This is a genomic window from Streptomyces sp. NPDC040718 (assembly GCF_055593565.1).
Genome location: NZ_JBVIXO010000004.1, coordinates 393,141 through 449,661, shown reverse-complemented (window position 1 = coordinate 449,661; position 56,521 = coordinate 393,141). Strand labels below are relative to the sequence as shown.

The window sequence follows — 56,521 nt, the reverse complement described above, 5'->3', positions numbered from 1 at the left end:
GTCCGCTCCCTCCACGCCGACGGGCACGACACGGTCCGCTTCGTGCGGCGTGCCCCCGCCCGGGACGGGGAGGCGCGGTGGGATCCCCGCAGCGGGTACGTGGACCCCGACGGGCTGCGGGGGTGCGACGCCGTCGTGCACCTGGCCGGGGCCGGGGTCGGGGACCACCGGTGGACGGACGCGTACAAGCGGGAGATCCGCGACAGCAGGGTGCTGGGAACCGCCGCCGTGGCCCGGGCCATGGCGGCGCTCGACGACCCGCCGCCCGTGCTCGTGTGCGGGTCGGCCGTCGGGTACTACGGGGACACCGGGGACAGGGCCGTCGACGAATCCGCCCCCGCCGGGCAGGGTTTCCTGCCGTCCGTCTGCGTCGAGTGGGAGGCCGCCGCCGCCCCCGCCCGGGAGGCCGGGATCCGGACCGTCTTCGCCCGCACCGGCCTGGTGGTAGCCGCCGGGGGCGGGGCCTGGGGGCGGATGTTCCCGATCTTCAAGGCCGGTCTCGGCGGGCGGCTCGGCAGCGGCCGCCAGTACTGGTCTTTCATCTCCCTGCACGACGAGGTCGCCGCCCTGCGGTTCCTGATGGAGACGCCCGCCCTCGAAGGCCCCTTCAACCTCGCCGCCCCGCAGCCCCTGACCAACCGGGAGGTCACCGCCGCGATGGGCCGCGTACTGCACCGCCCGGCCCTGTTCGCCGTCCCCGCCCCCGCCCTGCGCCTCGTACTCGGGGAACTCGCGCAGGACGTGCTGGGCAGTCAGCGGGCGCGCCCCGCCCGGCTGATGGAGTCCGGGTTCGTGTTCACGCACCCCGGCATCGAGGAGTCGATCAGGGCGGCCATGAACAGGTAAAGGCGGGAGCAGGGGTGTGATCGTGTGCGACCGTTCGTGACCCGTGTGCGACCGTCGTGCGACCGGAGTTGTGCGCAATCCCCACCCGGACTCGGGTTCTCCCGGAGCCCGTTGGGGGAAGGAGGATCCCCACACAGCCGCGCCGACCTCGGGGAGGGGCACGTGCTCAGCAGCTCACACCATGCCGCACATCACGCGGACGTCGTCATCGTAGGAGCCGGAGTCTCAGGACTCGCGGCCGCGCACCACCTGATCGCGGCGGGGGTCGCCGTCAGCGTCCTGGAGACCGCCGACGACCCCGGCGGCCGCATGGCCACCGAAACGGCCGACGGGTTCCGGCTCGACCGGGTCGGCCAGCTCCTCAACACCGCCTACACCGAACCCGCCCGCACCCCGGGCCTCACGAACCTGGTCCTGCGCCCCTTCGCCCCCGGCGTCCTGGTGCACGGCGCCGACGGCAGGCAGCAGCGGGCCGGGGCCCTGACCCCCGCCCGCGCGCTCGCCAGCGGCTCCCTCGACCAGGCCCGCTTCAGCGCCGCCCTCGGCCGGCTCGCCGCACTGCCCCTGGAGCGCGTGCTCGCCCGGCCCGAACGCACCGCCCACGCCGCCCTCGGCTCCCGCGGCCTGCCCCCGCGCACCGTGGCCGGCGTCCTGCGCCCCCTGCTGTCCACCCTGCTCCGCGACCCGGAGCTGACCACCTCCAGCCGCGTCGCCGACCTCGCGCTGCGCACCTTCGCCAGAGGCCGCCTCGCCGTGCCCGAGGGCGGCGCCGCCACCCTGCCCGGGCTCCTCGCGGCCGCCCTGCCGCCCGGCACGATCCGCACCGGCATCCGGGTGCGGTCGGTGGCGACGAACCTCGTCACCACCGAGGAGCACGGCGACTTCGGCTGTCGCGCCGTCCTGCTCGCCACCGGCGCCCGGGCCGCCGCCGAACTCCTCCCGGGGCTGCGCGTCCCGGCCTTCCACGAGGTCACCGTCATCCACCACGCCACCCCCGAACCCCTGCCCTGGGACGGCTCCCTGCTCCTGGACGCCGACCCGAAGTGGCCGCTCGCCCACACCACCGTGATGAGCGCCGTCGACCCCACCCGGGCCCCCGCCGGCCGCGGCCTGGTCACCACCACCGTGCACGGCCCGCCGCCGCCCGCCCGGACGGTCGCCTCCCGGCTCGCCCGGCTGTACGAGACCTCGACGCGGGACTGGGAGCCGCTGGCCGTCCACCACACCCCGGAGGCCGTCCCGGCGATGCCCCCGCCCCACGACAGGCAGCGGCCCGTACGGGTCCTGGCCGGGCTCTACGTCTGCGGGGACCACCGCGACTCCAACACCGTCCAGGGCGCCCTGCACTCCGCCCGCCGCGCCGCAACGGCCCTGCTGCGCGACTTCGGCATCCCGCTGCCCGCCCGGCCGGAGCCCGCCCTCCCGGCCGCCGCCTGAGGGACACCGGCCGCGGGCCCGGCCCCGCACGGGGGCCGGGCCCGCCCCGGTCAGTTCAGCGCCGACACCCGGTCCCGGTACGTCCGCACGGCCGCCGCGTCCCGGTACGGCTCCAGCCGCCGCTCGAAGTCCCGTACGTACTCCACCGCGCGCACCGACCGCATCTCCATCGCCTGCTGCGCCGCCTCCGCCCCGAGCGCGCACGCCTGGTCCAGCTCGCCCAGCCCCAGCCGCGCCGTGGCCAGCACCACCCGGCAGAACAGCCGCGAGCGGGCGAACCCGGGAGCCCGCAGCTGGAGCGAGCGCTCCGCGTGCTGGGCCGAGGCCCGGTACTGCTGGAGGTCCCGGTGGCAGTGCCCGAACTCGTCCGCCAGCTGCCCCTCGTCGAACAGCCGGGCCCAGTGCGGTACGTCGTCCCCCGGCCGGGCCGCGCCCAGCGCCCGCTCCGCCCGCACCAGCGAGGCCGTCGCCGCCCGCACCTCGCCCAGCACCGCGTGCCCCCGCGCCTCCGACGCGTGCAGCAGCGACTGGACCACCGGCGGCGGGCCCGAGCCCACGCCCTGCTGGGCGACCCGGGCCAGCTGCACCGCCTCCCGGCCGTGCCCCAGGTACACCGCCTGACGGCTCATGGTGATCAGCACGTAGGACCCGTACGGCCGGTCCCCGGCGGCCTGCGCCAGCCGCAGCGCCTGGACGAAGTACCGCTGGGCCAGCCCGTGCGCGGCGATGTCGTACGAGGTCCAGCCCGCGAGCCGGGTCAGGTCGGCGGCCGCGGCGAACAGCCGGCGCCCGGTGGTCTCCCCGTAGGTGCCGCGCAGCATCGGCTCGGCCTCGTGCTCCAGGTACCGCACCAGGGCCTGCCGGGCGTGGCCGCCGCCGTAGGTGTGGTCCAGGGTCCGGAACAGCTCGCTCACCGAGCGCAGCGCCGCGATGTCCCCGCTGGTCACCCGCTGTCCGGGCCCCCGGTCGATCTGCCGCTGCCGGGGCACCGAGGTGCGGCCCTGGGCGGGGACCCGGTGCGCGGCGGGGTCGGCGCCGCGGCCGACGCGCTCGTCGGCCCGCCCGATGAGCCAGTCCCGGCTGGGCACCACCAGCCCGGCCGGGGTGAAGGCGATCTTGCGCAGCTCGGCGTGCGAGCCGGAGTCCTTGCGCCACAGCCCGCTCGCGATGTCCACGGCCTCCTCCGGGGTGGCCGCGAACTCCAGCCCGGCGTACACGGGGGCGCACGCGTCCAGGCCCAGATCCTGCGCCGACAGCCGCCGCCCCAGGCGCCGCGTGAAGACCTCCGCGATCAGCGCCGGGGTGGTGCCGCGGGGCTGCTGGCCGCGCAGCCAGCGGGTCACGGAGGTTTTGTCGTACCGCAGGTCCAGACCGTGTTCCAGACCGAGCTGGTCTACACGGCGGGCGAGCCCGGCGTTGGAGAACCCGGCTTCCGCGATCAGTGCCGCGAGCTGCCGGTTGGGGACACGCTGGGCAGGTCGTTCGGTCATCGGCTCCACGGTTTCCGTACGTGACGGACCGGGGTCCCGGCCCTGTGAACGGCGTGAATGTAGCGGCCAACTCCGCTCACACCGCCCTCTCTGCCCCACATTCATCCGATCGTGTGCAGAATGGGTAGGGCTCTTTACGGACCGACCCACCCTGTCCGCGTACGCTGCGCCACATGACCCGTCGGCCCCCCGGGGCGCACCTCCCCGATCCGTACGCGGAATCCACCGCCCCGCTGCCCGCCCCCGAGCTCACCGAGGCGGAGTGCCGCCGCTGCGGCACCTACATCGCGGGACTGGACGGGCGTTACGCGTGCGGGGTGTGCGGCTGGGTCAACGACCACTCCGAGGGCCACCGCAGGCTGCCGAGGGCCGACGAGGACCCGGACCGCCCGCCCGCGGGCCGCAGGCGCCCCCGCCGGCTGCCGGCCGGCCCGCCGCCGGAGGCCGGTCCGGAGACCCGCCCGGGGGCTTGTCCGGGAGCCGAACCGGGGGCTTGAAGGGCCGCGCACGGGTCGCCGTACCCTTGACCGGAGTGCGATACGTGCACACAGCAGGTTCAACGAGGAGGCGCTGCGGTGACTGAGCTTCGGTTTGTCCATCTGGGCTTCGGGCCGGAATCCGTCGAGTACACCGAGGCCTGGGAAGAGCAGCGCCGGGTGCACGCGGCCCGCTTCGCGGACGAGATCGACGACACCTGCCTGATGGTCGAGCACGAGCCGGTCTACACCGCCGGCCGCCGCACCGACCCCAGCGAGCGCCCCCTGGACGGGACCCCGGTCATCGACGTGGACCGCGGCGGCAAGATCACCTGGCACGGCCCGGGCCAGCTGGTCGGCTACCCGATCATGAAGCTGCCCCGCCCCGTGGACGTGGTCGCCCACGTGCGCCGCCTCGAAGAGGCCCTGATCCGCACCGCCGCCGAGTTCGGCCTGGAGACCACCCGGGTCGAGGGCCGCTCCGGCGTCTGGGTGCTCGGCGACCCCGTGGAGGAGCGCCCGAGGATAGGCGGCCTCTCCCTGGACTTCACGGTGCCCGCCACCGACGCGCGCACGGGTGACGACGAGTTCGACGCCCGGCTCCACGGCCCCGAGTACGCCCCGTCCAACGCCGGCCAGCGCCGCGAGGACCGCAAGCTCGCCGCCATCGGCATCCGCGTCGCCAAGGGCGTCACGATGCACGGCTTCTCCCTGAACGTGAACCCGGACAGCACCTGGTTCGACCGGATCATCCCGTGCGGGATCCGGGACGCCGGTGTGACCTCGCTCTCGTACGAACTGGGCCGCGAGGTCACCATCGCCGAGGTGCTGCCGGTCGTCGAACGGCACCTGAAGGACGTGCTGGAGCAGGCCGAGCTGAAGCCGCGCGAGGTCGAGCCGGCCGCCGGCTGAGCGGTCCGGGGGAATGCCTCCGGGCGGACCCCGGTTGGCGGACGTAAGAGCGTACGAATTACGGGCGTACCCTGGTGGGCGCCGAAGAATCGAAGTCACAGGGAGCCGGTCGTGTCCGCAGTCGCACCCGACGGACGCAAGATGCTGCGCCTGGAGGTCCGTAACAGCCAGACCCCCATCGAGCGCAAGCCCGAGTGGATCAAGACCCGGGCCAAGATGGGTCCCGAGTACACCAAGATGCAGGCCCTGGTGAAGGGCGAAGGACTGCACACGGTGTGTCAGGAAGCCGGCTGTCCGAACATCTACGAGTGCTGGGAGGACCGCGAGGCCACCTTCCTCATCGGTGGCGACCAGTGCACCCGGCGCTGTGACTTCTGCCAGATCGACACCGGCAAGCCCGAGGCCCTGGACCGGGACGAGCCTCGCCGCGTCGGCGAGTCCGTGGTCACCATGGACCTGAACTACGCCACCATCACCGGCGTCGCCCGCGACGACCTGGCGGACGGCGGCGCGTGGCTGTACGCGGAGACCGTGCGCCAGATCCACCAGCAGACGGCCGGCCGCGAGGGCGGCCACACCAAGGTCGAGCTGCTGGCCCCCGACTTCAACGCGGTCCCGGAGCTGCTGGAGGAGGTCTTCGCCTCCCGCCCCGAGGTCTTCGCGCACAACGTCGAGACCGTGCCGCGCATCTTCAAGCGCATCCGCCCGGGTTTCCGCTACGAGCGCTCGCTCGACGTGATCACGCAGGCCCGCGCGTACGGCCTGGTGACCAAGTCCAACCTGATCCTGGGCATGGGCGAGGAGCGCGAGGAGGTCAGCGAGGCGCTGCGCGACCTGCACGCGGCCGGCTGCGAGCTCATCACCATCACCCAGTACCTGCGGCCCTCGCCGCGGCACCACCCCGTGGAGCGCTGGGTGAAGCCGGCCGAGTTCGTGGAGCTGGCGAAGGAGGCCGAGGAGATCGGCTTCTCTGGTGTGATGTCCGGCCCGCTGGTCCGGTCGTCGTACCGCGCCGGTCGCCTCTACAACCAGGCGATGGAGAAGCGCGCCGCGGTCTGATCCGACGGCTGCCTGACTCAGCGTGAGTGTGAGCTCACGCACAATACTTACCAACCGGTAACACCGCATCGACGCGGCCCCTAGGCTCTTTTCGTGTGAAGAGCCCGGCGGGTCGCGTCTGTGTTTGCAACGTGTCAATCACATTTGACCGACCGGTCACGCCCTGGTAACACCAGTCAGTGACGCTGGATCCACGCACCGCACACGCCGACGATGCGAGCAGCGAGAGTAGGGGTCGACATCATGCAGGCCGCGCCAGTCCGCGCCATCGCCATCCCGTCCTTCAGTGAGGCCTTCCGCGGCCTGGAATCGCTGCTCATGAGCGGTGCCCGGCGCAATGCCTGGGCGGCCGTCCTGGAGGACCGCCGCCGGGCGAAGGACCGCGTGGAAACCGAGCACGTACTCGAGGCCGCGGCGACCCGGACCCCGCAGGACACGTAAACTTCGCCCTATGGCGAGGAAGTCAAACGCAGAGACTGCTGCGAACCCCGGGCGACTGAAGCAGATCGCCCTGACGTACAAGATGACGCGCAAGGCCGACCCGAAGGTCGGTCTGATCGTCGCGGGCGTGGGAATCGTCACCTTCGGTGTCTTCCTTGCGATCGGCTTCCTGATCGGCCACCCGGTCTACCTGGGCATCCTGGGCCTCCTGGTGGCGTTCCTCGCGATGGCGATCGTCTTCGGGCGGCGGGCCGAGCGGGCTGCCTTCGGGCAGATGGAGGGGCAGCCGGGCGCTGCCGCGGCCGTACTGGACAACGTCGGGCGGGGCTGGACGACCACCCCTGCCGTCGCGATGAACCGGAACCAGGACATCGTCCACCGGGCCGTCGGCAAGGCGGGCGTGGTCCTGATCGCGGAGGGCAACCCGAACCGGGTCAAGACCCTGCTCGCGGCCGAGAAGAAGAAGATGGCCCGGATCATGCCCGACATCCCGGTCCACGACTTCATCGTGGGCACCGGCGAGGGCGAGGTGCCGCTCAAGAAGGTCCGTACGACGCTGCTGAAGCTGCCGCGCGTCCTTTCCGGCCCGCAGATCACGAAGGTCAACGACAAGCTCCGGGCCATGGGTGACCTCATGAGCAACATGCCGGTCCCGAAGGGCCCGATGCCCAAGGGCATGCGCATGCCGCGCGGCGGAAAGATGCGCTGACCGTACTCCTCGTATACACACAGGGGCGCCCCCGAGCCGGATGGCTCGGGGGCGCCCCTGTGTGTATACGAGCGGTGGGTTCCGGCCACGGCCGCCGCGGGCGTACGCCTCTACACGCCGGCGGCGGTGTCCCGGTGGAGTGCCGCTGGACCCGGACCGCTAGATGCGGACCTGGACCGCGCCCGCGAGGCGGTCGTGCAGGCCGCGTCCGTCGCGGTCCCAGATCAGCGCCGGGATGACGAGGGCCAGCAGCAGGGTCCGCAGCACCACGCGGGGGATGCCCAGACGGCCGCCGTCCTGCCCGATCACCCGGAGGCCGAGCATCCGCTTGCCGGGGGTGAATCCCACGGTGCCCACGGTCAGCAGGGTCAGGGAGAGGAAGAGGGCGAGCGTCCAGTTCCCGGCGGCGGCCAGGTTCCCGTGGGTGATGAGGCCGTACGCGATCAGCTGGCAGCCGATCCAGTCGATGAGGACGGCACCGAGCCGGCGTCCGAAGCGGGCCGCGGAGCCGGGTCCCGACTGGGGCAGGCCGAGCCGCTGGCCCGGATAGCCGAAGTCGACGCCCATCTCCTCGGCGGCCGCGCGCGGGCCGGAGAGCCAGGAACCGATTGCTTGCCTGTTGTCCACTCCACCACGGTACCGGTGCTCCTCCACGGGCCCTGGACCGGACCCTGGTTAACTTGTGCGAAACAAATGGGTCATGCTTGGGAAATCCCGTCTGCTTATGGTCGGGTCAGCGTGCGGCACCGCACTGACGCGCCACGAGCTATAAAGCCCGTCCCTGCCCCGGGACCGGGAGTAGGAGGAGTTGGATGTTCAAGAACGCCGACGAAGTGAAGCAGTACATCGAGGAGAACGACGTCAAGTTCGTCGACGTCCGCTTCTGCGACCTGCCTGGTGTGATGCAGCACTTCACCATCCCGGCGCGAGCGTTCGACCCGGCGGAGGAGCTCGCCTTCGACGGTTCCTCGATCCGCGGCTTCCAGGCGATCCACGAGTCCGACATGGCGCTGCGTGCCGACATCAGCACCGCGCGTCTGGACCCGTTCCGCAAGGACAAGACGCTCAACATCAACTTCTTCATCCACGACCCGATCACGGGTGAGGCCTACAGCCGCGACCCGCGCAACATCGCGAAGAAGGCCGAGGCGTACCTCGCCTCCACCGGCATCGCCGACACCGCGTTCTTCGGCCCCGAGGCCGAGTTCTACGTGTTCGACAGCGTGCGCTTCGCGACCTCCGCCAACGAGGGCTTCTACCACATCGACTCCGAGGCCGGCGCCTGGAACACCGGTTCCGAGGAGAACAACCGCGGCTACAAGGTCCGCTACAAGGGCGGTTACTTCCCGGTCGCCCCGGTCGACCACTTCGCCGACCTGCGCGCCGAGATCTCCCTCGAACTGGACGCCCAGGGCCTCCAGGTCGAGCGCCAGCACCACGAGGTCGGCACCGGTGGCCAGGCCGAGATCAACTACAAGTTCAACACGCTGCTCGCCGCGGCCGACGACCTGATGCTCTTCAAGTACATCGTGAAGAACGTCGCCTGGCGCAACGGCAAGACCGCGACCTTCATGCCGAAGCCGATCTTCGGTGACAACGGCTCGGGCATGCACGTCCACCAGTCCCTGTGGGCCGGCGGCGAGCCGCTGTTCTACGACGAGGCCGGTTACGCGGGCCTGTCGGACACCGCCCGCTACTACATCGGCGGCATCCTCAAGCACGCCCCGTCGCTGCTCGCCTTCACCAACCCGACGGTGAACTCCTACCACCGCCTGGTGCCGGGCTTCGAGGCGCCGGTCAACATGGTGTACTCGCAGCGCAACCGCTCCGCCGCCATGCGCATCCCGATCACGGGCTCGAACCCGAAGGCCAAGCGCGTCGAGTTCCGCGCGCCGGACCCGTCCTCGAACCCGTACCTCGCCTTCGCGGCGCTGCTCCTCGCGGGCCTCGACGGTGTCAAGAACAAGATCGAGCCGATGGAGCCGATCGACAAGGACCTCTACGAGCTCTCGCCCGACGAGCACGCGAGCGTCCCGCAGGTCCCGACCAGCCTTGAGGACGTCCTCAAGGCCCTGGAGGAGGACCACGAGTACCTCCTCGCCGGCGGTGTCTTCACGCCCGACCTGATCGAGACCTGGATCGACTACAAGCGCACGCACGAGATCGCCCCGATCGCGCAGCGTCCGCACCCGCACGAGTTCGAGCTCTACTTCGACCTGTAAGAAGCCCAGGTCAGCGTAGGCAGGGAAGGCCTCCGCCGCTCTCTTCGGAGAGTGGCGGGGGCCTTCTGCTTTTGACAGCCCGCCCGACCGGAGTAACGGTGGATAGGACCTAAAAGCCCGATAAGCGATAGATGTTCGGAGGTGCATGAAGATGCGCCGTAGGATCGTTGGAGCCGTTGTCGCCGGGGCCGCCGGACTCACCCTGGGTCTGCTGCCGGTCGCGAACGCATCAGCCCACGACGGTGGCTGGGACTCGCGCTCGGACTACCGCCACTCGAACAACTGGGACGACGACGACTGCGGTGGGAACGGCCGCTGGAGCGACCACGACCACGGCTGGAACGACAACGACCGGGGCCGTTGGGACAACGCCAGCTGGCACGACCACGGCGACTGGTACGACGACTGGGGCGGTTGGCGCTGACCGCCGCACCCAGCGCCCTGCCCACGGTGCCCCTGCCCCGCGCTCAGCGGAGCAGGGGCATCGCGCCGGTCAGCTCGCGCAGGGCGCGCACCGCGAGGTCCGCGGGGGAGCCGGGGCCCGCGACCGGGGCGTCGCCGGCCGACCAGAGCTCCAGCGAGACCCGGATCGCGTCCGTGGCGGCCGCCGCGAGCAGGCGCACCGACAGCGGGTCCGCGTCGGGGCCGGCCAGCCGGGCCACCACCGGGACCAGACGCTCCTCGGAGTCCTGGTTCACCCGGTACCAGACCGCCCGCAGTGCCTCGTCGGAGGCGGCCGCGCGCAGCAGGCCGCGGGTGACCTCCAGCCCCTCCTCCACGCTCTGCGAGTCGCTCAGCGAGCGCCTCACCGCGCGCTCCAGCGCCTCCGCCAGGGGCGTGCCCGGGCGCTCCTCGGCGAGCAGCGCCCGCCAGGCGTCGCCGCCGCCCGCCAGCAGCGGGGCCACGGCCTCCTGCTTGTTGCGGAAGTAGCGGTAGAACGTGCGCAGCGCGACCCCCGCCCGGTGGGCGATGTCCTCGGCGGTGGTGCCGTCGGGTCCGTGCGCGGCGAAGAGCTCGCACGCGGCGCGGGCGATGTCGAGCTGGGTGGCGGCCTTGCGGCGTTCGGTCAGCGACTGGGTTCCGGGGCCGCTCTGTGGGGAGTACGGACGGGGAGATCTCACGGGTGAAGACTACGCCAGGGCCGGCCGGAGAATGCATGACGTGCCAGTCTGGCAAAACGTGTCACCTTCTCGGTACGCTCGGCCCCATGAACCGTTACGAAGGACGTCGCGTCCTCATCACCGGCGGCGGCTCGGGCATCGGCCAGGCCACCGTCCACCGCATTCTCTCCGAGGGCGGCCGGGTCCACGCCGTCGACGTGAACGAGGCCGGCCTGAAGGCCACCGCCGAGCAGGCGGCCGCCGGGGGCCACGGCGACCGGCTGACCGCCGCCGTCCTGGACATATCCGACGAGGCCGCCGTCAAGACGGGCGTCGCCGCCGCCGTCGACGCCCTCACCGGGATCGACGTACTGGTCAACGCGGCGGGCATCCTGCGCTCCGCGCACACTCACCAGACCACGCTCGACCTGTGGAACCAGGTGATCTCGGTCAACCTGACCGGCACCTTCCTGATGATCCGCGAGTCGCTCCCGGCGCTGCTGGCCGGGGAGCAGCCCGTCGTCGTCAACTTCAGCTCCACCTCGGCGAGCTTCGCCCACCCCTACATGTCCGCCTACGCGGCCAGCAAGGGCGGCATCCAGTCCATGACCCACGCCCTGGCCGCCGAGTACAGCAAGCAGGGCCTGCGCTTCGTCTCCGTGGCCCCCGGCTCCATCGAGAGCGGCATGACCACCGGCACCGGCCCCGGCCTGCCCGAGGACACCGACTGGAGCCTGTTCGCCAAGCTCGCCCCGGCCCTCGGCCAGGGCTTCGCCGGCCCGCAGACCGTCGCCGGCGTCGTCGCGATGCTGGGCTCCGAGGACGGAGCCTTCATCACCGGCACCGAGATCCGCATCGACGGCGGCACGCACTACTAGTACGCGCCACTGGTCAGGCCTGGGGACGGAACCGGTCCCAGAGCCGGGGGAAGCGCTCCGCCAGCACGGCTTCGTTCTCGAAGTCCAGCGGGGTGCCCTCCGGCTCCTCCGCCTGCAACGGGATCCCCAGGTCCGGCGCGACCACCCCGGTGAGCTGCTCGTACGCCTCGTCGGCCGCGTACCCGAGCTCCTCGCCGTCCCCGTCGACGTCCTCGTCGAACTCGCCCAGCAGCTCCGCCAGCCGGTCCGGATCGTGCACCCCGCCCTCGAAGACCTCCCGGCCCTGCCCGATCAGCCAGCACCGGAAGTAGTCGAACGCGTCGTCGCTCGCCCCGTCGAGCAGCACCCACGCCGCGCCCCACAGGTCCCAGGTGTACGCCCGGTTGTACCGGGACTCGAAGTGCCGCGCGAAGTCCAGCACGGAGTCGGGATCGAGCTGCGCCAACCGCTCCACGAGCAGCTCGGCATGCTCCTCCGGGTCGCCCTCGGCGGCCTCGCGGGTACGGTCGACGATCTCCCAGAACTCCGTCTCGTCCATCACCGCTCCAGCATCACGGCTCCACCCCCGCGTCGCCACCGCTCATACGGCCAAAGGCCGGTGTCCGACCCCTTTGGGGGGTGGACACCGGCCTTCGGCTCGGCGTTCGGCGGCACACGGCTCAGAGGCCGTAGCGCTCCCGGGCCTCCTTGACGGCGGACGCCGGAACCTCGCCGCGGCGGGCCAGCTGGGCCAGCGCGGCCACCGCGATCGACTGGGCGTCGACACCGAAGTGGCGGCGGGCGCCCTCACGGGTGTCGGACAGACCGAAGCCGTCCGTACCCAGCGAGGTGTAGTCCTGCGGGACCCACTGGCTGATCTGGTCCGGGACCTGGCGCATCCAGTCGGACACCGCCAGGACCGGGCCCGGAGCGCCCTCCAGCACGCGGGTCACGTACGGGGTGCGCTCCTCGCCGCGCAGCAGCGCCTCGTCGCACTCCAGCGCGTCGCGGCGCAGCTCGCCCCACGAGGTGGCGGACCACACGTCGGCGGCCACGTTCCAGTCGGCGGCGAGCAGCCGCTGCGCCTCCAGGACCCAGTGGATCGCCGTGCCGGAGGCCATCAGCTGGATCTTCGGCGCGTCGGCGGCCGGGGCGGCCTCCGCGAGGCCGGCCGCGGTGTTGAAGCGGTACAGACCCTTGATGATGCCTTCCTCGACGCCCTCGGGCATCGCGGGCTGCACCTTCGGCTCGTTGTATACCGTCAGGTAGTAGAAGACGTCCTCGGGCTGCTCGCCGTACATCCGGCGCAGACCGTCCTTGACGATCACCGCGATCTCGTACGCGAAGGCCGGGTCGTAGTTGAGCGACGCCGGGTTCGTGGACGCGATCAGGTGCGAGTGGCCGTCGGCGTGCTGGAGGCCCTCACCGGTCAGCGTGGTGCGGCCGGCCGTGGCGCCGACGATGAAGCCCTTGCCGAGCTGGTCGGCGAGCTGCCACATCTGGTCGGCGGTGCGCTGCCAGCCGAACATCGAGTAGAAGATGTAGAACGGGATCATCGGCTCGCCGTGCGTCGCGTACGACGTGCAGGCGGCGATGAAGTCGGCCATGGCGCCGGCCTCGGTGATCCCCTCGTTGAGGATCTGGCCGTCCTTGGCCTCCTTGTAGTACATCAGCTGGTCGCGGTCGACCGGCTCGTACGTCTGGCCCAGCGGCGAGTAGATGCCGGCCGACGGGAAGAGGGACTCCATACCGAAGGTACGGGCCTCGTCGGGGACGATCGGCACCCAGCGCTTGCCGGTCTCCTTGTCCCGCATCAGGTCCTTGACGAGGCGGACGAAGGCCATGGTGGTGGCCATCTCCTGCTTGCCGGAACCCTTGATGAGCGGGGCGAAGGAGCGGTCGGCCGGAGCCGGCAGGGCGACGTGCTTGACCTTGCGGGCAGGGGCGGGCCCGCCGAGGGCCGCGCGGCGCTCGTTCAGGTACTGCACCTCGGGGCTGTTCGCGCCCGGGTGGCCGTAGGGCACCTTGCCGTCGGCGAAGGCGCTGTCCGGGATCGGGAGGCCAAGGAGGTCGCGCATGTCCTTGAACTCGTCGATCGTCAGCTTCTTCATCTGGTGGTTCGCGTTCTTCGACTCGAACCCGGCGCCCAGCGTGTAGCCCTTGACGGTCTGCGCGAGGATGACCGTCGGAGCACCCTTGTGCTCCAGGGCGGCCTTGTACGCGGCGTACACCTTGCGGGGCTCGTGGCCGCCGCGGGAGGTGTGGAAGCACTCGGCGATCTTCGCGTCGGACAGCACGCCCGCCAGCTGCACGAGCTCGGCGTTGACGCCGAAGAAGTGCTGGCGGATGTAGGCCACGTCGCGGGTCGCGTACGTCTGGAACTGCGCGTCCGGTACCTCGCGCAGGCGGCGTACCAGGGCGCCCGTGGTGTCGAGCTGGAAGAGCTCGTCCCAGGCGGTGCCCCAGAGGGTCTTGATGACGTTCCAGCCGGCACCGCGGAACTGGGCCTCCAGCTCCTGGACCACGCGGAAGTTCGCGCGGACCGGGCCGTCGAGGCGCTGCAGGTTGCAGTTGATGACGAACGTCAGGTTGTCGAGCTGCTCGCGGGAGGCCAGGGCCAGGGCGGCGGTCGACTCGGGCTCGTCCATCTCGCCGTCGCCGAGGAAGGCCCAGACGTGCGAGTTGGAGGTGTCCTTGATCCTGCGGTTCTCCAGGTAGCGGTTGAAGCGCGCCTGGTAGATCGCGGAGAGCGGGCCGAGGCCCATGGAGACCGTGGGGAACTCCCACAGCCACGGCAGGCGCCGCGGGTGCGGGTAGGACGGCAGGCCGTTGCCGCCGGACTCCTGGCGGAAGTTGTCGAGCTGCTGCTCGGAGACGCGCCCGTCGAGGAAGGCGCGGGCGTAGATGCCGGGGGAGGCGTGGCCCTGGATGTAGAGCTGGTCGCCCGATCCGTCGGCCTCCTTCCCGCGGAAGAAGTGCTGGAAGCCGGTCTCGTACAGCCACGCGGCGGAGGCGAAGGTGGCGATGTGGCCGCCGACGCCGTACTTGGAGCCGCGGGTCACCATGGCGGCCGCGTTCCAGCGGTTCCAGGCGGTGATCCTGGCTTCCATCTCCTGGTCACCCGGGAACTCGGGCTCCGCGGAGGTGGGGATGGTGTTGACGTAGTCCGTCTCCAGCAGCTTCGGCAGGGCGAGGCCGGCGGCCTCGGCGTGCTGGAGGGTGCGGCGGAGCAGGTATTCGGCGCGGCGCGTACCGGCGGCCTTGGCGACGGCGTCGAGGGAGGCCGCCCATTCGGCGGTCTCCTCGGTGTCGCGGTCCGGGAGCTGGTCGAGCTCGCTCGGAAGCTTTCCTACGGGGTCGGACATCGGTGTGCGCCGCCTTCCGGACAAAGGAGAGGAGGTGGTGAAGAAAACCCTGACGGGCAGGACAGGGTCGATGGACCCGGTTGGGGCCCGCAGTGACTGTAAATCCCTGATCGATGATCGATCAAATAAAAGTGACGAATATTCGACGCTGTGACGAAAGTCGGCACCCGGTGCCATGAACTCAGGCACCGGGTGCCGGTTTCATCAGTACATGCCACCGGGCTGGCGATCCGCTGGAGGATCGCTCAAAACCGCAGGTCAGAGAGGGTCAGGCGCTACGCGGAGCGCATCCCAGGACATGCCGCTTCACCAGCACCCCGATGTCCGGGTCCTGGCTGCGGAAGGCCGCCACCAGAGCCTCGTGCTCCTCGGCGTACGACTTCTGGACGGTTCCCAGCCACCGGATCGACAGGGCGGTGAAGACCTCGATGCCCAGGCTCTCCCAGGTGTGCAGCAGCACGCTGTTCCCGGCCGCCCGCACCATCTCCCGGTGGAAGCCCACCGTGTGCCGCACCTGCGCCGTGCCGTCCTGGACCCGGTCGGCCTCCCACAGGGCCGCCACGTGCGGCTCCAGGGCCGAACAGTCGGTCGCCAGCCTCGGGGCGGCCAGCTCGGCCGCGATCTGCTCCAGACCGGCCCGGACCGGGTAGATCTCCTCCAGGTCGGCCGCGGAGAGGTTCCGTACGCGGACGCCCTTGTTCGGCGCCGACTCGATCAGCCGCAGCGTCTCCAGCTCGCGCAGCGCCTCGCGCACGGGCGTCTGGCTGACCTCCAGCTCGACGGCGATCCGCCGCTCGACGATCCGCTCACCGGGCTTCCAGCGGCCGCTGACGATCCCCTCCACGATGTGCTCGCGGATCTGCTCGCGCAGCGAGTGCACGACGGGTGGGGTGATCATCGGGTTTCAACTCCTGTGTGTGCGGACACGCGGGGCCTGATGCCTAGACAATAAGGCCGCCTCGGCCTGCTCCGATGCGTTCGTGGTCAGGGACGCAGGGTGAGGCTCGTTACAACGACGACGCCCCCGCCCGGACGAATCCGGACGGGGGCGCCGCAAGCGACAGCCGGGGCTGTGCGCAGGGCCTTACAGGCCGAGCTCGACCTCGAACTCGCCGGCCTCGAGGATCGCCTTGACGGCGGTGAGGTACCGGGCCGCGTCCGCGCCGTCCACCAGGCGGTGGTCGTAGGACAGGGTCAGGTACGTCATGTCGCGGACGCCGATGACGGTGCCCTCTTCGGTCTCGATGACGACCGGGCGCTTGACCGTGGCACCGATGCCCAGGATCGCGACCTGGTTCGGCGGAACGATCACCGTGTCGAACAGCGCACCGCGCGAGCCGGTGTTGCTGATGGTGAAGGTCGCGCCGGACAGCTCGTCCGGGGTGATCTTGTTGCCGCGGACCTTGCCGGCCAGGTCGGCCGTGGCCTTGGAGATGCCCGCCAGGTTGAGGTCACCGGCACCCTTGATGACCGGGGTCATCAGGCCCTTCTCGGAGTCCACGGCGATGCCGATGTTCTCCGAGTCGAAGTAGGTGATGGTGCCCTCGTCGTCGTTGATCCGGGCGTTGACGACCGCGTGGGCCTTCAGCGCCTGGGCAGCGGCCTTGACGAAGAACGGCATCGGGGACAGCTTGACGCCCTCGCGGGCGAGGAAGCCGGCCTTGGCCTTCTCGCGCAGCTTCATGATCTTGGTGATGTCCACCTCGACCACGGAGCTGAGCTGCGCCTGCGAGTGCAGGGCCTTCATCATGTTGTCGCCGATGACCTTGCGCATGCGGGTCATCTTGACCGTCTGACCGCGCAGCTCGGACACCGCGGCCGGAGCCTTGGCGGCGGCCGGGGCAGCGGCGGCGGCCGGAGCCGGGGCGGCAGCGGCGGCCTTGGCGGCCTCGGCGGCGGCCAGGACGTCCTGCTTGCGGATACGGCCGCCGACGCCGGTGCCCGTGACCGTCGACAGGTTGACGCCGGACTCCGAGGCGAGCTTGCGCACCAGCGGGGTCACGTACGCGCCCTCGTCGCCGGAGACGGCGGCGGGAGCGGCCGGAGCCGGAGCGGCGGCCGGGGCGGCCGGAGCGGCGGCCGGGGCGGCCGGAGCGGCGACCGGGGCGGCCGGAGCGGCGACCGGGGCGGCCGGAGCGGCGACCGGGGCCGCGGCGGCCGGAGCCGGAGCGGCGGCGGCCGGAGCGGCCACGACCGGAGCCGGGGCGGCGACCGGAGCGGCCGGCGCGGCCGGAGCCGGAGCGGCAGCGGCGGGGGCGGCGGCCGGAGCAGCGCCCGCGACACCGATGACGGCGAGACGGGCGCCGACCTCGGCGGTCTCGTCCTCGCCGACCACGATCTCCAGCAGGGTGCCGGAAACCGGCGCGGGGATCTCGGTGTCGACCTTGTCCGTGGAGACCTCGAGCAGCGGCTCGTCGGCCTCGACGGACTCGCCGACCTCCTTCAGCCAGCGGGTGACGGTGCCCTCGGTGACCGACTCGCCCAGCGCGGGCAGCACGACGTCGGTGCCGGAGGCGGCGCCCGCCGGGGCGGCGGCCGGGGCAGCCGGGGTCTCGGCCGGTGCGGGGGCGGCCGGGGCCTCGGCGACGGGGGCCGGAGCGGCCGGAGCCGCGGGGGCCTCGGCGGCGGCCGGGGCGGCAGCGGCGGCCGGGGCGCCGGAGCCGTCGTCGATGACGGCCAGCTCGGCGCCGACCTCGACGGTCTCGTCCTCGGCGACCTTGATGGAGGCCAGGATGCCGGAGACGGGGGAGGGGATCTCGGTGTCGACCTTGTCGGTCGAGACCTCGAGCAGCGGCTCGTCGGCCTCGACGCGCTCGCCCTCGGCCTTGAGCCAACGGGTGACAGTGCCCTCGGTGACGCTCTCGCCGAGCGCCGGAAGGGTTACGGAAACCGACATGGTTTCAGTTGCTCCTAACGAAAGTGCGGAAGTGGTCGTCGCGCCCGTGACGATTAGTCGTGTGCGTGAAGCGGCTTGCCGGCCAGGGCCAGGTGGGCCTCGCCGAGGGCCTCGTTCTGGGTCGGGTGCGCGTGGATGAGCTGCGCGACCTCGGCCGGCAGGGCCTCCCAGTTGTAGATCAGCTGGGCTTCGCCGACCTGCTCGCCCATCCGGTCACCGACCATGTGGACGCCGACCACGGCACCGTCCTTGACCTGGACGAGCTTGATCTCGCCCGCGGTCTTCAGGATCTTGCTCTTGCCGTTGCCCGCCAGGTTGTACTTCAGGGCGACGACCTTGTCCGCGCCGTAGATCTCCTTGGCCTTGGCCTCGGTGATGCCGACGGAGGCGACCTCCGGGTGGCAGTACGTGACGCGCGGGACACCGTCGTAGTCGATCGGCACGGCCTTCAGGCCGGCCAGGCGCTCCGCGACGAGGATGCCCTCGGCGAAGCCGACGTGCGCGAGCTGCAGGGTGGGGACGAGGTCGCCCACGGCCGAGATGGTCGGCACGTTGGTCTGCATGTACTCGTCGACCAGGACGTAGCCGCGGTCCATCGCGACGCCCTGCTCCTCGTAGCCCAGGCCCTGGGAGACCGGGCCGCGGCCGATGGCGACCAGCAGCACCTCGGCCTCGAAGGTCTTGCCGTCGGCCAGCGTCACGCGGACGCCGGTCTCGGTGTACTCGGCCTTGTCGAAGAAGGTGCCGAGGTTGAACTTGATGCCGCGCTTGCGGAAGGCGCGCTCCAGGATCTTCGAGCTGTTCTCGTCCTCGACCGGGACGAGGTGCTTGAGGCCCTCGATGACGGTGACGTCGGTGCCGAAGGACTTCCACGCCGAGGCGAACTCGACGCCGATGACGCCGCCGCCCAGGATGATCGCGGACTGGGGCACGCGGTCCAGGACCAGCGCGTGGTCCGAGGAGATGATCCGGTTGCCGTCGATGTTCAGGCCCGGCAGCGACTTCGGCACGGAGCCGGTCGCCAGCAGGACGTGGCGGCCCTGGATGCGCTGGCCGTTGACGTCGACGGAGGTCGGGGAGGACAGACGGCCCTCACCCTCGATGTAGGTCACCTTGCGGGAGGCGACCAGGCCCTGCAGGCCCTTGTACAGGCCCGAGATGACCTCGTCCTTGTACTTGTGCACACCGGCGATGTCAACGCCCTCGAAAGAGGCCTTGATACCGAACTGTCCGGCCTCGCGTGCCTGGTCGGCGATCTCACCGGCGTGCAGCAGAGCCTTCGTGGGGATGCAGCCGTTGTGCAGGCAGGTGCCGCCGAGCTTGTTCTTCTCGATCAGCGCAACGTCGAGACCCAGCTGGGATGCGCGGAGAGCCGCGGCGTAACCGCCACTGCCACCGCCGAGGATCACTAGGTCGAAAACGGTGCTGGCGTCGTTCGCCACGTCACGTCCTCCATGCATGTGCGCCGGGCACCGGTCCTCTGTGACCGGGCGGCGGCTGGTAATCGGCCGCTTGTTTCTTCGGCCCTGTGGTGGGGGCCCTGTCCTGCCGAGAACCCATCTTCGCATTTGTCGGGGGAACGCGGGACGCCGGGCCCCGGGTGTGGACCGTCGTTCTGCCCGAGATCTCGGTTACCCGTGCGTAGAAACCTACTGATCCTCGACGTTTCTTCCAGAGCGAACGCGCCCCGGGCCCCTGATCGGGGTCCCGGGGCGCGGCGCGCGTCACAGGGGGCGTCTCACGGGGTGATACGCGGGCCGCCCTTGCGACGGGGCGGCTGCGTCAGCCCAGGTCGCCCGTGGCGGTGCGCTCGGCCAGCCGCACCAGGGTGCGGACGGCGGAGCCGGTGCCGCCCTTGGGGGTGTAGCCGTACGGGGCGCCCTCGTGGAAGGCCGGGCCCGCGATGTCCAGGTGCGCCCAGGTGATGCCCTCGCCGACGAACTCCTGGAGGAAGAGGCCGGCCACCAGGCCGCCGCCCATCCGCACGCCCATGTTGGCGATGTCGGCGGTGGGGGAGTCCATGGTCTTGCGCAGGTCCTCGGGGAGCGGCATCGGCCAGGAGGCCTCGCCGACCTCCTCCGCGATCTCGTGGATCGAGGTGCGGAAGGCGTCGTCGTTGGCCATGATCCCGAAGGTGCGGTCGCCGAGCGCCAGCACCATGGCACCCGTGAGGGTGGCGACGTCGACGATCGCGTCCGGGTTGTCCTCGGAGGCCTTGGTCAGCGCGTCGCCCAGGACCAGGCGGCCCTCGGCGTCCGTGTTCAGGACCTCGACGGTCTTGCCGCTGTACATGCGCAGCACGTCGCCCGGCTTGGTGGCGGAGCCGGAGGGCATGTTCTCGGCGAGCGCGAGCCAGCCGGTGACGTTGACCTGGAGGCCCAGCTTGGCGGCGGCGATGACGGCGGCGAAGACGGCGGCGGCGCCGGACATGTCGCACTTCATCGTCTCGTTGTGGCCGGCCGGCTTCAGGGAGATGCCGCCCGAGTCGTAGGTGATGCCCTTGCCGACGAAGGCGAGGGTCTTCTCTGCCTTGGCGTGGGTGTAGGAGAGCTTCACCAGGCGCGGCGGGTTCTCGGAGCCCTTGCCGACGCCCATGATGCCGCCGTAGCCGCCCTTGACGAGGGCCTTCTCGTCGAGGATCTGGACCTTGACGCCGTTCTCCTTCGCGGTCGCGGAGGCGACGGCGGCGAAGGCCTCGGGGGTGAGGTCGTTCGGCGGGGTGTTGATCAGGTCGCGGGCGACGTTGACCTCGGTGGCGACGACGGTGGCGCGCTCGGCCGCGGCCTTGTGCTCCTTGTCGCGCGGCTTGGCGCCGAGCAGGGCGATCTCGGCCAGCGGCTGCTTGGGGCCGGAGTCCTTGGAGCCCTTCTTCTCGCCGCCCTGGTAGGCGGTGAACGCGTACGCGCCGAGCAGCGCGCCCTCGGCGACGGCGGTGACGGCGGAGGCGTCGTCCAGCGGGAGGGCGAACGCGGCCTTCTTCGAACCGTGCAGGGCGCGGGAGGCGGAGCCGGCGGCGCGGCGCAGGGCCTCCTCGTCGAAGGACTCGTCCTGCTCAGGGGCCGTACCGAGGCCGACCGCCAGCACGACCGGGGCCTTGAGGCCGGCCGGGGCGGGCAGCTTGGTGGTCTCGCCCTCGGCGCCCGTGGCGCCGAGCGAGTCGAGCACGGCGGCGAGCTTTCCGTCGAACGCCTTGTCCACGGCCTCGGCGCCGGCGGCCACGACGAGGCCCTTCGGGCCCTTCGCCACACCGACCACGAGGGCGTCGGCGCGCAGCGTCGCAGCGCCGGCAGTGCTGAGAGTCAGAGCAGTCACGGTGGTGAAGTCTCGCTTCCGTTTGTGTTAGTGGGCGCTTGGGTCGCGTCGGGGTCACCGGCCGCTCCGCAGCGATCGTATTAGGGCCCGGCGGCCGCCGGAAACGAGCCTACGCGCAGGCAGTCGCCCGTACGCCACTACAAGGTTTGTCAAGTTGTTCGATCAATGCGCTGCCAGGTTCACCCATCTGTGGACTCTGCTCCAGGTTTGCCCTTTAGAGCTGACGGGGTCCGAGAGACTCGCATCACTCTCGCAAGGGGACGTGGGGTCCTTTTGCATGATTTCCACAGTGCCTCCCCGGCCCGGCCTTCCGCCATGGGCCGTCGTCGAGGGATGCCTGCGGGGGGAAGGCCGAAATGGTCAACAAGAACCGGATGAACAGGGCCGCCGCGGCGATGGCGGCGGCAGCCCTGATGTCCGTGGCAGTACCCGCCGGGACCGCCCAGGCGGCGGCCCTGGCGCCGCGCATCGACCTGAAGGTGCTCGTCGTCGACGACGGCGGCAGCTCGGTCGGGGCCATCACCGCGCAGCTCAAGGACACGGGGGTCCCCTACACGCGGGTCGACCTGACCGGCGCCGGCCGTCCCGTCATCGACGCGGCGTTCCTCGCCGACACCGTCGACGGCCGCCCCCGGGCCAAGTACCAGGGGGTCGTGCTGCCCAACGAGAACCCCTTCGGCGAGGGCTCCGCCGAGATGGCGGCGCTCACCGCGTACGAGACGACGTACGGGATCCGCCAGGTCGACGCCTACACCTGGGCCCACCCGGGGGTCGGGCTCGAGTACACGGACAACGGCGGCTACAGCGGGCAGCTCGACGGCACCCAGGCCGCCGTCACCGCGGCGGGCAAGGCGGGCCCCTTCGGCTACCTCGGAGGTCAGGTCGCCTTCGAGGACAACTCCACCGTGATTCCGGAGAGCTACGGGTTCATGGGCAAGCCGCGCACCGGCTACACCAGCTACCTGGACGCCCCCGTCACCGGCGGACGGGCCTCGCTCGTCGGCGAGTACACCCACGACGGGCGCAGCGAGCTGGTCGTCACCTTCGGCTACAACCAGTACCAGCAGCAGTTCCGGCTGCTCGCCCGGGGCATCGTCGAGTGGCTCACCCAGGGCGTCCACCTCGGGCAGGAGCGCAGCTACTTCGCGGTCCACGTCGACGACGTCTTCGCCCCGGACGCCCGCTGGAGCAAGGAGCTCAACTGCACGCCCGGCGACTACGCCTGCGCGGGCGGCGAGGGCAAGGAGAGCACCATCCGGATGACCGCCGCCGACGCCCAGTACGCGGCACAGTGGCAGACGTCCAAGAACTTCAAGCTGGACATGCTCTTCAACGCGGGCGCCGGCGAGGAGTGGAAGGCGGAGAACGGCGGCACCGACGCGCTGACCGCCCAGCTCGTCGCCGACCGGGCCAAGTACCGCTGGATGAACCACACCTACAAGCACCCCTTCCTCGGCTGCGTCCAGGACACCGGCGCCAACCCCTGGACCTGCACGAAGAACGCCCAGGGCGCCGTCAACTACATGAGCCGGGCCGAGATCTCCGCGCAGATCCGCGACAACAACAACTGGGCCGCTTCCAAGGGCATCACCACCGACCGCTCCGAGCTGGTCACCGGCGAGCACTCCGGCCTCAAGACCCTCCCGCAGCAGCCGCAGGACAACCCCAACCTGGCCGGCGCCCTCGCCGACAACGGCGTCAAGTGGGCCGGCAGCGACAACTCCCGCGAACCCGAACAGCGGGCCGTCGGAGCCGCCCTGACCGTCCCCCGCCACCCGATGAACGTGTACTACAACACGGGCACCAACGCGGAGATGGCCGACGAGTACAACTGGATCTACACCAGCCGCGCCCACGGCGGCAGCGGCATCTGCGAGGACAACCCGGCGACCTCCACCTGCCTGCCGGCCCCGCTGGACACCAACACCGGCTACCTGGACCACATCGTCCCGGCCGAGGCGCGCACCGCCCTGCGCCACGTGCTGGCCAACGACCCGCGGCCGCACTACGTCCACCAGTCCAACCTCGCCGAGGACCGCACCCTCTACCCGGTGCTCAACCAGGTCCTCGACACCTACCGCGCGCTCTACGCGCCCAGCGCGCCGATCGTCAACCAGAGCATGAAGGACACCGGGGTCGAGTTCCAGCGCCGCGCGGCATGGGACAAGGCCATCGCCGCCGGCAAGGTGACCGCCTACAAGATCGGCAAGGACGTCGTCGTCAAGGCGCCCTCCGGAGTCGTCGCCCCGGTCACCGCCCCGAACGGGACGAAGAAGCAGCTGCTGCTCGGCACCGCCGACTTCGGCACCGCCTACGCCGGCACCCGCTCCGCCTGGGCGGCGCCCGAGCTGCTCCAGTCGCAGGTCACGCTCAAGCTCCTCTGACCCGGCCGCACCACCCCCGCGACCCGTCCCGGCCGTACCGCCCGTACCGCCCGGACGACCCGCGGCACACGTAACACCCAGAGCCGGCGCTCCACGAACGCACCACGGGCGCCGGCCCCTTTTCCGTCCTGGGGGGACACACCGCATGAGCCATGGGCGTCATGTCACCATGCTCACCGAAGGCACCTATCCGCACGTCCACGGCGGCGTCAGCACCTGGTGCGACCAGCTGGTACGCGGCATGCCGGAGGTCGACTTCAACGTCATAGCCCTGACCGGCTCCGGGCGCGAGCCGGTCACCTGGGAGCTGCCGCGCAACGTCTACCGGCACACCGCCGTCCCGCTCTGGGGCCCGCCGCCGGCCCGGACCCGCCGCTCGGCCCTGCGGGGCAAGGCCCGCCGCCGCTTCACCGAAACGTACGAAACCTTCCTGCTCTCCCTGATCGACCCCGAGCACGGAGGCTTCTCCGAGGCCCTGGGCGAACTCGCCCGCCTCGCCCGCGCCGGCCGGCTCGCCCCCGCCCTGCGCTCCGAAGCCGTACTGCGCCTGCTGATGACCGTGTGGACCCGCCCCGGCCTCGTCACCGCCGCGGCCGAACCCACCATCCACGACGCGCTCACCGCCACCGACCTGCTGGAACACGCCCTGCGCCCCCTGTCGGTGCGGATCCCGCCCGACAGCGTCGCCCACGCCGTCAGCAGCGGCCTCGCCACCCTCCCCGCCCTCGCCGCCAAGCGCCTGGACGGAGTGCCCTTCCTCCTCACCGAGCACGGCATCTACCTCCGAGAGCGCTACCTCGGCTACCGCAGCGCCGCCCAGCGCTGGCCCGTCAAGGCCCTGATGCTGGGCTTCTACCGCGAGCTCAACTCCGAGGGCTACCGGCAGGCCGACCTGATCACCCCCTGCAACCAGTACAACCGCCGCTGGGAAGAGCGCGGAGGCGCCGATTCCGAACGGATCCGCACCGTCTACAACGGCGTCGACCCGCACGCCTTCCCCGAAGCCGGCCCCGAACCGGAAGTACCCACCCTCAGCTGGTGCGGCCGCATCGACCCGATCAAGGACCTCGAAACCCTGATCCGCGCCTACGCCTTCATGCGCGGGGAACTCCCCGCCCTGCGCCTGCGCCTCTTCGGCCCCGTCCCGGCCGGCTGCGAGGAATACAAGCTGCGCCTGGAGAAACTCGCCGCCGAACTCGGAGTCGGCGACGGCATCTCCTACGAAGGCCGCATCGACCAGGTCGCCAAGGCCTACGCCGCCGGCTCCGTCGTCATGCTCTCCAGCATCAGCGAGGGCTTCCCCTTCAGCATCATCGAGGCCATGTCCTGCGGCCGCACCACCGTCTCCACCGACGTCGGAGGCGTCCGCGAGGCCGTCGGCGACACCGGCCTCGTCGTCCCGCCCCGCGAACCCGAGACCATGGCCCGCGCCACCCTCGCCCTCCTCCGCGACGACGCACGCCGCGCCGAACTGGGCCGGATGTCCCGCAAACGGGTCGTCGAGAAGTTCACCCTCCACCAGTCCGTGGACGGCTTCCGGCACATCTACCGCGAGCTCGCCGGCCAGCCCGTCCTGCCCGCCCGCACCGCCGACGACTGGACCCAGCGGCTCGCCGACCCCTGGCACAAGGACCCCTGGAACAAGGAGCTCGCGGCCGACGGGAGCATGTGGTGAGCGGATCCCTCTGGCTCAAGCCCCCCGGCCCGGAAGGCTCCTGGGTCCACGTCGGCCGCCCGGCCCCCACCGGCCGCGCCGACACCCTGCCCGACCTGCCCCGGCCCCGCCCCGGCGGGGCCGGGGCCCCGGGCGCCGACCCCATGGACGAACTCGCCGACCACCTCGACGTGTTCGTCGGCGCCGCCGTCCACCCCGACGAGATCGCCGCCATCCTCGAATCCGACGGGATGACCGACGAGTACATCCGGCTCACCTACGGCCGCCGGGACTCCTTCGCCCTCGCCGAAGAGCTCTACGACCGCGTCCCCCGCTCCTTCCCCGAACCCGACCGGCTCCCCGACCCCTGGAAGGTCTCCCTCACCGCCTGCCTGCTGCGCGGCCTGATCTTCGCCCTGCCCGGCCTCGCCTACGTCCTCGGCGCACCCCTCCTCGAAGGCCCGCCCGACCGGCTCGGACTGCCCGCCGGCACCCTGACCCTGCTCGCCGGAGCCCTCATCGGCTGGGTCTGGGACCAGAGCCTGTCCCACCGCGCCTACTCCTGGCTCGGCCTCGGCGACCGGGCCGCCGCCGGACGCACCCTGCTCGTCGGCGCCCCCGCCGGGGCACTGCTCGGCACCGCCGCCGCCTTCGCCGTTCCCGGCGGGCCGCCGTTCTCGTACGCCTTCGCCGCCGGCCAGGCCGTCTACGTCGGCGCCGCGACCGTGCTGCTGGTGCTCGGCCGCGAACGCCTCCTGCTCGCCGCACTCGCCCCCATGGCCGCCGGGGCGCTCCTCGCACTGTTCACCGACCCGCCCGTGCCCGTACGCGTCACCCTGCTGCTCGTGTCCCTGCTGGCCGCATGCACCCTCGCCCTGCGGGAGCTGCCGCTCGCCGCCGGCGTACGGGCCGGGGTGCGCAGGATCCACCACTGGGCGGAGCGCCGCCCGGGCGAAGGCGGCCCGGTGCGCTGGCGGATGCTGCGCGGCGCCGAGGAGGACCACACCCGGCGCGGACCCCGCATCGGCGACTCGGCACCCTACGGGGTGTTCGGCCTCGGCACCGGCCTGCTCGTCCTGTACGCCGCGCTGGGGGAGGTGCTCAGCGGAGGCCCCGCCGAAGCCGTCGCCGCGCCCTCCGCGGTGGCGCTCACCCTCAGCATGGGCCCCGCCGAATGGCTGCTCCACCGCTTCCGCAGCGGCAGCCTCGCCGGGCTGCGGGCGGCCCGCTCGCCGCGGGCGTTCTGGCGCCGGATGCTCGCCACCCTGGCCCGCTGCCTCACCGCGTACCTGGCGGTACTGCTCGCCCTCGGCGTCACCGGAACCCTGCTGTGGCCGCACGCCCCCGGACTCACCGGACCCCGCGTCGCCACCCTGCTGCTGCTCGGCGCCGTGATGTGGACCGGGCTGCTCCTCCAGTCCTTCGGCGCGGTCCGCCCCGCCGCCGTGGTCTGCTCCGCCGCGGCCTTCGCCCAGAGCCTCGCCCTGCTGGCCGGCATCGGACAGCCCCGCCTGGTCCAGCTGGCGGTGGCCGGCACCGCGGCGGCCGCCCTCGCCGTCCTGGTCTGCCTGCTCCTCGGCCGGGCCACGGCACACCGCTGAGCCCTTTCCGCCCCGTACGAGAAGACGAAGGAAGACGAAGGAACCCCATGCTGCTGGTGCCGCTCTACGAGCACCCCGCCGACCGGCCCGAGGAGTGGGAGCGGCTCATCCGCTCCGCCGACCGGCTCCACTCGGTGGTGCTCAACCCCGACAGCGGGCCCGGCCGGGCCCCCGACGAACGGTTCGCCGCCGTCGCCGCCCGGCTCCGCGACGCCGGCGTGCCCGTCCTCGGCTACACCGACACCGACTACGGGAGGCGCCCCCACGCAGCCGTCGTCCAGGACCTGCTGCGCCACCGCGACTGGTACGGGGCCGACGGAGCCTTCCTCGACCAGGCCGCCGCCGACCCGGAACTCCTGCCGCACTACGGCCGGCTCGCCGTCGCCGCCCGCGCGGCGGGGGCCCGTACCCTCGTGCTCAACCACGGAGTCCACCCACACCCCGGGTACCTGCGGCTCGCCGACCTGCTCGTCACCTTCGAGGGCCCCTGGGACGCCTACCGCGACAAGGCCGCCACCCCGCCGCCGTGGACCGCCGACCACCCCGCCCTGCGGTTCTGCCACCTCGTGTACGCGGTCCCGCCGGACGCCCCCGCCGCCGAGCTCGCCGCCGAGCGCCGCGCGGGGGTGCACTGCGCGGTCCCCGGCACCGGGGCCCACCCGTGGGGCACCCTCCCGTACGCCCTGGGGGCAGCCGGATGAAGCGTTTCACCACCGCCCTGGTGGCCGGCCTGCTGCTGCTCACGGCCGCCTGCACCGCCGAACCCGACGACGACGAGGGCCCCGGCCCCGCCCCCTCCTGGCCCGCCCAGGCCCCGGGCGAACGCTGGCAACCCCGCCCCGGGACGCCCTGGCAGTGGCAGCTCACCGGCGAGCTCGACGCCTCGATCGACGTACCGGTGTACGACGTCGACGGGTTCAACACCACGAAGGAGGAGGTCGCGGCGCTGAAGGCGCAGGGCCGCCGCACCATCTGCTACGTCTCCACCGGCGCCTGGGAGGACTTCCGCCCCGACGCGGGCGACTTCCCGGACTCACTGCTCGGCAAGGGCAACGGCTGGAAGGGCGAGCGCTGGCTCGACATCCGCCGCACGGCGGAGCTGGAACCGCTGATGGCGAAACGCTTCGACATGTGCCGCGACAAGGGCTTCGACGCGGTGGAGCCCGACAACATGGACGCCTACCGCAACACCTCCGGCTTCCCCCTCACCGCCGAACACCAGCTGGCGTACAACCGGCTCATCGCGAAACTGGCCCACGACAGGGGCATGGCCGTCGGCCTCAAGAACGACCTCGACCAGATCCCGCAGCTGGTCGGCGACTACGACTTCGCGGTCAACGAGCAGTGCGCCCAGTACGGCGAGTGCGAGGACCTGACCCCCTTCATCAAGGCGGGCAAGGCCGTCTTCCACGCCGAGTACGAACTCCCCACCACCCGCTTCTGCAAGCAGTCCCGGCGGCTGCAACTGAGCTCCCTGGAGAAGAAACCGGACCTGGGGGCGTGGCGCAGGGCGTGCTGACGCGGGGCGGGGCTCAGACCGAGTCGGTCGAGGGTGGCAGGACGTGCCAGGCGCTCTCAAGTGGCAACGTGTGGCCGGTCATCGACCGGATGTCGCTCTGGAGTGCCGCGCGGGAGCGCAGGGCCTCTAGGTGCTGGGTGGTATAGCGCTGGTGGGCAGTGGAGTTGGACCACAGCGTTGTGACCAGGTAGCGGTCCGTCTCCAGCCGAGTGACGACACCCGTGAGCATGCCGCCGGCCGCTGCCATGCCAGGAGCCCACACCGTGCGCTGGACGTCGAGGAAATGCTCCTGCCGTCCGGGCAGTAGCCGGCAGTCGGCGACCCGAAGGAGGGTGGCGCGTTCAAGAGCACGGGGCAGGGCCGCTTCCCCCGGCATCTCCAAGACGACCTCGCCGGTGGCGACCTCGATCGCGGAGTAGCCGGCGCTCTGCCGGTTGCCGGCGAACACCGAGTCGTGCCGCTCCTGCATGAAGCCCAGGTACGCCTCCGCGTCGGTCCACAGTCCCAGCAGGTGGGCACAGTCGGTGGCCGGGTCCCAGCCACCGACCTGCCCGACCAAACCTGGTTGATCACTGATCGTCGACCAGGCGCGCTGGGCCGCAGAGAACTCTCCCCGCGCGGTCACCGGCACCTTGCAACTGATCCATTTGCCCCACATGAGCAGCTTCCCTCCCAGGCACGAACACGACGAACCACCGGAAGGAATCATCGATCGCCGACCCCGGCCGACGTCAATCGGCCAGAGGACGCAGCGAACCTGGGACCAGCGAAGCAAGACCTGAGGCGCAGCCGGAGGCCTCGCAGTAGGAGCCCAGCCGCCGACGCTCTCAGCGTCCGGCGGGTGTCCTGGGCTGGTCGAACACGTACGGTGTGCCTCGTTCCCACAGTTCCTCGGCGTGGTCGGCGAAGCGGTCGAACATGCCCTCTTTGCTCTGTCGGCGCAGGTGGAACATGGGTGAGTCGTGTCCGATGACACGAGCGAGATGGGGTGTGACGAGGGCGTCGGAGTCGAATCGGAACACGCTGAGGCCGACGTGGTTGGCGGCGTCCTCCGGGGCGCTGACGCGGACTTCCAAGCCGTCCAGGGGGCCGAGCCGGTCCAGCTGTTCGAGGGTCATGCGGATACGGGTGGAGACGGTCAGGGCCGCGTCCTCGATCGCCTCGCGCTGTCGAGTGGTTTCGCCGTTCGGGTCTCCCACGAGGAAGCGGACCCGGCATCCGCTGTCGACCTTCTTCCGGATGGTCCCGGCGAAGTCGGGGATCATGGTCCAGAAGAAATAGTTCGTGTACCCGGACAGCAGCATCTCGGCGGTCGTTTCAGCGACCAGCTTCGCCCACGTCGTGGATGAGCACGCGGAGCGGTAGGGGTAGGAGTGGACCAGCTCCTTGTCCTGTCCGACCTTCACGCGGGTGGTCACTGCTTCGGGCCAGATCATGCGCTCTTCAACTCCCAACACCCGAGCCACATCTGCACGGTTTCGAGCATGCGGCACCAGCCCGGGATCCGCTAACCAGCGACTGACGGTCTTCCCGGATACCCCCACCCGATCAGCCAGCTGATGCGATCTCATGCCGGCGTTGGCCATAGCTGAACTCAAGGCCGTATTCAAGGGCCCTCCACTGGACATTTGGGCGTTCTCCGGAACATAGCGCGGAACGGCCCAACCGTCCTTGGACAAGGGCAGATACGTCCTTACGTGGGGAGCAGGCTGAGCTTGTCGATGACCGAGTGCAGGAGGGTCTGATGGACGGGTATGAACGCGCGGTCAGGGACGGGGTCGTGCTGACCTCGCCTGACCGGTTCACCTCACTGGAACAGCTGGTGGCCGCCTTGGCCATCGTGTGCTCGGACGAGCACGACCGGGCCCGCCGCGTGTTCGGTGAGGGCTACGAACGACGGTTGGCGATTCTCGGTGGTGGGTGCGGTGACATGCACCTTCGAGGAGGACCCGATGAGTGAGCGGTACGAGTACGTCCCCCACCGCTTGCTCCGCCGCCGGGTCCGCGACATCGCCTCCGGCGTCGAAGGCGAGCTGATGGCCGTCATCAACGAGAACGTCTCGGACTCCGTCGCCTGCGAGCGCTGGATGGAGCTCGCCTACATCCGGGGCGCATCCGGCCGCGAGTTCACCACCGCCGTCGAGAACGTCCACCCCGTCCATGACCAGCCCAAGACGGCCGCCGGACGCCGAGACCCGAGGAGCGCGTAGCGATCCGTCGCGCCCATACGCATCCTGGGCTGCTCTGTTCGTCCTCTGGTGCGGGTATCAGCCCCAGGCGGTCGTCGGACGCCGAGACGACAGGAGCGCGTAGCGATCCGGTGCGCCCGGGTGCTCCGCGGGTCGCTCTGGTCGACCTCTCGTGCGGGCAGCCGCGCTCCTGGTCCGGAATCTCGACTTTTGAGGGCCCGGATGCCTGACGGGCCAAGGCCCGGCCCCTCGCCTCATCGCTGAGAGACCCGCTCCTCCCCTCCTGCCCCGTGACCGTTCCTTCCTTTGGGGGTTTCCCGGCAGTCTTTCGGCTTTCCGGGGCGGGACGGTCGGTCAAGGGTGGCCGAAGGCCATCGCGAAGCGACGCGACGAAGGAGCGCCCTTGAGGGACCGGCCCGACACGGAAGGACGATGGGACTGACGGGAAACCCCCAAACCGGCCCTGATCCCGCCCCGGGGGCTACCGCTCCCCACCCCACCGCCCCGCACCCGGGGAGGCGGGTGGGCAACCACCGCCCGACCCCGGGGGGCGAGGGGGAGATAGCGGGCCCGAACCGTGGAGCCCCTGCCGGCCCCCCGCCCCCGCCCCCGCCCCACCCCTCACACCGGCAGGATCGCGTGGACCCGGAAGCCGCCCCCGTACCGGGGCCCCGCGAAGCAGGAGCCGCCCAGGGCGCCCGTGCGTTCGCGCATGCCGAGGAGGCCGTGGCCGCCGCGCGGGTCGGCGTGGGCCGGGGCCGAGTCCGCCGAGTCGCCGCCGTCGTCCAGTACGGTCACCTCCACCGAGGCCCCGACCCGGACGACGCTGACCTCGGCCTGCGCCCCCGGGCCCGCGTGCTTGCGGACGTTGGTCAGCGCCTCCTGGATCACCCGGTACGCCGCCAGGTCCGCGGCGGCCGGCAGCGGCTCGGTGCCGGGTCCCAGCTGGACGGTCGCCGCCACCGGCAGACCGGCGTGCCGGAAGGTGTCCAGGAGTTCGTCCAGCAGGGCCAGCCCCGGCGCGGGTTCCGTCGGGGCCTCGGGGTCGCCGGACTGGCGCAGCAGGCCCACCGTCGCCCGGAGCTCGTTCAGGGCGGAGCGGCTGGCGTCCCGTACGTGGGCCAGGGCCTCCTTCGCCTGGTCGGGCCGCTTGTCCATGACGTGCGCGGCCACCCCCGCCTGGACGTTGACCAGGGCGATGTGGTGGGCCACCACGTCGTGCAGGTCCCGGGCGATCCGCAGCCGCTCCTCGGCGACCCGCCGCCGGGCCTCCTCCTCGCGGGTGCGTTCGGCCCGTTCGGCCCGCTCCCGTATCGCGTCGACGAAGGCCCGCCGGCTGCGCACGGCGTCCCCGGCGGCCGCGGCCATTCCGGTCCAGGCGAAGATGCCGATGTTCTCCTGGGCGTACCAGGGCAGCGGCCCGGCCAGCATCGCCACCCCGGTGAGCCCGGCCATCGTCAGCAGCCCGATCCGCCAGGTGGTGGGCCGGTCGGTGAGCGCGGCCACGGTGTACAGGGCGATCACCGCGCTCATCGCGACGGGCGCCCTCGGCTCGCCGGTGGTCAGCTCCAGCAGCGACAGCCCGCAGGTGACGGCGAGCACCGTACGGGGCCGGCGGCGCCGCAGTACGAGGGCGGCCGCGCCGAGCAGCATCAGCAGCAGGGAGAACGGCTCGGGCGTACGCGTGCCGAAGGTCGGGCCGTGCGGCCCGTGGGGGTCGGCGAAGGAGCCGACGACCATGGAGACCAGCGCCCCGAACGCGAGCACGGCGTCGGTGGCGAGCGGATGCGCCCGCATCCACTGCCGGGTGGCGGCGAAGGGCCCGAGGTCTGTCGTCACCCGGATACGGTACGGGCTCCCGCTAGAGCCGCGCGGATCCCGGGGGTGCGGGCGACGACGGGGGAGCGGGCGGGCGGGGGCCGAGCGGGGTCCGCGAGCGGGCCGGCCCCCACTTGGCGCGGACCAGGCACACCGCCATGACGGCCGCGATGGCGGCCAGGTGCTCCTTGCCGGCGAGGTTGTTCTTGACCAGCACCTCGCCGATCATCACGAGGATCACCAGCGCCCCGGTGAGGTACGCGCGGTAGCGCCAGCAGACGTAGATCGCGAGGCCCACCACCGCCGCCGACGGCCCGGTGTCGTTGACGATCCGGTCGGACACCGGCAGCCCGAAGGGGTGCTCGGGTCCCAGGGAGAGCCCGATCCGGGCGTACGTGGTCCCGGCGATGGTGGCGACGTAGCCGATGAGCAGGGTGCGCCACCAGCCGATGCAGATCTCCGCGATGCCGAAGACCAGCAGGATCTGCGCGAGCGCCCCCCACACGGGCAGGTCGAGGGCGGGGACGAACAGCGACAGCGGGGTGCGCAGCAGCGCCAGCCACAGGGGGTCGGCGGCCTTGACGGAGCCCAGGTTCTGGACCGGCTGGAAGCCCCAGGAGGTGTTCTGGACGATCTGGAAGACGGAGGTCAGGGCGACCGCCCCGAGGGTCATCGGGACGGCCCGCCACGTGTCGCGGACGAGCGCGTCCCGCACGGTCAGCAGCAGAGGGCCCCACTCACGGCGGGCGAACTGCCGGACCTCCGTCTTCCACGACGTCAACGAATCGTCTCCAGGTGCTTGCGGTGCAGCCACTTGGGCAGGCCGGGTGCCTCCAGGAAGCCCTCGGCCCGACCCGCCGCGATACCGATCCGCAGCAGGTCCGAACTCTTCTCGAAGAGCATGAACCGCGGTTCCCAGATCGGGCGGTATTTGGCGTTGGCCCGGTAGAGGGACTCGATCTGCCACCAGCGGGAGAAGAAGCTCAGCAGCGAGCGCCACATGCGCAGCACCGGACCCGCGCCGAGCTTGGACCCCCGCTCGAAGACGGAACGGAACATCGCGAAGTTGAGCGAGACCTGTGTGACGCCGATCTCCTTTGAGCGCTCCAGCAGCTCGATGACCATGAACTCCATCAGGCCGTTCTCGGAGTCCCGGTCACGGCGCATCAGGTCCAGGGACAGGCCCTTGGGGCCCCACGGCACGAAGGACAGCACGGCGCGCAGGTCGCCGTTGCCGTCGGTGCACTCCAGCATCACGCACTGGCCGTCGTCCGGGTCGCCCAGGCGGCCCAGCGCCATGGAGAACCCGCGCTCGGTCGCGCCGTCGCGCCAGTCGTCGGCGCGTTCCAGCAGTACGGCCATCTCCTCGGCGGGGATGTCGGCGTGGCGGCGGATGCGGACCGTGTAGCCGGCCCGCTTGACCCGGTTGAACGCCTGCCGGACGGTGCGCATGGCGCGGCCCTCCAGCGTGAACTCGTCGGTCTCCACGATGGCCTCGTCGCCCAGTTCCAGGGCGTCCAGGCCGTGCCGGGCGTAGATCTGCCCGGCTTCCTCGCTGGCGCCCATCACGGCCGGTACCCAGCCGTGCTCGCGGGCCTCGGCCAGCCACGGCTCGATCGCGCCCGGCCAGGCCTCGGGGTCGCCGATGGGGTCGCCGGAGGCCAGCGAGACCCCGCCGACGACGCGGTAGGTGACGGCGGCCTTGCCGGTCGGGGACCAGATCACGGACTTCTCGCGGCGCAGCGCGAAGTAGCCGAGGGAGTCGCGGTCGCCCTGCTTGGCGAGCAGCGCCCGCAGCCGCTCCTCGTCCTCGGGGGTGATCGGGTCGACGGCGCGCCGCGAGCGGAACGCCGCGAACAGCACGGCGAGGAGCAGCAGCATCGACATCACGTTGATGGCGACGTCGACCCAGGCGGGCGTGGTGATCGCGCGGTAGGCCTTGTCGTCGGGCGCCAGGGTGATCAGCCGCATCACGCCGTACCGCCAGCGCGCCAGGAACGTGGCGTCGGCGCGGTCGGCGTCGGTGTTGGTGGCGCCGACGAGGAGGGCGGCGATCAGCGAGGTGAGCAGCAGGCCGACGGCGGCCACCGCGGTGGCGAGCTTCGGGTTGGAGCGGTCGCCCTTGGCGTAGAACTCGTGGCGGCCCAGCAGCAGGGCGACGACGAAGGCCGCGGTCAGGGCGAGCGAGACCCAGTTCTGGGCGTGCTGGCGGAACTCCGGGTAGCACATGCTGAGTTCGCCGCTCGTGCAGGGCGCGAAGGCGGCGACCGCGAACGCCAGCAGCAGCATGCCGCTGACCACCAGGTTCAGGATCCAGGCGGCCCGCTTGCGGCGGCCCATCGTGACCGCGAGCAGCAGCGAGAACAGCCCGGAGGCGAAGCCGGCCGTCAGCAGGTACGGGGTGTAGAAGTCGGCGGTGTTGTGCCGGCGCAGGTCCTGCCCGAGCGAGAGCCACACCGCGCTGAGGAAGTTGACGAAGGTGACGATCCGCAGGTACCAGACCGCGAAGGCGGCACCGCGCCGCGACCTGGGAGTGCCCCTGCGGCTCTCCGGCTTCGCGGCCGCTTCCCCTCCCTGCTCCTTCTTGTTGTTGGAACCCTTGCCGGAGGCCTGATCGAGGCTCCGGTCGGTTTCTGCGCTGGTCAAGCGGACCTCTCCCATGAAAAGCGATGATATGGGGCGTCACCGGTCCGCAGCGCAGTGCGAGCACTGCGGACTGGTCAGGCCCGTAGTGCCCGGTGTCTCAGTCCGTCGGCTGTTCCGCAGCAGCCCTCTCCGGGAGTTCCGCCGCGAGTGCGGCGGCCGCCTGGACCAGGGGGAGCGCCAGCAGGGCGCCGGTTCCTTCTCCTACTGTGACGCCGTGGTCGAGCACCGGGTTGAGTGCCATCCGGTCCAAGGCCTTCGCCTGTCCCGGTTCCCCGCTGGACTGCCCGGCCAGCCACCAGTCTGGGGCGCGGAAGGCGGCCCGCTGGGCCACCAGTCCACAGGCCGCCGAGACGACCCCGTCGAGGATGACCGGCGTACGCCGCACCGCGGACTGGAGCAGGAAGCCGGTGATCGCGGCGACGTCCGCGCCGCCGACCGCCGCCAGCAGCGCCAGCTGGTCGCCGAGTACCGGGCGGGCCCGGCGCAGCGAGTCGCGGATGGCGGCGCACTTGCGCATCCAGGCCAGGTCGTCGATCGGCAGCCCGCCGCGGCCGGTGACCACGGAGGCGTCCGTCCCGCAGAGCGCGGCCACCAGCGTGGCCGCCACCGTGGTGCCGCCCACGCTCAGGTCGCCGAGGACGACGAGGTCCGTACCGGAGTCGGCCTCCTCGTCGGCGATCCGGATCCCGAGCCGCAGCGCGTCCTCGGCCTCCTCGGCCGTCAGCGCGTCCTCGACGTCGATCCGGCCGCTGCCGCGCCGTACGCGGTGCCGTACCACGTCCTCGGGCAGCAGCCCGGGGTCGCAGTCCAGGCCGGCGTCGACGACGCGCACGCCCGCGCCGAACCGGGCGGCCAGCACGGAGACCGGGCTGGTCCCGTCGAGCACCGCGCGCACCAGCTCGTGGGCGCTGCCCGCGGGCCGGGCGGAGACGCCCTGGGCGGCGATGCCGTGGTCGGCGGCGAACAGGACGACGCGCGGCCGCTGGATCGGCCTGACCGGTACCCGGCCCTGCGCGGCGGCCAGCCATTCGGCGAGCTCGTCGAGCCGGCCCAGGGCTCCGGGCGGCACGGCCAGCCGCTCACGGCGCTCTTCGGCGTCACGACGGACGCCCCCGTCGGGGCGTTCGATCAGATCGGAGAAGTCGTCGAGATTCAGCGTGGTCATCTGCCAGAGATTACAGCCGCCCGGGCCCTCCCTCAGGGGGTGTACCGGCTCCGCTTCACATCGGCTGTTCCTTGAGGACGAGGGCCTGACCCGCGACCACCAGGAGTACGTGCTCGCACTCGCCCGCGACCGCGTTGTTGAGGCGGCCCAGCTCGTCGCGGAACCGCCGCCCGGACGCGGTCGCGGGGACCACCCCGGCCCCGACCTCGTTGCTGACCAGCACGACGTGGCGGCGGCTCGCGCGGACCGCGGCCGCCAGCTCGTCGACCCGTGCGCGCAGCAGCTTGCGGCCCTCGGCGGCCCACACCGCGTCGTCCCACGCGCCGGCCCGGTCCATGGCGTCGGTGAGCCACAGCGCGAGGCAGTCGATCAGCAGCGGCGGGCCGTCCCGCTCCAGCAGCGGCACCAGCTCGCAGGTCTCCACCGTCCGCCAGGTGGCCGGGCGCCGCTCCCGGTGGAGGCCGACCCGGTGGGCCCAGTCCGCGTCGCCGTCGCGGGTGCCGCCGGTGGCGACGTAGACGACCTCGGGGAAGGCGGCCAGGCGCCGCTCGGCCTCGAAGGACTTCCCGGAGCGCGCCCCGCCCAGCACCAGCGTGCGGCGCGGCACGTCCGGTACCGCCCGGTACTCGCCGGCCACCACCGTGGTGCCGTCGGGCACGGCCCGCGCCCCGGCGGCGGCGCACCGGCGGTCCAGCTCGGGTCCCGGCGGGGTGTCGTGGTCCAGGTGCACGGCGATCACGTCGGTGGCCGGGCCGACGGCGCCGCTCGCGCGGAGCCGGGCCAGCGCCTCCGGCCGGCCGAGCACGTCGGCGAGGACCAGGTCGTACGGGCGCTGCGCGTCCCCGTTGCCGGTTCCGGCGGGGGCGCCGCCCGGCGGGAGGTACAGCAGCCGGGCGCCGTCGGGGCCGGTGACCTCGTAACCGGTGCCGGGTGCGTCCATCGGCACCGCCCGCACCCGGTGCCCGCTGATCACCGACAGCTCCCGCCCGTCCGGCACCCGCCCGGCGGCGGGCAGCCCGGGAGGCAGCTCGACGGCGGGCCCGTCGTGCGGGTGCGTCAGCAGCACCTGCCGTACGCCGGCCAGCGAGTGCCCCGCACGGGCCCCGGCCAGCACCGCCCCGGGGGTCAGGTCGAGCAGCAGCGCCCCGTCGACGAGGACGGAGGTCGCGCCGCGGGCCCGGCTGCCCACGGAGACCGCGCAGGCGGCGCAGGGACAGCCGGGGCGGGGCAGTCCTTCAGGGGTACCGGTACCGAGCAGAGTGAGTTCCACACAGAGATCCTCCCGCGTCGCCGGTAGTGGTGCGCGCCCGGCTACTCTGCGGGCAGACTCAAGGCGAGAAGCGTGAGATCGCGGACGAGCAACGGAGGCGGACATGGCGTGGACGTGGCGGTTCGAGGCGGCCGACGGCAGCGAGGTGGCCCCGGCGGTGGAGCCGGAGGAGTTCACCACGCAGGGGGACGCGGAGTCCTGGATCGGCGAGGTGTGGAAGGAGCTCCTGGACGGCGGGGCGGAGAAGGTGACCCTCTTCGAGGACGGCACCCAGATCTACCCGATGAGCCTGAGGGCAGCCACGGAGGCCTGAGCCCCGGCCGGGCGGGGTGCGGGCTCCGGCTCTGCCGGGCGGGGCGGTTGCGGGGCCGGGGCGGTGCCCCCGCCCAGCGGCCCGCTGCCGGTGCCGCTGCGGGTGGCCCGCGGCGCCGGTCCCCTGCCCGCCCTTCCACCGTTCCCAGGGGCTCCGCCCCTGACCCCGTTGCGCTCAAACGCCGCGCGGGCTGGATTCGCGCAGCGAATCCCAGCCCCGCCGGGTTTTGGGGCGCGGGTCCGGGCAGCGCCCGGGGAACGGTGGAAGGGCGGGCAGGGGACGGCCCCGCGCAGCGGCAGCTCCGGCCCGCGACGGGGTCGAGCGGCACTCGGGAAACGACGGAACCCCGGGGGAGCACCCCCGGGGTTCCGCATGTCCATGCGCGCCACGCGCTACCCGCGCACCCCGCACAGGTGCAGCAACGCCGCCACGCCCCGGTAGGGATCGGTGCGCCCGGCCCGTTCCTCGGCGGCCAGCAGCCGCTCCAGCTCCTCGTCCGGCGGCAGCTCCGCCGCGGCTTCGGTGCCGTCGGTGAAGACGCGGACCCCGTACCACGTGTGCAGCGGCGCGCCGATGCCCGACAGCGTCGCCGTCAGGTCGGCCAGCCGGTCGGCCCGTACGTCCAGGCCCAGCCGGTTCGTGTAGTCGACGGTGTCGAAGGCGGTCAGCGCCCCCGACCAGTCGCCCGACAGCCCGGGCCGCAGCGCGAGCGCGTCGCCGTTGCGCACCAGCAGGGACAGCAGCCCGCCGGGGGCGAGCATGCGGGCCAGTCCGGCGAGCATCGCGTCGGGTTCCGACACGTACATCAGCACCCCGTGGCACAGCACCACGTCGAAGCTGCCCGGCCCGAAGTGCGCGCCGGTCTCCCGGCCGTCGCCCTCCACCAGCTCGACCCGGTCCCGGATCCCGGCCGGTTCGGCGGCCAGTGCCGCGTGCGCGACGGCCAGCATGGCGGCGTCCTGCTCCAGGCCGGTGACGCGGTGTCCCGCCCGGGCCAGACGCAGCGCCTGGGTGCCCTGGCCCATGCCGACGTCGAGGACCCGCAGCCGCTGCCCGACCGGGAAGCGGTGCGTGATCTGTTCCTCGACCTGCCGGCCCACGAGTTCCTGGCGGACGGCGTTGCGCAGTCCGCCCAGTCCCTCCAGCCACAGCCGGGCTCCCCCCGAGAAGCCCTCCCCCGACGATGCCCCTGATGCTCCGGGCGTCGCTCCGGTCAGGGCCGCTCTCCGCGCTTGACCTGCGGCTTGGGCAGGCGCAGGCGACGCATCTGGAGGGTGCGCATCAGACCGTAGGCGACGGCGCCGCGGCGCGGCTCGTTCGCGAAGCGCTCGTTCAGCGCCTTGCGGAGCCGGAACCACAGGCCGATGGAGTCGAGGATGATCAGGACGATGACGCCGAGCCACAGCATCAGCGCGATGTTCTGGATCGAGGGCACCCGGATCATGCTCAGGACGAGGATGATCACGGCCAGCGGCAGGAACATCTCGGCGACCGAGAAGCGGGAGTCCACGTAGTCGCGGACGAACCGGCGCACGGGGCCCTTGTCGCGGGCGGGCAGATAGCGCTCGTCGCCGTTGGCCAGCGCCTCGCGCTGCTTGGCCATCTCTTCACGGCGACGCTCGCGGGCTCGCTTGGCGTCCTCCTTGCGGTTGCCGGTCGAGGCCACCACGGCCTTGCGCTGCGACTGGGCCACAGCACGCTTCGGCGTCGGGCGGCCCTTCGGGGCCTGCGGGTCACGGGGCTGCGAGGGGCCGGCGCTCACCTTGTCGGTGGCGGAGGCCTTCTCTTCCTTGGAGGAGCGGCTACCAAACACAAAACCCAAGCGTACGTGGTCGGGGCCACCGGCCCCACCCCCGCGGGGAACGATCCGGCAACGGCGGGCGTCTACCGAGTGCGGGCCTCTTTCCGGTACTGGGGATTCCGGGGCCTACGGGCTCGGGGATCACCTACTCCTCACGCCTGATACGGCACCGGGGTACTCGTCCTGGAGGAGGAGCGCATCCGTACTCGAACAGTGCGGTAATAGAGACAGGGCCCGTACTGTGGGTCCTGTCGGTGACCTGGAGCACAGTCCGTCTAGAAGGGGGCGCGCGAAGCCCATGAGCGGTGTCATGAAGCGTATGGGGATGATCTTCCGCGCGAAGGCGAACAAGGCCCTGGACCGGGCCGAGGACCCGCGCGAGACCCTCGACTACTCGTACCAGAAGCAGCTGGAGCTGCTTCAGAAGGTGCGCCGCGGCGTCGCCGACGTGGCGACCTCCCGCAAGCGCCTGGAACTGCAGCTGAACCAGCTCCAGAGCCAGTCCGCCAAGCTCGAGGACCAGGGCCGCAAGGCGCTCGCCCTGGGCCGCGAGGACCTGGCCCGCGAGGCCCTGTCCCGTCGTTCTTCCCTCCAGCAGCAGGTCAGCGACCTGGAGGTGCAGCACCAGACCCTCCAGGGCGAGGAGGAGAAGCTGACGCTGGCCGCGCAGCGCCTCCAGGCCAAGGTGGACGCCTTCCGTACGAAGAAGGAGACCATCAAGGCCACCTACACGGCCGCCCAGGCGCAGACCCGCATCGCGGAGTCCTTCTCCGGCATCTCGGAGGAGATGAGCGACGTCGGCCTGGCCATCCAGCGGGCCGAGGACAAGACCGCCCAGCTCCAGGCCCGGGCCGGCGCGATCGACGAGCTGCTCGCCTCCGGCGCTCTGGACGACCAGAGCGGTCTCGGCTCCAAGGACGACATCCAGGCCGAGCTGGACCGCCTCTCCGGCGGCACCGACGTCGAGCTGGAGCTCCAGCGGATGAAGGCCGAGCTGGCCGGCGGCCCGTCCGCGCAGCAGCAGGCCATCGAGGGCGGCGCCCCGGGCACCGCGCAGCCGCAGCAGACCCAGCACCGGTTCGACAAGCAGTAGGACAGGGGCCCGTCATGATTGTCCGCATCATGGGGGAGGGCCAGGTCGAGCTGGCCGACAGCCACTTCGCCGAGCTCAACAAGCTGGACGACGAGCTGCTCGAAGAGATGGAGGGCGGCGACGAGGAGGGCTTCCGGCGCACGCTGGCCGCGCTGCTCGACGCCGTGCGGCGTCTGGGCAGCCCACTGCCCGACGACGCGCTGGAACCGTCCGAGCTGATCCTGCCCGCGCCCGACGCCACGCTCGACGAGGTCCGGGACATGCTGAACGACGACGGCCTCATCCCGGGCTGACCGGGCCGGCACGGCCGCCCCGGCCGAGCCGCACCGACACCGCGAAGGGCCCGCCCTCCCCGTACCGCACGGGGAGGGCGGGCCCTTCGGGTCATTCGCGCGGCTCGGCCGGGTGCCTGTCCGGATGCTTCTCCGGGTGCTTGTCCGGGTCGGAGAGCCCGCTGATGAAGTTCTCGAACTTGCGCCGGGGCCGCGCCCAGCGCCGGTCGTGGTGGAAGGCCCGCAGCCCCGCCCTGGCCCGCGCGCGCGGGCGCTTGGCGTAGAAGCGCTTGGCGTACGGGGACCCGGGCCGGGCCAGGCGCACCGCCCCGATCAGTGCCACGAAGGGGATCACCAGCCCGAATATCGCGGTGCGCGGCTTCCCCTTCCACAGGGCGATCAGGGCGAGGAAGAAGTTGGTGGCGGTGTTCATGACGACGAGCCCGCGGCTGTGCCGTTCCTCCGCGGACAGCTCGTTGACGCCGAAGGGCAGGAAGCCGCCCAGTACCAGGGCCACCACGGCCGCCGTCAGCACCACGATCTCCACGCTCTTGCGGCCCTGTTCGCTCCAGTAGACGTCGTCCAGGTGCAGGATCAGCGCGAACTCGTCCAGCACCAGCCCCGCTCCGAGGCCGAAGAGCACCGCCGACAGGCCGGCGCCGAAGCTGTGCCCGCCGCTGCCGACGGCCCCGAACCCGCCGATGATCACGAGGACCACGCCCGGCACCACGTGGTGGACGTGGAGCCCGCCGGGGGTGATGTTCTTGAAGGGCCCCCGGCCGGCCCGGATCAGCCGCGTGATCACCCGCGTGACCAGGAACGACAGTACGAAGGACAACAGGGCGAGCAGCAGCGGGAGCTTGCCCGGCTCGATGATGTTGCGTTCCCACCAGTGACCCACGACACCAGCTCCCGATATGACACGTATTGAGCAATTTACCGCTCACCGTAAGCGGGTAGCGTTCGCGCCGATGACAGACTCGACCGATGATCCACTGCCGCGGCCGCCCGGGGAACGGGCCTCCCTGCCCGACGGGATCCGCTTCGCCTTCGGCACGCTGACCGTCCTGCCCGCGCGGATCACCCGCTGGGACCGGCCCGCCGCCCGCACCGGCATGGCCTGTGCCCCGCTCGCCGGCCTCGCCGTCGGGCTGCTCGCCGCCCTGCCCGGGGCGCTCCTGCCGCTCCTCGGCGGCGGCCCGCTCCTCGCCGCGGCCGTCACCGTCGCCGTACCGGCGGCGCTGACCCGCGGACTCCACCTGGACGGCCTGGCCGACACGGCCGACGGGCTGGGCAGCGCCAAGCCCGCCGAGGACGCCCTGCGGATCATGAAGCAGTCCGACATCGGCCCCTTCGGGGTCATCTCCCTCCTCGTCGTCTTCCTGGTCCAGGTGGCCGCCCTCGCCAACGCGTACGCCGACAGCTGGATCCGGGGCGCCCTGGCCGCCGTAGTCGCCGCCGTCACCGCCCGCCTCGCGATGACCCTGGCCTGCCGCGAGGGGGTCCCCGCCGCCCGGCCCGAAGGCCTCGGCGCGGCGGTGGCCGGCGCGGTCCCGCACCGGGCGGCCGCCTGCGTGGCCGCCGCCGTCGTCGCGGCGGCCGCCCTCGCCGCACTCCCGGCGGGTCCGTTCGCCGCCGCGCAGCACGCGGCCGCCGTCCTCGCGGCCCTGCTCACCGCCGAACTCCTGCTCCGCCGCTGCGTCAGCCGCTTCGGCGGGGTCACCGGGGACGTGTTCGGCGCCGTCTGCGAGGTCGCCGCCACCGCCGTCCTGCTGGTCCTCGCCCTCGGCTGAACCGGGCCGTGCCCGCCCACGGGCCCGGCCGGCGCGGGCCGTTCGGGAGCCGCCCTCGACGCCACCTCGCGGACCGGAGCTCCGGGGCGCCGCCTACCCTGACGGTATGACCGACCCCGCCGACGCCGGCCCCGCCCGCATCCGAGTCCTGCTCGCCGACGACCAGGCGCTGCTGCGCAGCGCGTTCAAGGTGCTCGTCGACTCCGAGCCCGACATGGAGGTCGTCGGCGAGGCCTCGGACGGGGCCCAGGCCTACGCCCTCGCAGGCGAACGGCGGGCCGACGTCGTCCTGATGGACATCCGGATGCCCGGCACCGACGGACTCGCCGCCACCCGCATGATCAGCGCCGACCCGGGGCTGTCGGACGTCCGCGTGGTCATGCTGACCACCTTCGAGGTCGACGAGTACGTGGCCGCGGCCCTGCGCGCCGGCGCCTCCGGCTTCCTCGGCAAGGGCGCCGAGCCCGACGAGCTCCTCAACGCCATCCGTGTGGCCCACGCCGGCGAGGCGCTGCTCTCCCCGGCCGCCACCAAAGGGCTCATCGCCAGCTTCCTCGCCCAGGGCGGCCGCGCCGACGCCCCCGCCGCCGGCTCCCCCCACGCCGAACGCCTCGCCGCGCTGACCGGCCGCGAGCGCGAGGTCCTCGTACAGGTCGCCGGCGGGCTGTCCAACGACGGCATCGCCACCCGGCTGGAGGTCAGCCCGCTGACCGTGAAGACCCACGTCAACCGGGCCATGGCCAAGCTCGGGGCCCGCGACCGGGCGCAATTGGTGGTCATCGCGTACGAATCGGGACTGGTCCGGCCGCGCGCCGACTGACCTGCGGCGGACCGCAGTAGGACCGACTACTGCGGACGCGGTATGCCGCACATAAGGACGGCACCTGGGAGCGACGCAGCGGGATCGCGGGGTGCGGAAGGCTGGAGGGGTCCTCGCGAACGACCAGCAGAGAGATCCCACGCCCATGTCCTGGCTGTCCCGCTTCAGCCTCTCCCAGAGAGCGCTGGTCGGCCTCGTGTCGATCGTGGCGCTCCTGTTCGGCGCCATAGCCATCCCGCAGCTCAAGCAGCAGCTGCTGCCCTCCATCGAACTCCCGATGGTCTCCGTGCTCGCGCCGTACCAGGGCGCCTCGCCCGACGTGGTCGAGAAGCAGGTCATCGAGCCCATCGAGAACACCCTCAAGGGCGTCGACGGCATCACCGGCATCACCTCGACCGCCAGCGAGGGCAACGCGCTCATCCGCGCCACCTTCGACTACGGCGACAGCGGCACCAAGCAGCTCGTCGCCGACGTCCAGCAGGCCGTCAACCGGGCCCGCGTCCGGCTGCCCGCCGAGGTGGACCCGCAGGTCGTGGCCGGCTCCACCGACGACATCCCGACCGTCGTCCTCGCCGTCACCTCCGACAAGGACCAGCAGGCCCTGGCCGACCAGCTGAACCGTTCCGTCGTCCCCGTCCTGGAGGACGTCGAGGGCGTCGGCCAGGTCAGTGTGGACGGCGTGCGCGACGTCCAGGTCACCATCACCCCCGACAACGCCAAGCTCGCCGCCGCCGCCCTCGACGGCGCCGCGCTCGCCGAGGGCCTCAAGGCGGGCGGTACGACCGTCCCCGCCGGCTCCTTCGACGAGCAGGGCAAGAACCGCACCGTCCGCGTGGGCTCCGGCTACACCTCGCTCGGCCAGCTGGAGGAACTCCGGCTGACCGCGGGCCCCGGCAAGCCGGTCGTCCGCCTCGGTGACGTGGCCTCCGTCAAGCAGGAGCCGGCCAAGGCCGACTCCATCACCCGCAGCAACGGCAAGCCCAGCCTCGCCCTCGTCCTCACCATGGACAAGGACGGCAGCGCCGTCGCCATCTCCGACGCCGTCAAGGACAAGCTCCCCGAACTGCGCGCGCAGCTCGGCTCCGGCGCCGGGCTGACCGTCGTCAGCGACCAGGGCCCGGCCGTCGCCCGCTCCATCTCGGGCCTGACCACCGAGGGCCTGCTCGGCCTCGTCTTCGCCGTCATCGTGATCCTGGTCTTCCTGGCCTCGATCCGCTCGACGCTGGTCACCGCGGTCTCCATCCCGCTGTCCGTGGTCCTCGCCCTGATCGTGCTGTGGACCCGCGACCTGTCCCTGAACATGCTGACGCTGGGCGCCCTCACCATCGCCATCGGCCGCGTCGTCGACGACTCGATCGTGGTCCTGGAGAACATCAAGCGCCACCTCGGCTACGGCGAGGAGCGCGAGGCCGCGATCACCACCGCCGTCAAGGAGGTGGCCGGCGCGGTCACCTCGTCCACGCTCACCACCGTGGCCGTCTTCCTGCCGATCGGCCTCGTCGGCGGCATGATCGGCGAGCTCTTCGGCTCCTTCTCGCTCACCGTCACCGCCGCCCTGCTGGCCTCGCTGCTGGTCTCCCTGACGGTCGTGCCGGTGCTGTCGTACTGGTTCCTGCGCGCCCCCAAGGGCGTCTCCCCGGCGGATGCCGAGAGCCGCGCGAAGGCCCGCCGCGAGGCGGAGGAGAAAGAGGCCAACAGCCGCCTCCAGCGCTTCTACGTACGGGTCCTCGGCTTCGCCACCCGCCGCCGGCTGACCAGTGTCGCCATCGCGGCCGTGGTCCTCGTCGCCACCTTCGGGATGACCCCGCTGCTGAAGACGAACTTCTTCGACCAGGGCGACCAGGACGTCCTGACGGTGAAGCAGGAACTGCCCGTCGGCACCTCGCTGGCCGCCTCCGACGAGGCGAGCCGCAAGGTGGAGAAGGCCCTGGACTCCATCGAGGGCGTCAAGGACCACCAGGTCACCGTCGGCTCCTCCGGCTTCCTCGCGGCCTTCGGCGGCGGTACGGGCACCAACCAGGCCTCCTTCCAGGTCACCCTGGACGACGCCGGCCAGTCCGACGCCGTCAAGCAGCGCATCCAGGACGCCCTCGGCAGGCTCCAGGGCATCGGCGACACCTCCGTCTCGGCGGGCGGCGGCTTCGGCAGCCAGAACCTGAGCGTGGTCGTCAAGGCCGGCGACGGCGCCGTCCTCGCCAAGGCCGCCGAACAGGTCCGCGCCGAGGTGGCCACCCTCGACGACGTCACCGACGTCCAGAGCGACCTCGCCCAGTCGGTGCCCCGCATCGCGGTCACCGCCACCCCCAAGACCGCCGAGGCCGGCCTGAGCCAGGCCGCGCTGGGCGCGGTCGTCGCCCAGGCCGTCCGCGGCAACCCCGTGGGCAAGGCCGTGCTCGACAACACCGAGCGGGACATCGTCATCCGCTCCGCACAGCCGGCCGCCACCCTGGCCGAGCTCCAGGCCCTGCCGGTCGGCCCCGCCAGGCTCGGCGACATCGCCGAGGTGAAGGAGGTCCCCGGACCGGTCGCGATGACCCGGATCGACGGCGCCCGCGCCGCCACCATCACCGCCAAGCCGGTCGGCGACAACACCGGCGCGGTCAGCGTCGCGCTCCAGACCAAGCTCAAGGCCCTGGACCTGCCCGAGGGCGCCACCGCCACCATCGGCGGCGTCTCCGAGGACCAGGACGAGGCCTTCGGCTCGCTCGGCCTGGCCATGTTCGCGGCCATCGCGATCGTGTTCATGCTGCTGGTCGCGACCTTCCGGTCGCTGGTCCAGCCGCTGATCCTGCTGGTCTCCATCCCGTTCGCGGCCACCGGCGCGCTGGGCCTGCTCATCGTCACCGGCACCCCGATGGGCGTCCCGGCGATGATCGGCATGCTGATGCTCATCGGCATCGTGGTCACCAACGCGATCGTCCTGATCGACCTGGTCAACCAGTACCGGGCGCAGGGCCTGGGCGTCGTCGAAGCGGTCGTCGAGGGCGGCCGCCACCGCCTGCGCCCGATCCTGATGACGGCCCTGGCGACGATCTTCGCCCTGCTCCCGATGGCGCTGGGCGTCACCGGCGAGGGCGGGTTCATCTCGCAGCCGCTCGCGGTGGTCGTGATCGGCGGCCTGGTCAGCTCGACCCTGCTGACCCTGCTCCTGGTGCCGACGCTCTACACGATGGTCGAGCTCCGCAAGGAACGCCGCCGGGCCAAGCGGAAGGCCCGCCTCACGGTGGTCTCGTCCGCGGAGCCGGCTTCGGACGACACCCCGGTCGGGGTCTGAGCAGCGCGCGAGGGGCCCCGGCCGGCGTCACCAACGCCGGCCGGGGCCCCTTCGCGCTCCGCGGGTGCTACGGCAGTGCGAGCATCCGCTCCAGCGCGAGCTTCGCGAAGCTCTCCGTCTCCTTGTCGACCTGGATCCGGTTGACGAGGTTGCCCTCGGCCAGGGACTCCAGGGTCCACACCAGGTGCGGGAGGTCGATGCGGTTCATCGTCGAGCAGAAGCAGACCGTCTTGTCGAGGAAGACGACTTCCTTGCCCTCCGGGGCGAACCGGTTCGCCAGGCGGCGGACCAGGTTCAGCTCGGTGCCGATGGCCCACTTGGAGCCGGCCGGGGCCGCCTCCAGCTGCTTGATGATGTACTCCGTCGAGCCGACGTAGTCCGCGGCCGCCACGACCTCGTGCTTGCACTCGGGGTGCACCAGCACGTTCACGCCCGGGATGCGCTCGCGCACGTCGTTGACCGAGTCCACCGAGAACCGGCCGTGGACCGAGCAGTGGCCGCGCCACAGGATCATCTTGGCGTCCCGCAGCTGCTGGGCGGTCAGGCCGCCGTTCGGCTTGTGCGGGTTGTAGAGGACGCAGTCGTCCAGGGACATGCCCATGTCGCGGACGGCGGTGTTGCGGCCCAGGTGCTGGTCCGGGAGGAAGAGCACCTTCTCGCCCTGCTCGAAGGCCCACTCCAGGGCCTTCTTCGCGTTGGACGAGGTGCAGATCGTGCCGCCGTGCTTGCCGGTGAAGGCCTTGATGTCGGCGGAGGAGTTCATGTACGAGACGGGTACCGTCGCACCGGCGACGCCGGCCTCGGTGAGCACGTCCCAGCACTCCGCGACCTGCTCGGCGGTGGCCATGTCGGCCATCGAGCAGCCGGCCGCGAGGTCGGGCAGGACGACCTTCTGGTCGTCCGAGGTCAGGATGTCCGCGGACTCGGCCATGAAGTGCACGCCGCAGAAGACGATGTACTCGGCCTCCGGCTTGGCGGCCGCGTCCTTGGCCAGCTTGAAGGAGTCGCCGGTGACGTCGGCGAACTCGATGACCTCGTCACGCTGGTAGTGGTGGCCGAGGATGAAGACCTTGTCGCCGAGCTTCTCCTTGGCGGCGCGGGCACGGGCCACCAGGTCCGGGTCGGACGGCGAGGGAAGGTCGCCGGGGCACTCCACCCCGCGCTCGCTCTTGGGGTCGGCCTCACGGCCGAGCAGCAGCAGGGCAAGGGGCGTCGGCTGGACGTCCAAAGGCTGGGCGGTGGTCACGACACGCACCCTTTCTGTTCTGCGACAAGGAAATCTGGGACTGCGGGGGGCTTTGATCGACACTTCTCGTCTATTTGACGTTATCTATGATAGCTGCTTCACGTCACTTTGACGATGCCGATAGTGTCGATGTGACGCATTCGCCCGGTGCGGGGTACGCCACTCCACCGGTCCTCGTCGCGGGGTCCACCGGACCGCCGGGGTGTGCGAGCATGAATTGAGAAAACGAGGCGCCGGACCCGGAATGAAACCCTGGTCCCGCTGGTTGCCATCGACGGCAAGAGTCCGACGTTTCCCCAGCCACCGGCGGGGAGCCGCCCACTTCGGGAGTGAATGCAGATGTCCGTACAGGACGACAAGACCACTGTGAGCGACGGCATCCTCCTGTCCGACGCCGCCGCCGAGAAGGTCCGTACCCTGCTGGAGCAGGAAGGCCGCGATGACCTCGCGCTGCGCGTCGCCGTCCAGCCCGGCGGCTGCTCCGGCCTGCGCTACCAGCTCTTCTTCGACGAGCGCTCCCTCGACGGCGACGTCGTCAAGGACTTCGACGGCGTCAAGGTCGTCACCGACCGCATGAGCGCCCCGTACCTGGGCGGCGCCTCCATCGACTTCGTCGACACCATCGAGAAGCAGGGCTTCACGATCGACAACCCGAACGCCACCGGCTCCTGCGCCTGCGGCGACTCGTTCAGCTAAGCCCCACGGCCTGACGTCGAAGGGCCCGGGCCCGGTCGTTTCCGACCGGGCCCGGGCCCTTCGCGCGTCCTGCCGACGGTCCCGCCGGCCCTACTGGCGGGGGATCGGCTTGCCCGACGTGGCGTCGACCACCTTGCGGTCGCCCAGCGGCTGCTGGAGCGTCGCCGTCAGGGCCATCTCCTGCGCGATCATGATGCAGGCCTGGCCGGGCTTGTTCGGGGTGTCCGTGATCTTCACCAGGACCGAAGCCGCCTCCTCCCGCGCCTCCAGCGTGTAGGTGCTGCACACCCCGCCCCAGAAGTTCACCGTCAGCGTCCGGTCGGCCTGGGCGTACGAGAACCCGGGCACGGTGTGCGGCTTCGGGGGCACCGCGGTGCCGGCGTCGTCCGCCGCGGCGGGCTGGACCACCGTGCGGCCCGGCTTGCCCTGCGAGCCCGCCACCTCGAACAGCCAGGCCGGCACGAGGCCCCGCCCGCCGTCGACCGTCCCCGCGACCAGCCCCAGCACGGCCCCCCGCACGCTCTCGGTCCGCGGCGGCTTCATCGGCCGCGGCTCCGGGTTGCAGGGCAGGGTGTCCGTCGCGCCCGTCGGGGTGTCCGGGGTCAGCGGCACCGTGGTCGCGCAGCCGCTCGGCCCCGGGCCCGTGCCGTCACCGCCGCCCTTGGCCGCCGCGTTGAGCCGCTCCAGGGCCTCCGCGGCCCCGACCACGGCCTGCTCGCCCGCCCGGACCGGGGCCTTCAGCTCCCCGCTGCCCGTGACCACCGCGCCGTCCGCCCCGACGCTGATCTTGCTGGACCAGCCCTGGGTCGGGAGCCCGCCCACCACCGGGTCGGCGCTCACCACCCGGACGGAACCCTGGGTGAGGCGGGCGTCCACCTTGGCGCCGCCCTGCCCGGCGGCCGCGAGCACCGGGGCCGCGGCGGCCTTCGCGGCCTGCTCGGAGACGGGCTCCGCCGCGCCCGAGCCCTCCTGGGGGAGGGTGGCCGGGCCGCAGGTGTCCTTGCCGCGCACGCAGTCGTCCCCGACGCCGCCGCTTGCCTGGTAGCGGGAGAAGGCCCAGGTGCCGGGGGCCTTGCGGGTCACCGTGAGCCGGGGCCCGGAGCCGTCGGCGGCCTCCCCGGCCTGCCAGGTGTCGCCGACCAGCCGGGGCACGCCCGAGACGCCGAGGGCCTTCGCGAGCCGGGCCACCTCGTCGGAGGCCACCTCCCCGGACGCGGCGAAGGCGGGCGCGGTGCCCGGCCCGTCGGGGAGCTTCACGTCCGCCCGGTACGTCACCGGCCCGCCGGACGGGTCCGGCTCCCCGGGGGCGATGCCGGGGCCCGACGGGGTCCCGGCCGAGCGCGGCGCCACGGCCGCGCTGTCACCCGTACGGGAGCCGCCGCCCGAGGCGTCGCCGTACGCCGTCGACGCCCAGTACGCCGTACCCCCGCCGGCCAGCAGGACGGCGGCCGCGATCGAGCCGACGGCCCAGGCGGGCCGCCGTCGTGTGGCGCGTGATGTGTCGGGTTGTTCGCTGGTCACCGCATCGCTCCTTAGCGTGTCCCGCCGTACGTGATGCGGGTGTGACGCGGCGGCCGCGAAACCGGTTCCCCCCGTTCCCCTAGTCGCCGTACGCGGCGGTTCCGGCGATCAGCCGGGCGGAGGCGGGCGGCACGCGCACCCCGTGGATCTGCGAGGGCGCCACCCGCGCCGGCCGCGGCTCCCGCTCCACGCCCCAGTGCGGGGCCATCCGGGCACAGTCGCCGAGCAGCCGTGCGAAGCCGGGCCGCGCGTCGGAGGCGTGGTCCGCGTACCCGAAGCCATCGGTATAGGTCATGGGGGCACCGTATGGTCGCCATCCTGCGCGAAGGAAGTCCTACTACGGGGTAGTTTCGCCGGGTCGGCCCGAAGGCGTGGACCGGGTAACTTTGACTGTCACCCGCCGTCATCCGCAGGAGCATCCACGCCGTGCGCATCGCAGTCACCGGCTCCATCGCCACCGACCACCTCATGACCTTCCCGGGCCGCTTCGCCGACCAGCTCGTCGCCGACCAGCTCCACACGGTCTCCCTCTCCTTCCTCGTCGACAACCTCGACGTGCGGCGGGGCGGCGTCGGCCCGAACATCTGCTTCGGCATGGGCCAGCTCGGCAGCCGCCCGATCCTCGTCGGCGCGGCCGGCTCGGACTTCGACGAGTACCGCGCGTGGCTGGACCGGCACGGGGTCGACACCGAGTCCGTCCGGATCTCCGAGGTGCTGCACACCGCGCGCTTCGTCTGCACCACGGACGCCGACCACAACCAGATCGGCTCCTTCTACACGGGCGCGATGAGCGAGGCCCGCCAGATCGAGCTCAAGGCCGTCGCCGACCGCGTGGGCGGCCTGGACCTCGTCCTGATCGGCGCCGACGACCCCGAGGCGATGCTCCGCCACACGGAGGAGTGCCGCACCCGCGGGATCCCCTTCGCGGCGGACTTCTCGCAGCAGATCGCCCGGATGGACGGCGAGAACATCCGCACCCTGATGGAGGGCGCGACGTACCTCTTCTCGAACGAGTACGAGAAGGGCCTCATCGAGTCGAAGTCCGGCTGGACCGACGAGGAGATCCTCGCCAAGGTCGGCACCCGCGTCACCACCCTCGGCGCGCAGGGCGTGCGCATCGAGCGCGTCGGCCACGAGCCGATCGTCGTCGGCTGCCCGGAGGAGACGGCGAAGGTCGACCCGACCGGCGTCGGCGACGCGTTCCGCGCAGGCTTCCTGACGGGCCTCGGCTGGGGCGTCGGCCTGGAGCGGGCCGCGCAGCTCGGCTGCATGCTGGCCACCCTGGTGATCGAGACCCTGGGCACCCAGGAGTACACCCTGGCCCGCGCCCACTTCATGGAGCGCTTCACGAAGGCCTACGGCGAAGAGGCCGCCGCCGAGGTCCGCGCGCACCTCTCCGTCTGAGGCCGTCCCCCTTCCGGCGCGCCGCCCCTGCGGCGCGTCGGAAGGGGCGGACCTCAGCCCTCGCGGCGGACCCGGTAGGCCACGCCCGCGTCGCGGGGGGTCTCGCCCAGGTAGGTGTGGCCGCGCATCGCGCACCAGGCCGGGATGTCCAGGCGGGCCACCTCGTCGTCGGAGACGACCGTGACGGTCCCGCCCACCGGGACGGTGGCGATGGCCCGGGCCAGTTCGATCACCGGCTGCGGGCAGCGCAGTCCCAGCGCGTCGACCTCCACCGCGTCCGCGACCGGGGCCACCGGGGAGGGCTCCGAGACGCCGAGCTTCTCCCGTACGCCCGCCACCGCGCCCGGCAGTACCTCCAGGAAGCCGTTGACCTCGTCGGCGGAGGTGCCCGGCGGCAGGGAGACCCGTACGTTCCCCTCCGACAGCACCCCCATCGCCCGCAGCACGTGACTGGGGGTCAGCGTGGAGCTGGTGCAGGAGGAGCCGGAGGAGACGGAGTACCCCGCCCGGTCCAGCTCGTGCAGCAGGGTCTCGCCGTCGACGTAGAGGCAGGAGAACGTGACCAGGTGGGGCAGGCGCCGGTCGGCGTCCCCCACCACCTCCACGTCGGGCACCAGCCGGACCACCCGCCGCCGCAGCCGGTCCACCAGGATCCGCAGCCGGGCCGCCTCCGCGTCCGCCTCGGCCCGCACCGCGCGCAGCGAGGCCGCCGCCGCGACGATGGCGGGCAGGTTGGCGAAGCCGGGGGAGCGGCCCGACTCCCGTTCGTCGGCGGGGCCTTGGGGGGAGAAGCGGACCCCCTTGCGGACGGCGAGCAGACCCACCCCGGGCGGGCCGCCCCACTTGTGGGCGCTGGCCGTGAGGGCGGACCACGCGCCTTCCACCCGGCCCCAGCCGAGCGACTGGGCGGCGTCCACGAGCAGCGGCACCCCGGCGGCCCCGCAGACCTCGGCGACCTCGGCCACCGGCTGGACCGTGCCCACCTCGTGGTTGGCCGACTGGAGGCACGCCAGAGCCGTGGTGGAGCCGAGCGCGGCTTCGTACCCGGCGGCCGAGACCGCGCCGAGCCGGTCCACCGGAACCTCCGTCACCGTCCCGCCGGCCGCCGCGTGCGCGTCCGCCGCATGGAGTACGGAGCTGTGCTCCACCGCCGATACGACCAGATGGCCGCCGGCCCGCCGGCGGCCCGCGAGCACGCCCGCCATGCCCGTGTGAACCGCGTGCGTCCCCGAAGGAGTGAATACGAGCTCGTCGGCGCGGCATCCCACCGCCTCGGCCGCCGCCTCGCGCGCCGCGTCCAGCAGCAGCCTGGCCCGCCGCCCCTCCCGGTACAGCCGGGCGGGGTCCGCCCAGCCCTCGTCCAGGGCGGCCTGGAGCGCCTGCCGGGCCACGGGGTGCAGGGGAGCGGCGGACGCGGTGTCGAAGTACGGCATCCGGCCACGGTAGATGGTGGCCGGCGGCCGGGCGGGACCCCGCCCCGCGCGGACCGGGGTCAGGGACCGTCAGATGCCGTCCGGAGCCCGCGGTTCAGAGCCGTTCGGCCCGTCCCCCGTACGGCGGATCCATCCCTTCGGGGGCAGTAGCGGCGCGTTGGGCACCCTCCCCGCGCGACCCCAAATAGCGTCCAGTAGGGTTTGGTCCGCATAAACATCCAAACCCCTGCCTGCGTCAGGGCCGGCGACCGACCCGAACACGGCCGCGGCCGGCCGCGCGGGCCGAGACTCTCGGGAAGGCGCTACGTGAGTCCCTACGGCTCCGACCGCTCGCCGCGGCGCCCGATGCGGCGGAAGCTGCTGCAGGCGCTGACTGCGGGCGTGGTCCTGGCGACCGCCACTGGTTGCTCGTACACCTGGAAAGACTTCCCCCGCCTCGGAATGCCCACCCCGGTCACGGAGGAGGCGCCTCGCATCCTCTCCCTGTGGCAGGGATCCTGGGCGGCCGCTCTCATCACGGGCATCCTGGTGTGGGGCCTGATCATGTGGAGCGTCATCTTCCACCGGCGTAGCCGGACGAAGATCGAGGTCCCCGCGCAGACCCGGTACAACATGCCCATCGAGGCGCTGTACACCGTGGTCCCGCTCATCATCGTCTCGGTGCTCTTCTACTTCACCGCGCGTGATGAGTCGAAGCTGCTCTCCCTCTCCGCCAAGCCGGCGCACACGATCAACGTGATCGGCTACCAGTGGAGCTGGGGCTTCAACTACGTCGAGAACGTCGACGGCGATGCCGCGACCCCGAAGGCGGGCGAGACCCCGAAGGAACTCGCCTCCCTGCCGGACCGCTTCATCAAGGCCTTCCCGGCGGGCGCCGAGGGCGTCTACGAGAAGGGCGTTCCGGGCGACCGGAACCCGCAGACGAACAACCCGGGGCCGACCCTCTACCTGCCCAAGGGCGAGAAGGTCCGCTTCATCCTGTCGTCGAACGACGTCATCCACTCCTTCTGGGTGGTGCCCTTCCTGTTCAAGCAGGACGTCATCCCCGGTCACACCAACGTCTTCGAGGTCACCCCGACCCAGGAAGGCACCTTCATGGGCAAGTGTGCCGAGCTCTGCGGTGTCGACCACTCCCGCATGCTCTTCAACGTGAAGGTCGTCTCCCCGGAGAAGTACCGGGCGCACCTGAAGGAGCTGGCGGAGAAGGGGCAGACCGGCTTCCTGCCGGCCGGCATCAAGCAGACTGACCCCGCCCGGAATGCGGAGACGAACAAACTGTGAGCATCCTCAACGAATCCCAGGGTGCCGCCGCAGCTGACTCGTACGAGAACGAGCTGCCGGTACGGCGCAAGCAGCCGGGCAACGTGGTCGTGAAGTGGCTCACCACCACCGACCACAAGACCATCGGCACGATGTACCTGGTCACGTCGTTCGTGTTCTTCATCATCGGCGGGATCATGGCGCTCTTCATGCGCGCCGAGCTGGCCCGACCGGGCACGCAGATCATGTCGAACGAACAGTTCAACCAGGCGTTCACCATGCATGGCACGATCATGCTGCTGATGTTCGCGACCCCGCTGTTCGCCGGTTTCGCCAACTGGATCATGCCGCTGCAGATCGGCGCGCCCGACGTGGCGTTCCCGCGGCTGAACATGTTCGCGTACTGGCTGTACCTCTTCGGCTCCACCATCGCCGTGGCCGGCTTCGTCACCCCCTCGGGTGCCGCCGACTTCGGCTGGTTCGCCTACTCCCCGCTGTCGGACGCCGTCCGCTCGCCGGGTATCGGCGCCGACATGTGGATCATGGGTCTGGCCTTCTCCGGCTTCGGCACGATCCTCGGCTCGGTCAACTTCATCACCACGATCATCTGCATGCGCGCTCCCGGCATGACGATGTTCCGCATGCCGATCTTCACCTGGAACGTGCTGCTGACCGGTGTCCTGGTCCTGCTGGCCTTCCCGGTCCTCGCCGCCGCGCTCTTCGCGCTGGAGGCCGACCGGAAGTTCGGTGCACACGTCTTCGACGCGGCGAACGGTGGCGCACTGCTGTGGCAGCACCTCTTCTGGTTCTTCGGACACCCAGAGGTGTACATCATCGCCCTGCCGTTCTTCGGAATCATTTCCGAGGTCATCCCGGTCTTCTCGCGCAAGCCGATGTTCGGTTACATCGGTCTGATCGCCGCGACGATCGCGATCGCCGGCCTCTCGGTGACCGTGTGGGCGCACCACATGTACGTCACCGGCGGTGTGCTGCTGCCGTTCTTCTCCTTCATGACCTTCCTGATCGCGGTACCGACCGGTGTGAAGTTCTTCAACTGGATCGGCACCATGTGGAAGGGCTCGCTGTCCTTCGAGACCCCGATGCTCTGGGCCGTCGGCTTCCTGATCACCTTCACCTTCGGTGGTCTGACCGGCGTCATCCTGGCCTCGCCCCCGATGGACTTCCACGTCTCCGACTCGTACTTCGTCGTCGCGCACTTCCACTACGTCATCTTCGGCACCGTGGTCTTCGCGATGTTCTCCGGCTTCCACTTCTGGTGGCCGAAGTTCACGGGCAAGATGCTGGACGAGCGCCTCGGCAAGATCACCTTCTGGACGCTGTTCATCGGCTTCCACGGCACCTTCCTGGTGCAGCACTGGCTGGGCGCCGAGGGCATGCCGCGTCGTTACGCGGACTACCTCGCGGCCGACGGCTTCACGGCGCTGAACACGATCTCCACGATCAGCTCCTTCCTGCTGGGCCTGTCGATGCTGCCCTTCATGTACAACGTCTGGAAGACGGCGAAGTACGGCAAGAAGATCGAGGTCGACGACCCGTGGGGCTACGGCCGTTCGCTCGAGTGGGCGACGTCCTGCCCGCCGCCGCGGCACAACTTCCTCACCCTGCCGCGCATCCGCAGTGAATCGCCGGCGTTCGACCTGCACCACCCGGAGATCGCGGCCCTCGACCACCTCGAGGACCACGCCCCGGCGAAGGCCGTCACCGGTGGCAAGGAGGCCGGCAAGTGAAGATCCAGGGCAAGATGTTCCTCTGGCTCTCCGTCTTCATCCTGATCATGACCGTCGTTTACGGCGTCTGGTCGAAGGAGCCGGTCGGAACCACCGCTCTCGCGCTGGCCTTCGGCCTGAGCGCCATGATCGGCTACTACCTGGCCTTCACGGCCAAGCGCGTGGACGAGATGGCCCAGGACAACCTGGAGGCCGACGTCGCCGACGAGGCGGGCGAGCTGGGGTTCTTCTCCCCGCACAGCTGGCAGCCGCTCTCGCTGGCCATCGGTGGCGCGCTCGCGTTCATGGGCGTCATCTTCGGCTGGTGGCTCATGTACTTCTCGGCCCCGATCATCCTGATCGGCCTGTGGGGCTGGGTGTACGAGTACTACCGCGGTGAGAACCAGAACCAGTAGCACCGGCAGTAGGCATCACACCGCGGTCCGCCGCGGTGCCTGAGGGGCCCGGACACCTTTTCGGAGGAGTCCGGGCCCCTCGTT

The 56,521-nt window shown here is 71.7% G+C and carries 51 protein-coding genes (1 of these 51 running past the window's edge); 28 read left to right on the top strand and 23 right to left on the bottom strand.

Going from position 1 to position 56,521, the window contains the following annotated elements:
• A protein-coding gene (locus tag ACZ597_RS13615) for a TIGR01777 family oxidoreductase (RefSeq protein WP_471328642.1) crosses the window boundary here: on the top strand, window positions 1-846 show its 3' portion. It extends 48 nt beyond the left edge of the window; the window shows 846 of its 894 coding nt (coding positions 49-894); its start codon lies off the left edge, out of view; its stop codon occupies window positions 844-846.
• 162 nt (window positions 847-1,008) lie between these two features.
• Window positions 1,009-2,283, top strand: a complete 1,275-nt coding sequence (locus ACZ597_RS13610) for an FAD-dependent oxidoreductase (RefSeq protein ID WP_471328640.1) — start codon at window positions 1,009-1,011, stop codon at window positions 2,281-2,283.
• Window positions 2,284-2,333: 50 nt separating this feature from the next.
• Here the strand turns inward: ACZ597_RS13610 and ACZ597_RS13605 are convergent, their stop codons facing one another.
• Complete coding sequence (locus ACZ597_RS13605) at window positions 2,334-3,773, bottom strand: regulator (RefSeq protein WP_471328638.1); 1,440 nt, start codon at window positions 3,771-3,773, stop codon at window positions 2,334-2,336.
• Between the two features lie 173 nt (window positions 3,774-3,946).
• On the opposite strand from ACZ597_RS13605, the gene ACZ597_RS13600 reads away from it, so the two are divergent.
• From ACZ597_RS13600 to ACZ597_RS13580, 5 genes are all read left to right on the top strand, one after another.
• Window positions 3,947-4,270: a hypothetical protein gene (locus tag ACZ597_RS13600; RefSeq protein WP_471328636.1), complete on the top strand. Its 324-nt coding sequence runs from the start codon at window positions 3,947-3,949 to the stop codon at window positions 4,268-4,270.
• A 78-nt stretch (window positions 4,271-4,348) separates the two neighbouring features.
• Complete coding sequence (gene lipB, locus ACZ597_RS13595; protein ID WP_471328634.1) at window positions 4,349-5,161, top strand: lipoyl(octanoyl) transferase LipB; 813 nt, start codon at window positions 4,349-4,351, stop codon at window positions 5,159-5,161.
• 111 nt (window positions 5,162-5,272) lie between these two features.
• Window positions 5,273-6,220: a lipoyl synthase gene (gene lipA / locus ACZ597_RS13590; protein WP_470981676.1), complete on the top strand. Its 948-nt coding sequence runs from the start codon at window positions 5,273-5,275 to the stop codon at window positions 6,218-6,220.
• A gap of 243 nt (window positions 6,221-6,463) precedes the next feature.
• The gene (locus tag ACZ597_RS13585; RefSeq protein WP_362470288.1) at window positions 6,464-6,661 is read left to right on the top strand and encodes an SCO2195 family GlnR-regulated protein; all 198 of its coding nucleotides are present in this window, start codon (window positions 6,464-6,466) and stop codon (window positions 6,659-6,661) included.
• Between the two features lie 10 nt (window positions 6,662-6,671).
• Window positions 6,672-7,370, top strand: a complete 699-nt coding sequence (locus ACZ597_RS13580; protein ID WP_471328632.1) for a DUF4191 domain-containing protein — start codon at window positions 6,672-6,674, stop codon at window positions 7,368-7,370.
• Window positions 7,371-7,529: 159 nt separating this feature from the next.
• Here ACZ597_RS13580 and ACZ597_RS13575 read toward each other — a convergent pair whose 3' ends face one another.
• The gene (locus ACZ597_RS13575) at window positions 7,530-7,997 is read right to left on the bottom strand and encodes an RDD family protein (RefSeq protein WP_471328630.1); all 468 of its coding nucleotides are present in this window, start codon (window positions 7,995-7,997) and stop codon (window positions 7,530-7,532) included.
• Window positions 7,998-8,182: 185 nt separating this feature from the next.
• On the opposite strand from ACZ597_RS13575, the gene glnA reads away from it, so the two are divergent.
• On the top strand, window positions 8,183-9,592 hold the full coding sequence (gene glnA / locus ACZ597_RS13570) for a type I glutamate--ammonia ligase (RefSeq protein WP_470980870.1): 1,410 nt from the start codon (window positions 8,183-8,185) through the stop codon (window positions 9,590-9,592).
• Window positions 9,593-9,743: 151 nt separating this feature from the next.
• Window positions 9,744-10,016, top strand: coding sequence for a hypothetical protein (locus ACZ597_RS13565; RefSeq protein ID WP_471328629.1), 273 nt, complete (start codon window positions 9,744-9,746; stop codon window positions 10,014-10,016).
• 43 nt (window positions 10,017-10,059) lie between these two features.
• On the opposite strand, the gene ACZ597_RS13560 is transcribed toward ACZ597_RS13565, so the two are convergent.
• Complete coding sequence (locus ACZ597_RS13560; RefSeq protein WP_471328628.1) at window positions 10,060-10,713, bottom strand: TetR/AcrR family transcriptional regulator; 654 nt, start codon at window positions 10,711-10,713, stop codon at window positions 10,060-10,062.
• 86 nt (window positions 10,714-10,799) lie between these two features.
• On the opposite strand from ACZ597_RS13560, the gene ACZ597_RS13555 reads away from it, so the two are divergent.
• Window positions 10,800-11,570, top strand: coding sequence for an SDR family NAD(P)-dependent oxidoreductase (locus ACZ597_RS13555; RefSeq protein ID WP_471328626.1), 771 nt, complete (start codon window positions 10,800-10,802; stop codon window positions 11,568-11,570).
• Between the two features lie 13 nt (window positions 11,571-11,583).
• Here the strand turns inward: ACZ597_RS13555 and ACZ597_RS13550 are convergent, their stop codons facing one another.
• The 6 genes from ACZ597_RS13550 to ACZ597_RS13525 all read right to left on the bottom strand — a co-directional run bounded on the left by ACZ597_RS13550 (window position 11,584) and on the right by ACZ597_RS13525 (window position 21,122).
• Complete coding sequence (locus ACZ597_RS13550) at window positions 11,584-12,108, bottom strand: DUF4240 domain-containing protein (protein WP_471328625.1); 525 nt, start codon at window positions 12,106-12,108, stop codon at window positions 11,584-11,586.
• Between the two features lie 121 nt (window positions 12,109-12,229).
• Window positions 12,230-14,914, bottom strand: coding sequence for a pyruvate dehydrogenase (acetyl-transferring), homodimeric type (aceE, locus tag ACZ597_RS13545; RefSeq protein ID WP_471328623.1), 2,685 nt, complete (start codon window positions 14,912-14,914; stop codon window positions 12,230-12,232).
• 268 nt (window positions 14,915-15,182) lie between these two features.
• The gene (locus tag ACZ597_RS13540; RefSeq protein WP_471328898.1) at window positions 15,183-15,809 is read right to left on the bottom strand and encodes a GntR family transcriptional regulator; all 627 of its coding nucleotides are present in this window, start codon (window positions 15,807-15,809) and stop codon (window positions 15,183-15,185) included.
• Between the two features lie 189 nt (window positions 15,810-15,998).
• Entirely contained in the window at window positions 15,999-17,810 is a 1,812-nt protein-coding gene (sucB, locus tag ACZ597_RS13535) for a 2-oxoglutarate dehydrogenase, E2 component, dihydrolipoamide succinyltransferase (protein WP_471328621.1), read from the bottom strand.
• A 53-nt stretch (window positions 17,811-17,863) separates the two neighbouring features.
• Entirely contained in the window at window positions 17,864-19,252 is a 1,389-nt protein-coding gene (gene lpdA, locus ACZ597_RS13530) for a dihydrolipoyl dehydrogenase (protein ID WP_042800828.1), read from the bottom strand.
• 340 nt (window positions 19,253-19,592) lie between these two features.
• On the bottom strand, window positions 19,593-21,122 hold the full coding sequence (locus ACZ597_RS13525) for a leucyl aminopeptidase (protein ID WP_471328619.1): 1,530 nt from the start codon (window positions 21,120-21,122) through the stop codon (window positions 19,593-19,595).
• Between the two features lie 356 nt (window positions 21,123-21,478).
• On the opposite strand from ACZ597_RS13525, the gene ACZ597_RS13520 reads away from it, so the two are divergent.
• From ACZ597_RS13520 to ACZ597_RS13500, 5 genes are all read left to right on the top strand, one after another.
• Window positions 21,479-23,506 carry a hypothetical protein gene (locus ACZ597_RS13520; protein ID WP_471328617.1) on the top strand — a complete coding sequence of 676 codons (2,028 nt, stop codon included), beginning with the start codon at window positions 21,479-21,481 and terminating at the stop codon, window positions 23,504-23,506.
• A 145-nt stretch (window positions 23,507-23,651) separates the two neighbouring features.
• Window positions 23,652-25,181: a GT4 family glycosyltransferase PelF gene (gene pelF / locus ACZ597_RS13515; protein ID WP_471328615.1), complete on the top strand. Its 1,530-nt coding sequence runs from the start codon at window positions 23,652-23,654 to the stop codon at window positions 25,179-25,181.
• Window positions 25,178-26,761 carry a hypothetical protein gene (locus ACZ597_RS13510; protein WP_471328613.1) on the top strand — a complete coding sequence of 528 codons (1,584 nt, stop codon included), beginning with the start codon at window positions 25,178-25,180 and terminating at the stop codon, window positions 26,759-26,761. Before pelF ends, ACZ597_RS13510 begins: the two co-directional genes overlap by 4 nt.
• Window positions 26,762-26,808: 47 nt before the next feature.
• Window positions 26,809-27,462 (top strand): spherulation-specific family 4 protein, encoded by a 654-nt coding sequence (locus tag ACZ597_RS13505; RefSeq protein WP_471328611.1) that lies wholly within the window; start codon window positions 26,809-26,811, stop codon window positions 27,460-27,462.
• The gene (locus ACZ597_RS13500; RefSeq protein WP_471328609.1) at window positions 27,459-28,280 is read left to right on the top strand and encodes an endo alpha-1,4 polygalactosaminidase; all 822 of its coding nucleotides are present in this window, start codon (window positions 27,459-27,461) and stop codon (window positions 28,278-28,280) included. Before ACZ597_RS13505 ends, ACZ597_RS13500 begins: the two co-directional genes overlap by 4 nt.
• A gap of 13 nt (window positions 28,281-28,293) precedes the next feature.
• On the opposite strand, the gene ACZ597_RS13495 is transcribed toward ACZ597_RS13500, so the two are convergent.
• The gene (locus tag ACZ597_RS13495) at window positions 28,294-28,938 is read right to left on the bottom strand and encodes a DUF4937 domain-containing protein (RefSeq protein WP_471328607.1); all 645 of its coding nucleotides are present in this window, start codon (window positions 28,936-28,938) and stop codon (window positions 28,294-28,296) included.
• A 169-nt stretch (window positions 28,939-29,107) separates the two neighbouring features.
• Window positions 29,108-29,716: an XRE family transcriptional regulator gene (locus ACZ597_RS13490; protein ID WP_471328605.1), complete on the bottom strand. Its 609-nt coding sequence runs from the start codon at window positions 29,714-29,716 to the stop codon at window positions 29,108-29,110.
• A 308-nt stretch (window positions 29,717-30,024) separates the two neighbouring features.
• On the opposite strand from ACZ597_RS13490, the gene ACZ597_RS13485 reads away from it, so the two are divergent.
• The gene (locus ACZ597_RS13485) at window positions 30,025-30,240 is read left to right on the top strand and encodes a hypothetical protein (protein ID WP_471328603.1); all 216 of its coding nucleotides are present in this window, start codon (window positions 30,025-30,027) and stop codon (window positions 30,238-30,240) included.
• A complete protein-coding gene (locus ACZ597_RS13480; RefSeq protein WP_471328601.1) occupies window positions 30,233-30,490 on the top strand; it encodes a hypothetical protein in 258 nt (85 codons plus the stop codon). Before ACZ597_RS13485 ends, ACZ597_RS13480 begins: the two co-directional genes overlap by 8 nt.
• Before the next feature lie 600 nt (window positions 30,491-31,090).
• Here ACZ597_RS13480 and ACZ597_RS13475 read toward each other — a convergent pair.
• From ACZ597_RS13475 to ACZ597_RS13455, 5 genes are all read right to left on the bottom strand, one after another.
• Window positions 31,091-32,266, bottom strand: a complete 1,176-nt coding sequence (locus tag ACZ597_RS13475; RefSeq protein WP_471328896.1) for a sensor histidine kinase — start codon at window positions 32,264-32,266, stop codon at window positions 31,091-31,093.
• Window positions 32,267-32,330: 64 nt separating this feature from the next.
• The gene (locus ACZ597_RS13470; RefSeq protein WP_471328599.1) at window positions 32,331-33,068 is read right to left on the bottom strand and encodes a hypothetical protein; all 738 of its coding nucleotides are present in this window, start codon (window positions 33,066-33,068) and stop codon (window positions 32,331-32,333) included.
• Window positions 33,065-34,948 (bottom strand): phosphatidylglycerol lysyltransferase domain-containing protein, encoded by a 1,884-nt coding sequence (locus ACZ597_RS13465; protein WP_471328597.1) that lies wholly within the window; start codon window positions 34,946-34,948, stop codon window positions 33,065-33,067. The genes ACZ597_RS13470 and ACZ597_RS13465 overlap by 4 nt, the downstream gene beginning before the upstream one ends.
• A gap of 82 nt (window positions 34,949-35,030) precedes the next feature.
• Window positions 35,031-36,098, bottom strand: coding sequence for a nicotinate-nucleotide--dimethylbenzimidazole phosphoribosyltransferase (gene cobT, locus ACZ597_RS13460; protein ID WP_471328595.1), 1,068 nt, complete (start codon window positions 36,096-36,098; stop codon window positions 35,031-35,033).
• 55 nt (window positions 36,099-36,153) lie between these two features.
• A complete protein-coding gene (locus ACZ597_RS13455; protein WP_471328593.1) occupies window positions 36,154-37,368 on the bottom strand; it encodes a bifunctional adenosylcobinamide kinase/adenosylcobinamide-phosphate guanylyltransferase in 1,215 nt (404 codons plus the stop codon).
• 103 nt (window positions 37,369-37,471) lie between these two features.
• Between ACZ597_RS13455 and ACZ597_RS13450 the strand changes: the two genes are divergently transcribed.
• Window positions 37,472-37,681, top strand: a complete 210-nt coding sequence (locus ACZ597_RS13450; protein ID WP_125594516.1) for a hypothetical protein — start codon at window positions 37,472-37,474, stop codon at window positions 37,679-37,681.
• Window positions 37,682-38,073: 392 nt separating this feature from the next.
• On the opposite strand, the gene ACZ597_RS13445 is transcribed toward ACZ597_RS13450, so the two are convergent.
• Entirely contained in the window at window positions 38,074-38,781 is a 708-nt protein-coding gene (locus ACZ597_RS13445) for a class I SAM-dependent methyltransferase (protein ID WP_471328591.1), read from the bottom strand.
• Between the two features lie 113 nt (window positions 38,782-38,894).
• On the bottom strand, window positions 38,895-39,503 hold the full coding sequence (locus tag ACZ597_RS13440; RefSeq protein ID WP_471328589.1) for a DUF3043 domain-containing protein: 609 nt from the start codon (window positions 39,501-39,503) through the stop codon (window positions 38,895-38,897).
• A gap of 277 nt (window positions 39,504-39,780) precedes the next feature.
• On the opposite strand from ACZ597_RS13440, the gene ACZ597_RS13435 reads away from it, so the two are divergent.
• Both ACZ597_RS13435 and pspAA read left to right on the top strand, forming a co-directional pair.
• Entirely contained in the window at window positions 39,781-40,575 is a 795-nt protein-coding gene (locus ACZ597_RS13435) for a PspA/IM30 family protein (protein ID WP_125594514.1), read from the top strand.
• A 14-nt stretch (window positions 40,576-40,589) separates the two neighbouring features.
• A complete protein-coding gene (gene pspAA / locus ACZ597_RS13430; RefSeq protein WP_471328587.1) occupies window positions 40,590-40,868 on the top strand; it encodes a PspA-associated protein PspAA in 279 nt (92 codons plus the stop codon).
• 91 nt (window positions 40,869-40,959) lie between these two features.
• Here pspAA and ACZ597_RS13425 read toward each other — a convergent pair whose 3' ends face one another.
• Window positions 40,960-41,748, bottom strand: coding sequence for a hypothetical protein (locus ACZ597_RS13425; protein ID WP_471328585.1), 789 nt, complete (start codon window positions 41,746-41,748; stop codon window positions 40,960-40,962).
• 70 nt (window positions 41,749-41,818) lie between these two features.
• Here ACZ597_RS13425 and cobS point away from each other — a divergent pair, with 70 nt between their 5' ends.
• From cobS to ACZ597_RS13410, 3 genes are all read left to right on the top strand, one after another.
• Entirely contained in the window at window positions 41,819-42,640 is an 822-nt protein-coding gene (gene cobS / locus ACZ597_RS13420; RefSeq protein ID WP_471328583.1) for an adenosylcobinamide-GDP ribazoletransferase, read from the top strand.
• A 106-nt stretch (window positions 42,641-42,746) separates the two neighbouring features.
• Entirely contained in the window at window positions 42,747-43,460 is a 714-nt protein-coding gene (locus ACZ597_RS13415) for a response regulator (RefSeq protein WP_471328581.1), read from the top strand.
• Window positions 43,461-43,605: 145 nt separating this feature from the next.
• Complete coding sequence (locus tag ACZ597_RS13410) at window positions 43,606-46,734, top strand: efflux RND transporter permease subunit (protein WP_471328579.1); 3,129 nt, start codon at window positions 43,606-43,608, stop codon at window positions 46,732-46,734.
• A gap of 67 nt (window positions 46,735-46,801) precedes the next feature.
• Here the strand turns inward: ACZ597_RS13410 and nadA are convergent, their stop codons facing one another.
• The gene (nadA, locus tag ACZ597_RS13405) at window positions 46,802-47,980 is read right to left on the bottom strand and encodes a quinolinate synthase NadA (RefSeq protein ID WP_385771584.1); all 1,179 of its coding nucleotides are present in this window, start codon (window positions 47,978-47,980) and stop codon (window positions 46,802-46,804) included.
• A gap of 339 nt (window positions 47,981-48,319) precedes the next feature.
• Here nadA and ACZ597_RS13400 point away from each other — a divergent pair, with 339 nt between their 5' ends.
• Window positions 48,320-48,676, top strand: a complete 357-nt coding sequence (locus ACZ597_RS13400) for a HesB/IscA family protein (protein WP_030029080.1) — start codon at window positions 48,320-48,322, stop codon at window positions 48,674-48,676.
• A 90-nt stretch (window positions 48,677-48,766) separates the two neighbouring features.
• On the opposite strand, the gene ACZ597_RS13395 is transcribed toward ACZ597_RS13400, so the two are convergent.
• Together ACZ597_RS13395 and ACZ597_RS13390 are read right to left on the bottom strand one after the other, a co-directional pair.
• Window positions 48,767-50,197 carry a hypothetical protein gene (locus tag ACZ597_RS13395; protein WP_471328576.1) on the bottom strand — a complete coding sequence of 477 codons (1,431 nt, stop codon included), beginning with the start codon at window positions 50,195-50,197 and terminating at the stop codon, window positions 48,767-48,769.
• Between the two features lie 79 nt (window positions 50,198-50,276).
• On the bottom strand, window positions 50,277-50,492 hold the full coding sequence (locus ACZ597_RS13390) for a hypothetical protein (RefSeq protein ID WP_471328574.1): 216 nt from the start codon (window positions 50,490-50,492) through the stop codon (window positions 50,277-50,279).
• Between the two features lie 131 nt (window positions 50,493-50,623).
• Here ACZ597_RS13390 and ACZ597_RS13385 point away from each other — a divergent pair, with 131 nt between their 5' ends.
• Window positions 50,624-51,601, top strand: coding sequence for a carbohydrate kinase family protein (locus ACZ597_RS13385; RefSeq protein WP_471328572.1), 978 nt, complete (start codon window positions 50,624-50,626; stop codon window positions 51,599-51,601).
• 53 nt (window positions 51,602-51,654) lie between these two features.
• Here ACZ597_RS13385 and ACZ597_RS13380 read toward each other — a convergent pair whose 3' ends face one another.
• Entirely contained in the window at window positions 51,655-53,034 is a 1,380-nt protein-coding gene (locus ACZ597_RS13380) for an aminotransferase class V-fold PLP-dependent enzyme (RefSeq protein WP_471328570.1), read from the bottom strand.
• Window positions 53,035-53,340: 306 nt separating this feature from the next.
• Here ACZ597_RS13380 and ctaC point away from each other — a divergent pair, with 306 nt between their 5' ends.
• Genes ctaC through ACZ597_RS13365 form a run of 3 tightly spaced genes read left to right on the top strand, consistent with a single transcriptional unit; the run spans window position 53,341 to window position 56,437 of the window.
• A complete protein-coding gene (gene ctaC, locus ACZ597_RS13375) occupies window positions 53,341-54,315 on the top strand; it encodes an aa3-type cytochrome oxidase subunit II (protein ID WP_469113293.1) in 975 nt (324 codons plus the stop codon).
• A complete protein-coding gene (ctaD, locus tag ACZ597_RS13370) occupies window positions 54,312-56,042 on the top strand; it encodes an aa3-type cytochrome oxidase subunit I (protein ID WP_125818809.1) in 1,731 nt (576 codons plus the stop codon). Before ctaC ends, ctaD begins: the two co-directional genes overlap by 4 nt.
• A complete protein-coding gene (locus tag ACZ597_RS13365) occupies window positions 56,039-56,437 on the top strand; it encodes a cytochrome c oxidase subunit 4 (RefSeq protein WP_470980211.1) in 399 nt (132 codons plus the stop codon). The genes ctaD and ACZ597_RS13365 overlap by 4 nt, the downstream gene beginning before the upstream one ends.
• The last annotated feature ends 84 nt before the right edge of the window (window positions 56,438-56,521 follow it).

What these genes read in the sequence shown, in the direction of transcription:
- ACZ597_RS13605 (WP_471328638.1), bottom strand. Translation starts at nt 3,773, where the DNA reads ATGACCGAACGACCTGCCCAGCGTGTCCCCAACCGGCAGCTCGCGGCA.
- ACZ597_RS13600 (WP_471328636.1), top strand. Translation starts at nt 3,947, where the DNA reads ATGACCCGTCGGCCCCCCGGGGCGCACCTCCCCGATCCGTACGCGGAA.
- ACZ597_RS13585 (WP_362470288.1), top strand. Translation starts at nt 6,464, where the DNA reads ATGCAGGCCGCGCCAGTCCGCGCCATCGCCATCCCGTCCTTCAGTGAG.
- ACZ597_RS13580 (WP_471328632.1), top strand. Translation starts at nt 6,672, where the DNA reads ATGGCGAGGAAGTCAAACGCAGAGACTGCTGCGAACCCCGGGCGACTG.
- glnA (WP_470980870.1), top strand. Translation starts at nt 8,183, where the DNA reads ATGTTCAAGAACGCCGACGAAGTGAAGCAGTACATCGAGGAGAACGAC.
- ACZ597_RS13565 (WP_471328629.1), top strand. Translation starts at nt 9,744, where the DNA reads ATGCGCCGTAGGATCGTTGGAGCCGTTGTCGCCGGGGCCGCCGGACTC.
- ACZ597_RS13555 (WP_471328626.1), top strand. Translation starts at nt 10,800, where the DNA reads ATGAACCGTTACGAAGGACGTCGCGTCCTCATCACCGGCGGCGGCTCG.
- ACZ597_RS13550 (WP_471328625.1), bottom strand. Translation starts at nt 12,108, where the DNA reads ATGGACGAGACGGAGTTCTGGGAGATCGTCGACCGTACCCGCGAGGCC.
- aceE (WP_471328623.1), bottom strand. Translation starts at nt 14,914, where the DNA reads ATGTCCGACCCCGTAGGAAAGCTTCCGAGCGAGCTCGACCAGCTCCCG.
- sucB (WP_471328621.1), bottom strand. Translation starts at nt 17,810, where the DNA reads ATGTCGGTTTCCGTAACCCTTCCGGCGCTCGGCGAGAGCGTCACCGAG.
- ACZ597_RS13520 (WP_471328617.1), top strand. Translation starts at nt 21,479, where the DNA reads ATGGTCAACAAGAACCGGATGAACAGGGCCGCCGCGGCGATGGCGGCG.
- pelF (WP_471328615.1), top strand. Translation starts at nt 23,652, where the DNA reads ATGAGCCATGGGCGTCATGTCACCATGCTCACCGAAGGCACCTATCCG.
- ACZ597_RS13505 (WP_471328611.1), top strand. Translation starts at nt 26,809, where the DNA reads ATGCTGCTGGTGCCGCTCTACGAGCACCCCGCCGACCGGCCCGAGGAG.
- ACZ597_RS13500 (WP_471328609.1), top strand. Translation starts at nt 27,459, where the DNA reads ATGAAGCGTTTCACCACCGCCCTGGTGGCCGGCCTGCTGCTGCTCACG.
- ACZ597_RS13495 (WP_471328607.1), bottom strand. Translation starts at nt 28,938, where the DNA reads ATGTGGGGCAAATGGATCAGTTGCAAGGTGCCGGTGACCGCGCGGGGA.
- ACZ597_RS13490 (WP_471328605.1), bottom strand. Translation starts at nt 29,716, where the DNA reads ATGATCTGGCCCGAAGCAGTGACCACCCGCGTGAAGGTCGGACAGGAC.
- ACZ597_RS13485 (WP_471328603.1), top strand. Translation starts at nt 30,025, where the DNA reads ATGGACGGGTATGAACGCGCGGTCAGGGACGGGGTCGTGCTGACCTCG.
- ACZ597_RS13480 (WP_471328601.1), top strand. Translation starts at nt 30,233, where the DNA reads ATGAGTGAGCGGTACGAGTACGTCCCCCACCGCTTGCTCCGCCGCCGG.
- ACZ597_RS13475 (WP_471328896.1), bottom strand. Translation starts at nt 32,266, where the DNA reads ATGCGGGCGCATCCGCTCGCCACCGACGCCGTGCTCGCGTTCGGGGCG.
- ACZ597_RS13465 (WP_471328597.1), bottom strand. Translation starts at nt 34,948, where the DNA reads ATGGGAGAGGTCCGCTTGACCAGCGCAGAAACCGACCGGAGCCTCGAT.
- cobT (WP_471328595.1), bottom strand. Translation starts at nt 36,098, where the DNA reads ATGACCACGCTGAATCTCGACGACTTCTCCGATCTGATCGAACGCCCC.
- ACZ597_RS13450 (WP_125594516.1), top strand. Translation starts at nt 37,472, where the DNA reads ATGGCGTGGACGTGGCGGTTCGAGGCGGCCGACGGCAGCGAGGTGGCC.
- ACZ597_RS13435 (WP_125594514.1), top strand. Translation starts at nt 39,781, where the DNA reads ATGAGCGGTGTCATGAAGCGTATGGGGATGATCTTCCGCGCGAAGGCG.
- pspAA (WP_471328587.1), top strand. Translation starts at nt 40,590, where the DNA reads ATGATTGTCCGCATCATGGGGGAGGGCCAGGTCGAGCTGGCCGACAGC.
- cobS (WP_471328583.1), top strand. Translation starts at nt 41,819, where the DNA reads ATGACAGACTCGACCGATGATCCACTGCCGCGGCCGCCCGGGGAACGG.
- ACZ597_RS13415 (WP_471328581.1), top strand. Translation starts at nt 42,747, where the DNA reads ATGACCGACCCCGCCGACGCCGGCCCCGCCCGCATCCGAGTCCTGCTC.
- ACZ597_RS13410 (WP_471328579.1), top strand. Translation starts at nt 43,606, where the DNA reads ATGTCCTGGCTGTCCCGCTTCAGCCTCTCCCAGAGAGCGCTGGTCGGC.
- ACZ597_RS13400 (WP_030029080.1), top strand. Translation starts at nt 48,320, where the DNA reads ATGTCCGTACAGGACGACAAGACCACTGTGAGCGACGGCATCCTCCTG.
- ACZ597_RS13390 (WP_471328574.1), bottom strand. Translation starts at nt 50,492, where the DNA reads ATGACCTATACCGATGGCTTCGGGTACGCGGACCACGCCTCCGACGCG.
- ACZ597_RS13380 (WP_471328570.1), bottom strand. Translation starts at nt 53,034, where the DNA reads ATGCCGTACTTCGACACCGCGTCCGCCGCTCCCCTGCACCCCGTGGCC.